Source organism: Myceligenerans indicum (assembly GCF_016742955.1).
GTDB lineage: Bacteria > Actinomycetota > Actinomycetes > Actinomycetales > Cellulomonadaceae > Myceligenerans > Myceligenerans indicum.
This window is the reverse complement of record NZ_JABBYC010000001.1, coordinates 286,883-344,553: the sequence shown is the minus strand read 5'-3', so window position 1 is coordinate 344,553 and position 57,671 is coordinate 286,883. Positions and strand designations below refer to the sequence as shown.

Below are 57,671 nucleotides of genomic sequence, written 5' to 3'. Positions count from 1 at the left end.
GTCGCGCGCCAAGGGGAACGCTACTGGCTCCTCGCACGCATCGGGCCCATCCACGTGCGGGAGCCCGTCGAGGTCGTCGCGACGGTCACAAGCAGCCGCCGGGCCGCGCTTGCCTACGGCACCCTGACAGGCCATCCGGTCTCCGGGGAGGAAGCGTTCATCGTCAGCCGGGACGACGACGGGAACGTGAGCCTGACGCTGCGGTCCCTCACGCGCGCCGGCCGGGGACCGTGGCGCGCGCTCTTTCCCGTGATCCTGATCGCCCAGCGCATCTACCGACGCCGCTACCTCCGCGCACTCCGGCGCGACAGTCAATGAGCACTCGACGAATCACCTCGGCGTGAGCTAGAACGCCGGCGTCGCCAGGGGCGAGCCAGCGGACCAGCACTCGCTAAACCACACCTGACCTGCAGCGCAACCCCGGGTATCAGACGTTGAACCGGAACTCCACCACGTCGCCTTCTTCACCAATGACACTGACCTTCATCGATACCCCCCTGAGATGGACTTGACCCGCATTACGCCGCCATGCAACACCTTTCCGATCGGATCAGATGTCGGCTCTCGTTGCGCGACCAACGTTCCACGAACACCCTGGCCAAAGGTCCACGAGGTGTACGACCAAAGTTCCGTACTGGCAGCGACCAACGTTCCACCCCCTAGCTGCGGATAGGACGCCCACGTGGGAAGATGCCTACATGGCACGCCTCCCGCACCCGAGCATCGGACGAGTACTTCCCCGCCACGCGGATGCGCTGGTGTCCGAAGCCATGTCGGACAGCGAAGCCGTGACTTCGTCACCGACATCAGCCCGTCCCACATCGCGTCGACGCCAGGGACGTCCATCTCGGTCAGACCGAACGCGGCGATCGCTTTGGCCGACTCGGACGTGAGCTTCACCCCGCGCCCCAATTCGGCGACCATCTCCGCGATCGAACTCGTGACCCGCCCAAGCGGACCGCAGCATCGGAATCAGCTGCCGGGAGCCGACTACTCTCAGGCGCTCCACTCATGCTCGACGACTAACGACGAGCGCAAGATGCCACGTGGGACCGAAGCAGCCGGATCAGGTACTGGATGCCGAACTGGACCACCACCGTGTACGCCGAGCCCAACGATCGCGGCCAAGGAAGGCGGTGCTGTGCGCAAACCGACCCAAAGTCGTCGAGCGCTCGCGTGCGCCCGAGCAAGGCCCTGACCAACGGCAACTACCCCAGCCAAGGCCGTCCAGCGTCGGCCGGGCGACGTGGTGTCGAGTCCGGCAGCACGACCCTCAAGTTGTTGCATTGAACCGGAACGTCGTCCTGGGGAAACGGTAGGTGCGGGTTGGAGGTGGGAACGGCTGGGATCGTTGGAATTGCAACGATCCCAGCCGTTGGCGTGTGTGGGGTCCGACGGCGGAGTGCGGACTTCTTGCGGACTGGCTGCGGACCGGGGAGGCGTCTCCCGGCAGCCGCTGCACGTCGCCGATGACGGCGAATGACGCATCGAGTTCGGCGAGCACGGTCGGATTGCGGCCATCGATCGCCGCCTGAACGCGGTCTGCTTGCCGATCAAGCACCTCTCAGGCCTTCTTCACCACGCCCGACTTGAGCTGCATCTGCCCGAAGCCCGGCACCTTCGCGTCGATGTCGTGGTCACCCACGCCGTCGGTGATCAGCCGGATGCCGGTGACCTTCGTACCGACCTTGATCGAGCCGCCTCCCGCGCCCTTGACCTTCAGGTCCTTGACGACGGTCACCGTATCGCCGTCGGCCAGGACGTTCCCGACGGCGTCGCGAACCACCCGCGCGGCGGGCTCCCCCGCGTCCGACGACGAGTCCGACGGAGCCCACTCGTGCCCGCACATCGGGCAGGTCAGCAGCGCGCCGTCCTCGTAGGTGTACTCACTGCCGCACTCGGGGCAGGGCGGAACAGCGTTCTCGTCAGACATTGAACCGGAACTCCACCACGTCGCCGTCGGCCATCACGTAGTCCTTGCCCTCGATACGGGCCTTGCCCGCCGCTTTGGCGGCCTGCGGGGAGCCGGTCTCCACGAGGTCGTCGAAGGAGATGACCTCCGCCTTGATGAAGCCCTTCTCGAAGTCCGTGTGGATCACGCCGGCGGCCTGCGGTGCGGTCCAGCCCTTGCGGATGGTCCAGGCACGCGCTTCCTTGGGACCGGCCGTGAGGTAGGTCTGCAGCCCGAGGGTGTGGAAGCCGACGTGCGCCAGCTTGTCCAGCCCGGATTCCGTCTGGCCGGTCTCCTCGAGCATCTCCGCGGCCTCGTCCGGCTCCAGCTCGGCGAGGTCCGCCTCGAACTTGCCGTCCAGGAAGATCGCGTCCGCGGGCGCGACGAGCTTGCGCAGTGCCTCCTGGGAGGCCGTGTCGGCGAGGCCGGCGTCGTCGGTGTTGAAGACGTAGATGAACGGCTTGGCGGTGAGGAGCTGGAGGGAGGCAACCTCCGACAGGTCCAGGCCGGCCTCCGCCGCGCCCTGGTACAGGGTGGTTCCAGCCTCGAGGATCTCCTGCGCCTTCTTCGCGGCGGCGAAGAGAACCGGGTCACCCTTCTTGATCTTGACCTCCTTCTCCATCCTCGGAAGCGCCTTCTCGAGAGTCTGGAGGTCGGCCAGGATCAGCTCGGTGGAGATGGTCTCGATGTCGCCGGGAGCGTCCACCGAACCGTCCACGCGCACCACATCGGGGTCCACGAACGCGCGCGTGACCTGGCAGATCGCGTCGGCCTCGCGGATGTTCGCGAGGAACTTGTTGCCCAGGCCCTCGCCCTCGGACGCCCCCTTGACGATGCCGGCGATGTCGACGAACGACACCGTGGCCGGCAGCTCGCGCTCGCTCCCGAAGATCTCGGCGAGCTTGCCGAGCCGTGCGTCGGGCAGCGGGACCACGCCGATGTTGGGCTCGATCGTGGCGAAGGGGTAGTTCGCCGCGAGCACCTGGTTGCGGGTCAGCGCGTTGAAGATGGTGGACTTGCCGACGTTCGGCAGGCCGACGATTCCGATAGTGAGAGCCACGTCGGGCAAGTTTACGGGCATGCGGGGACGGCGGTGCCATCCGTCCTGCGGACCGCGCGGCGCGCCGTGGTCCCCGCCGCGCCGTCACGCCGTCACGGGAACGACTGCACCTCCTGGAGCAGCTCCGGTGCACGGCGGTCGAAGCTACGTGCGCCCACACGGATACCTGCGACGAGCAGCAGCGAGCCCTCCGCGAGCCCGACCGCCAGCGTCAGCCAGCCCGCCAGCACGCTGCCGGAGACCAGTGCCCAGACCCCGACGCCGAGCAACGGCAGCGCCAGCAACATGACGACGGCCATCGCCAGGAACTGCGAGAGCATCGTCGCCAGCGCCGCACCCTGAGGCGACTTGAGGGGGCTCTCCCCTGGTTTCGCCACCGGGTAGACCAGTGTCGCGGACACGGCGCTCGACACCCCGAGTGTGAGGCCGAGGAGCCCCAGGCAGACCCCAAGCAACGGCACGGTCAGGTCCCAGCGGCCGGCGAGAGCAAGTGTCAAGAGTGCGACGATCACCACCACGCCGCTGCCGAAGGTCAGGACGGGCAGGGCCCGTCCCCAACGATCGGCGCGCCCCGACGTCCCGGTGGCGACGTGCAGGGCGAAGGCGGTGTAGTCGTAGCCGATGTCGTTCGACACGCTGAACGCGAGCACCCAGGAGACGACGGGCGCGGCCAGCAGCAGCAGTTCGGCGTTTCCCGAGGAGCGGGTGGGCAGCCACAGGATGACCGGCATCAGGAAGATGATGCTGATGCCCGCCGCGTAGCGCGGGTCCCGGATCCAGTAGGTGGTACAGCGTGCGGCGACGGCACCCACCGGCGTGGCGGGGAAGCGGCCGAACCAGCCCAGTCCCTTGCTCTTCGATCCCTTTCCTCCCCCGGCCGGCGGCGTGACCAGCGCTCGGGCGAGCGAACGCGACCAGATCAGCCAGAGCAGCGCGAGGGTCCCCACCGCGACCAGGAATCGGGCCAGGGCAACGCCCCACGCGCCGTCGTGCACGGCGACGGGCAGCGACCACGGCGCGCCGAACGGTGTCCATGCCGCGAGCTCACCGAAGCGGGCCAGCACTGCCGCGAGCAGGGAGCCGTCCGCGGTCACGCTGCCACCGTTCGTCTCGTGGGAGACGGCGCCGATCTCCTGGCTCGCCCAGCCGATCGCCGGCCCGATCAGCACGAGCGGCACGATCGCGGCGACGGCCACGACCTCGCGGTACCGGCGCGACTCCAGCAGCGGAGCGAGCACCGTGGTGACCGCCCGTGACCCGACCACACACAGCGCGATCCCGAGCACCGCACCGAGCAGGGCGACAGGAATCAGCCACGGTTCGCGCCACCACGCGAACGCCGTGCCACCGGCGGCGAGCGTGGTCGCCAGGCCGGGCACGGAGATGACACCGGAGAGCGCGAGCCCGGCGACGAGGGTCCGACGGGGAATCGCGAACGTGGTGAACCGCTGAGGGTCAAGGGTCTGGTCGACGCCGAAGACGAAGACGGGGATGACCCACCAGCACAGGACCGTGATCGCACCCGCGAGGGTGATCACCTGCCCGGTGAGGAGCAGGTCCATGCCTCCGCCGACGATCGCGGTGAACACCAGGCCCACGACGACGAAGAGCGCGTAGAGCAGTGCGACGCAGAGCCCGATGGTCTGCCACACGCTGCGCCGCAGGGTGTTGCCGAGCAGCGTGAGCTTGAGCTTCAGGAAGTGCGCAACCATTCGAGCCCCTCTGCTCGGGTGCGGCCTCCGACCAGGTCGACGAACCGGTCCTCGAGCGTCTGGTCACCCCGGACCTGGTCGACGGTGCCTGCGGCGAGCACCTGCCCGGCGCCGACGATGGCGACGTGGTCGCACATGCGCTGCACGAGATCCATGACGTGGCTGGAGACGATGACGGTACCGCCACCGGTGACGTAGTCGGCGAGGATGTCGCGGATGTTGGCGGCGCTGACAGGATCGACGGCCTCGAACGGCTCGTCGAGCACGAGGGCCCGCGGGGCGTGGATCATGGCGCTGGCCAGGGCGATCTTCTTGGTCATGCCGGCGCTGTAGTCGACGACATAGGTGTTGGCGTCTGCCGCGAGGTCCATCGCCGCGAGCAGGCTGCGGGCACGGTCGGCCACGGTGTCACGGTCCATGCCCCGCAGGAGGCCGGCATAGGTGACGAGCTGGAGGCCGGTGAGACGGTCGAACAGGCGCACGCCGTCGGGCAGGATGCCGAGGGTGGCCTTGGCCTCGACCGGGTGGGCCCACAGATCGGTGCCACGCACGTGCACGGTCCCCGCGTCCGGACGGAGCAGACCCGTGGCCATGGAGAGGGTGGTGGTCTTCCCGGCACCGTTCGGGCCGACCAGACCGTAGAAGGATCCGACGGGAACGTCCAGGTCCAGTGCCCGCACGGCGATCTTCTGGCCGAACCGCTTCCAGAGGCCGCGCAGGCTGAGCGCGGCGCCAGGATCCGGCGGCGGGGTCGGTACGGGTGCCACCGTGTTCGACGGCGTGACTGCCGCGCCACCGACGGGGGCCTCGGTTCCAGGACCGGTCTGATGGGTCATAGCGCCAACGTAGACGGAGACTCGGACACCTGGCATCCGCCGCCAGGATGACGCGGCTCCGACGTGAGATCGAACCGGGCGGGCGGGTCCGCGGCGATCGTGTCGGTGACTCGTGGCAGCCTTGGCGGCATGGACATCGGCTGGATCCTCCTCACGCTTGCCATCGGCGTCGTCGTCGGCTGGCTGTCTCATGCCGCCCGGTCGTCACGTGCCGTGCGTGATGCCGAGCTGGAATCCACCCGCCTGAACGCACTGGCCGAGGCCGCCGAACGCGAGGCGGTGATGATCCGTGAGCGTGCCGAGGCCGATGTCCGGGCGGCGCAGGATCGTGCCGCCGAGCAGGTGGCGGCCGCGCGTATCGAGCAGGAACGAGCCGCCGAGCAGTTCAAGGCGCTCGCCGGCGAGGCTCTGGAGGCGAATACCAAGCAGTTCCTCACCCTGGCGGAGCAGCGCCTCTCCACCGCAACGGTGAAGAACGAGGAGCAGCTCGCCCAGCGCGAGCAAGCAGTCAAGAATCTGGTGGACCCGTTGTCCAGGGTGATGGACAAGGTGCGCGCGCAGGTCGAGGAAGCCGAGAAGGCACGGGCGCAGGGGCACGGTCAGCTCACCGAACAGCTGCGACAGGTCACCGAGGAGTCGGCGAAGCTGCGCAGCGGGACGAGCGACCTGGTGGCCGCACTTCGTACGTCGGAGGTTCGTGGAGCCTGGGGTGAGCTGCAGCTTCGTCGCACTGTCGAGGCCGCGGGCATGTTGAACCGGGTGGATTTCACCGAGCAGGACCAGTTCACGTCGGACACGGGTGTGCTGAGGCCGGACATGGTGATCCACCTGGCCGGGGCGAAGAACGTGGTGGTCGACTCGAAGGTGGCGTTCATCCGCTACCTCGAGGCTCAGCAGACCGACGACGTGCACCGCCGCGAGCAGCTGCTGGACGCACACGTGAAGCACATGCGCAAGCATGTGGACGAGCTCGCCGGCAAGAAGTACTGGGCGCAGTTCGATGCGGCGCCCGAGTTCGTGGTCATGTTCGTTCCGGCTGAGGCGTTCCTCTCGGCCGCGGTCGAGCAGCAGCCCGATCTGCTGGAGTACGCCGCGCGGAAGAACGTCATCCTCGCCACGCCGATGACCCTGATCGCCCTGCTGCGCACCGTCGCGTTCGCCTGGCGGCAGGAGGCACTCGCGGAGAACGCCGCGAAGGTGCACCAGGTCGGGAAGGAACTCCATTCGCGGCTCGTGACGATGACCGGCCACGTGACGAAGATGGGCCGGTCACTGGAATCCTCCACCAAGGACTACAACAAGCTCATCGGCTCACTGGAGCGCAACGTGCTCAGCTCCGCCCGCAAGATGGTCGCGTTGGAGGTCGTGGACCCGAAGGACGCGATCGCCGAGCCTCGCGAGATCGAGGAGGTACCGCGCCCGATCACGAGGTCGGAGCTGCTGGTCGCCGACGAGGGCGGGGTCGTGGCGATCGAGTCGGCACGCGACACCGCGAGCCGCGAGGAAAGTGCTTCGGGCCCCGCGAGCGGCGCGGGCGCGGCGATCCTCGACCGGTCTCCAGATCCTGACGCCCTCGACGCGGTCGTGGTTCAGCAGGTCGAGGTCACCGAACTCGCCGCGACCGACCAACGCGCCCTTGCCGAGGTGGAGAAGAAGAGCCGGGCCCAGGCCACCGGAAACTGAGACGGCCGGGCTCCGAGGGCTGGACGTCGGAGCCGACGCCGCACCTCAGGCGAGCGGAAGCTCTCGTCGCGTCTCCTTGCGGGGACGCTTGTCGTCCGCGCCTGCGGCCTTGAGGCCGGCCCGCAGCTCACGCGGCAGGGAGAACATGAGGTCCTCGGTCGCGGTCCGCACCTCCTGCACGTCGTCGAAGCCGCGCCCCTCCAGGAGGTCGACGACGTCGCGCACCAGGATCTCCGGAACGGAGGCGCCCGAGGTCACGCCGACGGTCGCCGCCCCCTCCAGCCAGGCCTCGTCGATCTCCGAGGAACGGTCCACCCGGTACGCCGACCGCGCACCGGCCTGGAGCGCGACCTCGACCAGGCGCACCGAGTTCGACGAGTTCGCCGATCCCACGACGATCACGACGTCGCACTCCGGCGCCAGCTTCTTGACGGCCACCTGGCGGTTCTGCGTGGCGTAGCAGATGTCGTCGCTGGGCGGGTCCTGCAGGGACGGGAACTTCTCCCGCAGCCGGCGGACCGTCTCCATGGTCTCGTCCACGGACAGGGTGGTCTGGGAGATCCACACGACCTTCTCGGGGTCGCGGACGGTGACCTGGTCGACCTCGTCCGGCGAGTTCACGACCTGCACGTGCTCCGGCGCCTCGCCCGCGGTGCCCTCGACCTCCTCGTGCCCGGTGTGGCCGATCAGGAGGATGTCGTAGTCGTCCTTCGCGAAGCGGACCGCTTCCTTGTGCACCTTCGTGACCAGGGGGCAGGTGGCGTCGATGGTGTCGAGGCTGCGGGCCGCCGCGGACTCGCGAACCGCCGGCGAGACGCCGTGGGCGGAGAACACCAGGCGGGCGCCTTCGGGCACCTCGTCGGTCTCGTTGACGAAGATCGCCCCGCGTTCGCTGAGGGTCTCCACCACGTACTTGTTGTGCACGATCTCCTTGCGCACGTACACCGGCGCCCCGTAGGTCTCCAGGGCCTTCTCGACGGCGACGACGGCGCGGTCGACGCCCGCGCAGTACCCGCGGGGGGCGGCGAGGAGGACGCGCTTGGTCAGGGTGGACGTTCCGGAAGTCACGTCCGCCAGTCTATGGGCCCCGCGACATCCCCTGGACCGGGCACCTCGATGACGTCGTCGACCCTTCTCACGATGCGCACGGCCGCCCCACGTCGTCCCCATCACCGGAGCCCGTCACGGGCAGATGCACCGTCCACGAGCCACGTCCCTGTGGACAACCAGCGCGTGGCATCCCGCATGTCAGCCAGTGCGTGCAGGATGGTTCCCGTGACCGACCAGACCGCCGCCCCGCTGCCGCTCCCCGAGAAGGCGCTCGACACGAGCGCGAGCCGCCCCTGGCCGGTGCGCGTCCTGTCGGACAAGATCAAGGGATACATCGACCGGATGCCTCCCGTGTGGGTCGAGGGACAGGTGGTCCAGTTCAGCCGGCGTCCTGGTTCGGGCATGCAGTTCCTCACCCTGCGTGATGCCGATCGCGACGTGTCCCTGCCCGTGACGATCTTCAGCAGCGCGATGGCACGCCTGGCGAAGGTCCCCACCGAGGGTGACCACGTCGTCGTGCACGCGAAGCCCACGTTCTGGACCAAACGCGGAACCCTGCAGATGCAGGCCAACGACATCCGTGCCGTAGGTATCGGCGAGCTCCTCGCCCGCATCGAGGAACTCAAGCGGGTACTGGGCGCCGAAGGACTGTTCGACCTCGACCGCAAGCGCCCGCTGCCGTTCCTGCCGGCCGTCGTCGGGCTGGTGTGCGGCCGCGAGTCCAAGGCCGAGCACGACGTCGTCGTCAACGCGCGCGCCCGCTGGCCACAGGTGCGGTTCGAGATCCGCGAGGTCGCCGTGCAGGGCGTGGGCGCGGTACCCGAGGTGAGCCGCGCCATCCAGGAACTGGACGAGCGGGACGACGTCGAGGTGATCGTCGTGGCGCGCGGCGGCGGCTCGGTCGAAGACCTGCTGCCGTTCTCCAACGAGGCGCTCGTCCGGACGGCCTCCGCCTGCCGCACACCGCTGGTCAGCGCCATCGGTCACGAGACGGACTCCCCGTTGCTGGATCTCGTCGCCGACCATCGCGCGTCCACCCCCACGGACGCGGCCAAGCGCATCGTCCCCGACGTCTCGGAGGAGCGGCAGCGGCTGACGCAGGCCCGGCAGCGCATACGCGGCGCGATGTCGGCGATGCTGGCTCGTGAGCAGCACGGGCTCGACGGGGTCAGGTCACGCCCCGTCCTGGCCGCACCGCACACCATGCTGGAGTCGCGCGCTCAGGAGGTCACCCAGGCGATCGGGCACGCACGCCACGCGCTCAACGCGCTGCTGTTGCGCGCGTCCGGCGAGATCGGCCGGCTGGAGGCGCAGGTGCGTGCGCTGTCGCCGGCGTCGACCCTGGAGCGCGGCTACGCCGTCGTCCAGCGGGCGGACGGTTCCGTGGTCCGCGCACCCGACGACGTCGCGGTCGGCGACGACGTCAGCCTCCGCCTGGCCGACGGCGCGCTCGGCGCACGGATCACCTCGATCGGGGACTGAACACCGGGCACACGGGTCAGCCGCACCGACCGCAGGACGGTGCGATGCGCCTGGCCGGGTCTAGGCTGCCGCCGTCAGGACGGCACGCCGGCCGGCGGCAGCCGTCCAGCAGGACTCTCGGAGCTGGACGAACTCCCGGATGCATCCGGGGCATCCGACGAGGTGGTCCTCGATACGACGACGGCGGCCGGGGGGCACCTGATGCGTGAGGTAGTCCCGCATCCCTGCACGTGTCTCCGGACAACCGATGGACTGACCTGTGTCCTGCATGTCTCCCAGACGCGCGACTCGTGCGGATGTCACACCGTCTTCTGCGATTTCGTCGAAGGGCAACCGGTCGAGTTCAGGCCCCGTGGCCGGGCTGGGCGCCCTGCGCCTTCGGACATGGCCCACCGAGCGGTCCCGGGACAGGCTGCCGCTGGGCACCTCGTATCCTGCTATGTTGTCCGACGGTGTGCCGGGAAGCCTGGTCGGCGATGAACTTTGCCGGCCCAGGAGAGCCGATGACCACGCTGCCCGCAGGGCCCCTCCCGACAGTCCCGACACGGCTGACGAACGCTGCGATCGTGGTCGCCGTTGCGTACACCCTGATGCTGGCGGTGCGGCCGCTCGGGCTGCTGCTCGGCACGACGCAGAACGCGGTCCCCTTCGGGGTGCAGGGCCAGGCGGGCCTCCGGTTCGGCTTCTTCGCGACGTCGCCGCTCGAGGTAGTCATCGTCGTGACGACGTACGTCATCTCATGTCTCTGGCTGCATCGCAGCCGGTTGGTCGCCGAGGCCATGACCACGGAGGACCTGCACGACCGCGGGCGGATCTGGGCCTGGCTCGGCTGGATCGTCCCGGTGGTCGCGCTCTGGTTCCCTTACCAGGTGGTGCGCGACGTCCGTGTCGCGTCCGGCGCGTTCCGGCCGGCGGGTATCGGCACCTGGTGGGCCTGCTGGTTGTGCATGGGCGTCACGTTCTACGACAGCACCGACCCGCAGATCGGCATCGCGTCCGGGACGGTCACCGCCGCTCTTGCGATCGCTGCCTGCGTCCTCTGGATCAGGATCATCCGGGGTATCTCCCTCGAGCAGCGAGCCTGGGCGGCTACGGCCTGACCCGACCCCGCGTCACGATCAGCCCGTCACAGGACCCGATCGCCGCGACGAGCACACTGCGGTCGTCGGCGTCAGGCAGGGTGACCGGGCGCGACCGCGCTGCCCGCCGCGCGGCGGAACCTGTCGGCGAGCCGGTCGAAGGCTTCCGCCAGCTCGTCGCCCTCGATGACCTCGATGTCGGCCCCCAGTTGCGTCATCCACAACGCCAGCCGGTCCGGATCGTCCGAGCCCAGCTCGACACGGCACGATGACTCGTCCACCGCCTCGATCTCCAGGGGAACGAACAGCTTCGCGGCAACCTCGGCGGCGGGAGCGTGCACCAGCACCCGGGCCCGATACTTCCAGGCCGCCCTGCTGACCCGAGCAACCACGTACTCGACGACCTTGCCCTCCGGAATCATGCGCGGCCGGAACCGCACACCCGTCGCTGGTCGCGGCATCATGCGGTCGACACGGAATACCCGCCAGTCGTCCCGGTCGAGATCCCACGCGAGCAGATACCAGCGAGCCCCCCAGCTCACCAGCCGTTGCGGTTCGGTGTGGCGCGCCGCTTCGCTGCCACCGGGCTTCGTGTACCCGAACCGCAGCCGCTCGTGGGCACGCACCGCGGCCGCGACCACGCCGAGCACCGACAGATCCAGCGGCGGCTCGGCCCCCGGGACCACGCTCGTCGCCTCACGCACCGCCTCGACGCGCCGGCGAAGACGCGAGGGCAGCACCTGCTCCAGCTTCGCCAGCGCCGTCAGCGAGGTCTCCTCCACACCCAGCCGGCTCGTGGCCACAGCCCCCAGCCCGACCGCGACGGCCACCGCCTCCTCGTCGTCCAGCAACAGCGGCGGCATCGCCGTCCCCGCAGCCAGCCGGTACCCGCCCGCGACACCAGGACGTGCATCGACCGGGTAGCCGAGTGACCGCAGCTTCCCGACGTCGGCCCGCACCGTCCGTGTGCTCACGCCGAGCCGATCGGCGAGCTCGGAACCCGTCCAGTCACGCCTGAGTTGAAGCAGCGACAGCAGTTCGAGCAGGCGGGCCGATGTCTCCATCACGCCGTCGATCCTGTCAGCCATCGCGGAAGAAAGCCTGCCGCAATGGCTGAGAGCGTCGGTGTCATGACCGAGAACAACGCACTCACCCCGTTCCACATCGACATCCCCCAGGCCGCGATCGACGACCTGCACCGCCGGCTCGCGCAGACGCGCTGGCCGCACCCCGTTCCGGGCCGGGACGACGACACCGACTTCAGCCGCGGTACCCCGCTGGCGTATCTCCGGGACCTCGCGGACCACTGGCGCGACGGGTTCGACTGGCGCGTCCACGAGGCGGCGCTGAACAAGTACGAGCAGTACACGACCGTGGTGGACGGGCAGACGTTCCACGTCGTGCACGTGCGCTCGGCGAACCCGGAGGCCACGCCGCTCGTCCTGAACCACGGCTGGCCGGGGTCCTTCGTCGAGTATCAGCGGCTGATCCCCCTGCTCATCGACGACTTCCACATCGTGATCCCGTCGCTGCCAGGCTTCGGGTTCTCGACGCCGCTGTCCGGAACCGGCTGGGAGCTGGCGCGGACGGCGGACGCCTACGCCGAGATCTTGACGCGGCTCGGGTACGAGCGCTTCGCGGCGCACGGCACCGACATCGGGTCGGGGACCACCGGCCGCCTCGCGGAGATCTCGCCCGAGCGAGTCATCGGGACGCACATCGGCAGCGACGGCCAGACGCTCGGGCTGGTCGGGGAGAAGTTCCCCTACCCCGACGGCCTGTCCGACGAGGAGATCGCCCAGGTGGAGGTGGTGCGCGCCCGAGGCGCCGCCGATCGCGGGTACTACGAGATGCAGAACCACCGTCCTGACACGATCGGCGCGGCACTCGTGGACTCCCCCGTCGGCCAGCTCGCGTGGATCGCTGAGAAGTTCAAGACCTGGGACGGCGACGCGTACCGGACGCCCGACGAGACGGTCGACCGCGACCAGCTCCTCGCGAACGTCAGCCTCTACTGGTTCACGCGCAGCGGTGCGTCGAGCGCGCAGTTCTACTACGAGGCCGAGCACTCGGGGCTGAGCTGGATCGCACCGTCCGACGTACCGGCCGGATGGGCGGTGTTCGACGCCCACCCGCTCCTGCGCCGCGTGATGGATCCGGGGAACACGATCGGCCACTGGAACGAGTTCGCCGAAGGCGGTCACTTCCCCGCGATGGAGGAACCGCGCCTGCTCGCGGACGACATCCGCGCCTTCTTCCGTGACCTGACCTGACCGTCACCGATCCTGACCGCTTCGCGGCGGCGCGGCACCTACCTGCTACGCCGCCGCTCGGGCGACGAACAGCCGGCCCTTGCCCAGCGCGTACGCCAGATCACGCACCTCGACGGCGTCGAACCCGGCAGCGTGCAGCGACACCTCGATCTCGTCGCGCTCACGGAACCGCAGGATGGATCGCTGGCGATCCGCAGAGTAGTGTTCCTGCGATTGGAAGACTAAACTATCTGCGATCGGTAGAGTAGGGTACGTGAACAATTATCGCCGTCGGATCATCGACTCCACCCTTGACCAGTTGCAGCCGCACCTGCGCGCCCTGTCGATCCACGGGCCCAAGGGGGTGGGCAAGACCGCGACCGCCGCCCAACGCGCCGCCTCGGTGATCGACCTGAGCCTGCCGCGCCAGCGGGAACTCATCACCGCAGACGCGAGCATCCTGACCAGCGTTCCAGGCCCGGTCCTCGTGGACGAGTGGCAGCGCCTGCCCGAGGTCTGGGACCACGTCCGCCACGCCGTCGATGCCGGTTCCCCACCCGGACACTTCATCGTTGCGGGCAGTTCGGCACCGCGCGGCGCCGTCGTGCACTCCGGAGCCGGCCGGATCGTGCCCATGCGTATGCGACCGCTCAGTCTTGCCGAGCGCGCCATCGAGACACCCACCGTCAGTCTCGCCGAACTCCTGGACGGTACGAGGGAGAGCTTCCAGGGATCCACGAGCATCCGACTGGCTGACTACGTCGAAGAGATCACCGCGTCCGGGTTTCCGGCCATCCGCCCGATGCCCGCCCGGGTCCGCCGAGCGGAACTCGACGCCTACCTGACCAACGTCGCCCAGCGCGAATTCCCCGAGCAGGGCTACCCCGTGCGCAAGCCCGAGGTACTCCGTGCCTGGCTCGCCGCCTACGCCGCGGCGAGCTCCAGCACGACCGCCTACTCCAAGATCCTGGACGCCGCCACAGCCGGCCTTGCCAACAAGCCGGCAAAGGAGACCACGGTCGCCTACCGCGATGCCCTGTCCTCCCTCTGGCTCCTGGACCCGGTCCCGCCATGGATCCCGAGCCACAACCACCTCGACCGCCTCGCCCGGTCCCCCAAGCACCAGCTCGCCGACCCCGCCCTTGCTGCACGACTCCTCGGACTGGACGCACCTGCTCTGTTGCGTGCCGAACAGGGCAGTCCTCAGCTCACCGAAGGCACCATCCTCGGCGCCTTGTTCGAGCACCTGACCGCCCTCAGCCTGCACACCTACGCCGAAGCTGCCGAAGCCCGCGTACACCACCTGCGGACCCGCAACGGAGACCACGAGGTCGACCTGGTCGTCGTCCGCCCCGACGGCCGAGTTCTGCCCATCGAGGTCAAGCTCGCCGACCGCGTCGAGGACGCAGACGTCAAACACCTCAACTGGCTCGCCGGCCGCATCGGCGACGACCTCCTCGACGCTGTGGTCATCTACGCCGGCGAGCACGTCTACCGGCGCCGTGACGGCATCGCCGTCATCCCTCTCGCGCTCCTCGGGCCCTGACCCGGGCTCGGCAGGTCCGGCGACAGGAACCGCACGTCGCCCGCAGTCGCCCGGCTCACGCCGCGCGTGCGACGAACAGCCTGCCCCTGCCCGGCGCGTACGCCAGATCACGCACCTCGACGGCGTCGAACCCGGCAGCGTGCAGCGACACCTCGATCTCGTCGCGCTCACGGAACCGCAGGGTGGAGACAGCCTCGATCTCAGTGCCGTCGGGCAACCGGGTGGTGGAGGTGAAGGTGACCAGCGGCAGGGCCGTCTCGTCGACGCGCTTCCACTCCTCCACGATCCCGACTCCCGGGATGTCGGCTCGCACGAACGTCCGCTCCGGCGTCCAGGACTCCCAGGCGCGGCGCTGCGGGACGCGGGTCTCGAAGGCGAGCGTGCCACCGGTGCGCAGGGCGGCGCGGACGGCCGCGAGCGTCTCCTCCCATCCCTGGTCCGTGGTGAAGACCTGGGCGACGTTCGCGGTCATCGTCGCGAGATCCGCCTCACCCTCCGCGAGCACCGCGGCATCACCGTGCACCCACCGGACGGCCGCGACGCCGGGCTTGCTCCGTGCGACGGCGAGCATCTCACCCGCCGGTTCCACACCGGTGACGGCCAGGCCCCGTTCCGCCAGCCGGATCGCGAGCACGCCGGTCCCGCAGCCGACGTCGATCACGCTGCGGGCGCCGACCTCCTCGGCGACGGCGACGTACAGGTCCAGGTCGCTCCGGTCGGGGTCGAGGACGTCGTAGAGCCCGGCCACAACGGGGTGGTCGAACTCGTTGGCGGGTTCACGGCCAGCGGCGGTCGCGCCGATCACGCTCGGCGGCTGGGTGCCCTCTGCTGCGCCGTTCACGCCGCTCACCGCTCCCGCTCCACCCGCCGCTCGTCCCAGACCGGTTCGGAAGTCTCCCGCACGACACCGTCGGACCCGAACACCAGGTAGCGGTCGAAAGACCGCGCGAACCAGCGGTCGTGGGTCACCGCGAGGACCGTCCCCTCGAAGGCCTCCAGACCCTCCTGGAGCGCCTCGGCGGATTCCAGGTCCAGGTTGTCGGTGGGCTCGTCGAGCAGCAGCGCGGTGCAGCCGGCGAGTTCGAGCAGCAGGATCTGGAACCGGGCCTGCTGTCCGCCGGACAGCCGGTCGAACGGGCGCTCGGCCGCCGTGGTGAGTTCGTAGCGGCGCAGGCGGGACATGGCCTTGCCGCGGTCCTGCGCGTGCTCGGTCCACAGGATGTCGAGCAGGGTGCGCCCGAACAGCTCCGGATGGGCGTGGGTCTGGGCGAAGTGTCCCGGCACGACCCGGGCACCGAGCTTCCAGTCGCCGTCGTGGGCCACCTGGTCTCCGGCCAGGAGCCGCAGGAAGTGGGACTTCCCGGACCCGTTGGAGCCGAGCACGGCGACGCGCTCCCCGAAGAAGACCTCGAGGTCGAACGGCTTCATCAGGCCGGTCAGCTCGAGCCGGGCACACGTCACCGCCCGCAGTCCGGTGCGTCCGCCGTGCAGACGCATGGTGATGTCCTGCTCCCGCGGCGGCTCCGGGGGCGGCCCCGCCTCCTCGAACTTCCGCAGGCGCGTCTGGGCGGCCCGGTACCGCGACGCCATGTCCGGGCTGTTCGCCGCCTGCTGCCGCAGGGTCAGGACCAGCTTCTTGAGTTGGGCGTGCTTCTCGTCCCAGCGGCGGCGCAGTTCCTCGAACCTCGCGAACCGCTCACGGCGCGCCGCGTGGAAGGTCTCGAACGACGCACCGTGCACCCACGCGTCGGCCCCGGCCGGGCCGGGCTCCAGCGACACGATCCGATCGGCGGCCCTCGCGAGAAGTTCCCTGTCGTGGGACACGAACAGCACGGTCTTGCGCGTCTCGCGGAGCCGTTCCTCGAGCCAGCGTTTGCCGGGCACGTCGAGATAGTTGTCCGGCTCGTCGAGCAGCAGCACCTCGTCGGTGCCGCGCAGCAGCGCCTCCAGCACGAGCCTCTTCTGCTCACCGCCGGACAGGGTGCGCACCTGGCGGAACTGTGCGCGGTCGTAGGGCACGCCGAGCGCGGCCATGGTGCACACGTCCCACAGCGTCTCGGCCTCGTAGCCTCCGGCCTCGCCCCAGTCCGCGAGCGCCTGCGCGTAGGCCATCTGCACCCCGGTCTGGTCGGTGTCCTCGTCCGCCGCCAGCATGGCGTGCTCGGCCTCGTCGACGGCTCGGGCGGCGTCCCGGATGCGTGGTGCGGAGACGGACGCGAGCAGGTCGCGCACGGTGCTCTCGTCGCGGACCGACCCGACGAACTGCCTCATGACGCCGAGGCCTCCGGTGACGGTGACGCTGCCGCCGTCCGGGACGAGCTCGCCGGTCAGGAGACGCAGCAGCGTGGTCTTGCCCGCACCGTTGGGGCCGACCAGGGCCGTGGCGCTCCCCTCTCCCACCCGGAACGACACGTCGCCGAGCAGCGTCCTCCCGTCGGGGAGGTAGTACTCGAGGTGTGCGGCTTCGAGGTGACCCATGGACTCATGGTCGCCTCCGCCCGGCCGGAGACCAAGCGAATTCCAGGTCGTTGCCTGTGGACAACTGCGCTCGGATGTCCGTGACGTGTTGTTGACTGTTCTCCGTGAACACCGACGCCAAGAACACCGACGTACCCGACGTCGCCGGCCTGTCCTACGAGGAGGCGCGTGACGAACTCGTCCGCGTGGTCCAGCGTCTGGAAGCCGGCGGAGAGCCGCTGGAGGACTCGCTAGCGTTGTGGGAACGTGGCGAGGCCCTGGCCACGCGGTGCCAGGAGTGGCTCGACGGCGCCCGTGCTCGGCTCGCCGCGGCGCAGGCGGCGTCGGGTGAGGGCTCCGGCGCATCGACGACACCGACGAACGACAGCGAGGTCACCGAATGAGCAGCCATGTTCTCGCCGTGGGCGAGTCCCTGGTCGATGTGGTCCATCGCCCGGACGGTTCCGTGGCCGAGCATCCGGGCGGCAGCATTGCCAACGTCGCCCTGACGCTGGGGCGGCTGGGCCGGGACGTCCGTCTCGCCACCTGGCTGGGACGCGACGAACGTGGCGATTCCGTGCGCGCGTGGCTCGCGGAGTCGGATGTCGCGCTGGCCGCCGGCAGCGACGGGGCGGAGCGTACGAGCGTCGGGGTCGCCACGCTGGACGACGGCGGGTCGGCCACGTACGAGTTCGACATGACCTGGCAGGTTCCGCCGGGGGCGGCGGCCGGTTCGGACACGCTGGCGGTGCACACGGGCTCGATCGCGGCGGTGCTGGAGCCGGGCAGCAGTCAGGTGCGGGCTCTGCTCGAGGCAGCGCGGGCGACGTCGACGATCACGTACGACCCGAACGCGCGGCCGATGATCATGGGGACGGCGGACGAGGCGCGCGGGCGGATCGAGGCGCTCGTGGCGCTGTCCGACGTCGTGAAGGTCAGCGACGAGGATCTGGGCTGGCTGTACCCGGGTCAGGACCCGGTCGAGGCGGCGCGGGCCTGGCTGACCGCTGGCGCCACCGGGTCGTCGGGGCAGGAGGGGCCCGCCGTCGTCGTGGTGACCAAGGGTGGTGACGGCGCCGTCGCCCTGACCGCGGGCGGCGATGTCGAGGTGAAGGCGCCGTCGGCCCAGGTGGTGGACACGGTTGGTGCCGGGGACTCGTTCATGGGCGCGCTGATCGACGGCCTGTGGGGTAATGACCTGCTCGGTGCCGCGCGGCGCGACGCGTTGCGCGCCGTCGGGCCGGAGGCGCTGACCGCCGTCCTGGAACGGTGTGTCGCGGTTGCCGCGATCACGGTGTCGCGTGCGGGTGCCAACCCGCCGCGGCGGGACGAGCTCGGCGGATAGGCAAGGGATCTGGACAGATGGGAACTGGAGACATGACCGACATCGAACGGCTGACCCCACAGACCGCCTGGAAGCAGCTGCGCACGGGCAACGACAGGTTCGTGAACGACTCGCCCGCCCATCCGTCCCAGAACGCCGCCCGGCGGGCGGAACTGACGGCCGCCCAGCATCCGCACACGGTGATCTTCGGTTGCTCCGACTCGCGCGTGGCCGCGGAGATCATCTTCGACCAGGGGCTGGGCGACGTCTTCGTGGTCCGCACCGCGGGGCACGTGCTGGACACGACGGTGATCGGCTCGATCGAGTACGGGGTGGACGTGCTCGGGGCGTCACTGGTCGTGGTGCTGGGGCACGACTCGTGCGGTGCCGTGGCTGCGGCCGCGCACACCCTGGCGACAGGTGAGCAGCAGGGCGGGTTCGTGCGGGCTGTGGTGGACCGCGTCATCCCGTCGATCGTGAACATCACCTCCGGCGATCCGGGGACGGACGTGGCCGCGCTGTCCGACCCGGACGTGCTGCGCCGGGAGCACGTGAAGCACACGGTGGGGATGTTGCACGGATACTCGGCGGGACTGGCCTCGGCCGTCGCGGCGGGCCGGTGCGCCGTGGTCGGCGTGGAGTACGACCTGTCGGACGGGGCAGCTCGACTGGTCCACGCACTCGGGGACGTCGGGGAGGAGCCGGCGGCGTGAGGCCGGGCGGGGAGGTGACACGAGTCACGCGCTCGGACACGTCGCCGCGACCAGGCTGCGGCACGATAGAGCCATGAGTTCCGACACCGCCGTCCCCGCGCCGTCCGGCGCCGCCGAGGAGACCGAGTACCGCATCGAGCACGACACGATGGGGGAGGTCCGCGTCCCGAAGGACGCTCTGTACCGCGCGCAGACGCAGCGCGCCGTGCAGAACTTCCCGATCTCCGGCACACCCCTGGAGCGGGCGCACATCGAGGCGCTCGCCCGGGTGAAGAAGGCCGCCGCCCGCGCCAACGCCGAGTTGGGCGTGCTCGACCAGGACGTCGCCGACGCGATCGTCGCGGCCGCGGACCGTGTGGCCTCCGGTGAGTTCGACTCCCACTTCCCGGTCGACGTGTACCAGACCGGGTCGGGCACGTCGTCGAACATGAACACGAACGAGGTGCTGGCCACCCTCGCCACGCAGGCCCTGGGCCGCGAGGTGCACCCGAACGACCACGTCAACGCGTCCCAGTCGTCCAACGACGTGTTCCCCACCTCGGTGCACGTCGCCGCGACCTCGGGCATCGTGAACGACCTGGTGCCGGCCCTGCGGCACCTCTCGGAGGCGCTGACCGCCAAGTCGGAGGAGTTCGCGGAGGTGGTCAAGTCCGGGCGCACCCACCTCATGGACGCCACGCCCGTGACGCTCGGCCAGGAGTTCGGCGGCTACGCGGCGGCGGTGCGCTACGGCATCGAGCGCGTCGAGGCCGCGCTCCCCCGCGCGGCCGAGGTTCCACAGGGCGGCACCGCCGTCGGGACCGGCATCAACACGCCCGCCGGCTTCCCTCAGCGAGTCATCGAACTGCTCGCGCAGGACACGGGCCTGCCGATCACCGAAGCCCGTGACCACTTCGAGGCGCAGTCCGCACGCGACGGACTCGTGGAGCTCAGCGGCGCGCTGCGCACCATCGCCGTGTCGATCACGAAGATCTGCAACGACCTGCGCTGGATGGGCTCCGGCCCCAACACCGGCCTCGGTGAGATCTCGCTGCCGGACCTGCAGCCCGGGTCGTCGATCATGCCCGGCAAGGTGAACCCGGTGATCCCGGAGGCCGTGCTCATGGTCGGCGCCCGCGTGATCGGCAACGACGCGACCGTGGCCTGGGCGGGGGCGTCGGGCACGTTCGAGCTGAACGTGCAGATCCCCGTCATCGCCCAGGGTGTGCTCGAGTCGATCCGGCTCCTGTCGAACGCCTCACGGGTGCTCGCGGACAAGACGGTCTCGGGCGTCACGGCGAACGTCGAGCGGGCCGCCGCCCTGGCCGGGTCGTCGCCGTCCATCGTCACGCCGCTGAACCGCGTGATCGGGTACGAGGCCGCCGCGAAGATCGCCAAGCACTCCGTGGCCAACAAGATCACCGTCCGCGAGGCCGTGATCGACCTCGGCTTCGTCGAGCGCGGCGAGGTCACCGAGGCACAGCTCGACGAGGCGCTCGACGTGCTGAAGATGACGCGCCCGCCCCAGGCCTGAGGCCACGGGCGAGCCGCCGGCAACTCCGGCGGCTCGTCCACGCCCGCCGAAGAGGCGCGCCACCGGACCCGTGAGGCGGGAACTCCCCTCCGGCAGCGCGCCCCTTGGCACACGTCACACCTCGAGCTTCTCCAGCATGTCCGTCACCAGCGCCGCCACCGGGGACCGCTCGGAGCGCGTCAGCGTCACGTGCGCGAACAGCGGATGCCCCTTGAGCGCCTCGATGACCGCGGCGACGCCGTCGTGCCGGCCGACACGGAGGTTGTCCCGCTGCGCGACGTCGTGCGTCAGCACCACCCGCGCGTTCTGCCCGATCCTGGACAGCACCGTGAGCAGGACGTTCCGCTCCAGGGACTGCGCCTCGTCGACGATGACGAAGGCATCGTGCAGGGACCGCCCGCGCACGTGCGTCAGCGGCAGCACCTCGAGCATCTCGCGGCTGATCACCTCGTCCACGACATCCTTGGAGACGAGCGCCTCCAGGGTGTCGTACACGGCCTGCCCCCACGGGTTCATCTTCTCCGCCTCGGTACCGGGCAGATAGCCGAGCTCCTGCCCGCCCACGGCGTACACCGGACGGAACACCACGACCTTGCGGTGCTGGCGCCGCTCGAGCACCGATTCCAGCCCGGCACACAGGGCGAGCGCCGACTTCCCGGTCCCCGCCCGCCCGCCGAGCGAGACGATCCCGATCTCCTCGTCCAGGAGCAGGTCGATGGCGATGCGCTGCTCGGCGGATCGCCCGTGCACCCCGAACACCTCCTGGTCCCCGCGCACCAGCCGCACCCGCTTGTCCGCCGTGACCCTCCCGAGCGCGGACCCGCCCGGCGCATGGACCACGGTCCCGGTGTGCACCACCAGCTGCCCGGCGGCCTCCACCGCGCCGGGGTCGATCTCGGTCAGGTCGAGGCTCTCGGAGTCCCACAGCTCGGACATCTGCTCGTCGCTCACGTCGAGCTCCCGCATACCCGTCCAGCCCGACTCGACGGCGAGCTGCGCGCGGTACTCCTCGGCGGCCAGCCCCACCGCCGACGCCTTGACCCGCATCGGCAGGTCCTTGGAGACCACGGTCACGTTCGCACCCTCGGCCGCGAGGTTCGCGGCCACGGACAGGATGCGGGTGTCGTTGTCCCCGAGACGGAACCCGGCGGGCAGGACGGCCGGGTCGATGTGGTTGAGCTCGACCCGGAGAGTGCCGCCGCTGGCACCCACGGGCACGGGCGCGTCGAGGCGGCCGTGCCGCACCCGCAGCCCGTCGAGCAGCCGCAGGGCGCTGCGGGCGAAGTAGCCGAGTTCGGCGTGGTGCCGCTTGGACTCGAGCTCGGTGATGACCACGACGGGCAGGACCACGTCGTGCTCGGCGAACCGGAACATGGCTCGCGGGTCGCTCAGAAGTACTGAGGTGTCGACGACGAACGTACGGCGATCGTCTCCGGCCGAGGAGTCGTCCCCGGCCGTGTCGATCTGGGAGGTGGCGGTGTTTCGGGTCATGGCATCTGCTCCCTCCGGCGCCGTAGCGCCTTCGCAGCCCGCGTCGTCGATCACGAAGCTGGTGGATGAGCGGTCGGCCCGCCCCTGGCGCTCGCTGCCGCGGCGCAGGGCCGGGATCGACCCTCTCCACGGAGCAGTAACTCCATAGGTGGCCTCCCGAAGGACGACTGGGTGCCGTCCTTGATTCGTGAACGTACGCCGCCGTGGAACTTCTGACCAGCCCCTGGCCCGGTCGCGTCGCCAGATGTCACATACTGTTCACATCTTTGTAACTACTTGGCCTTAATGCCAAGAAGTAGTCAACTTATGGCGTGCAGGTGGTCGAATTCTTCCCCTGACGGGGATGGCGAACATCGGATCGATCCGACAAGATATCCGGATGGCTGCATTCGTCGTCCTGCTCCGCGGGGTGAATCTCGGGCCGCACCGTCGCGTGTCCGCGTCCGACCTCCGCGGCGCCGCCCTCGACGCCGGCTTCGCCGACGTCCGCACCTTGCTCAACAGTGGAAACGTGGTCCTCACGCCAGGAACGTCGAACGCCGACCTGCCCGGCGACATCGCGGACCTCCTCTCGGCCCGCCTGGCGGAACGCATCGGCACCGAGGTGCCCGCCCTTGCGCTGACCGCGGACCGGCTCCGCGCGATCGGCGCCGCGAACCCATTCCCCGCCGCCGCCCGCGACGACCCGTCCCGCCTGCAGGTCCATGTGCCGTTCGGCGAGGTCGACGAGACAGGGATCGCCCAGCTCGACCTCCGCCACCCCGGACGCGAACACCTCGGCGTGGCCGCCGGCGTCGTCTACGTGCACTACGTCGACGGGATCGGGCGCTCCAAGCTCACCACCGCCGTCCTCGACAAGGCCGCGGGCACCACGATGACCGCCCGCAACTGGAACACGATCACGCGACTCAGGGAGATGCTCCAGGACCTTTCTTGACCAGCAGCAGTCTCGTGGGAGGGTGAACCACTGGCAGGGCGCGGCCGTGCCCTCCGTGCGGCACGGCACCCGCGCAAAGCACGATAAAATTCGGGACAGGTGTGCCGGGAAGTCTGGTCGGCGTCCCGTCGTCGACCCCTTGAGGATCCTGCCTTGCACGTGTCCGAAATCGCCGTCACCCTGCCGCTGCTCCCACGCACCAGCAGCATCACCGATGCCTTCCGCCTGATCGCCGAGCACGACCTGGTCGCCGTCGTGATCACCGGCAACCACGACGGGGTCGAGGCGGTCGTCTCCTCCCTGGAAGTCACCCGGCAGGTCCTGCCCGGCTACGTCGTCGATGACCCGACCCTCGCCCACCTGCTCGACGACACAGCGCTGTCCGACCTCTTCGCCGACGCGGACTCGCGGACGCTCGGGGACGCCATCGACTCCGGCGATCTGGGCGTGCGCGGCGTACCCGAGATCGAGTCCGAAGCCACCCTCCTGGAAACCGCCAGCCTGATGGTCGCCGAGAAGACGCAGATCCTCCGGCTGAGCGGCGAAGGCATCACGCATCGGTTCGTGCTGCTGCCCGCCGTCCTCGACGCCCTGATCGCGCGCGCCGCGGACGGCGGTGTCGCGTGACCTGGCAGATCGTTGCCGCGGTCGGGATCTTCCTGACCGCCTATGTCTTCATCGCGACCGAGAAGCTGCCCAAGGTGCCGGTCACGCTCACCGGCGCGGCCCTCATGGTGCTGATCGGCGCGACCGACGCCGAGCACACGTTCTACAGCCACGACTCCGGCGTCGACTGGGACGTCATCTTCCTGCTCCTGGGCATGATGATCATCGTCGGCATCGCCCGGCACAGCGGGATGTTCGAGTATGTCGCGGTCTGGTCCGCGAAGGTGGCCCGTGGCCGGCCGTTCTTCATCCTGGCGATGTTCGCGACGATCACCGCCGTCCTGTCCGCGCTGCTCGACAACGTGACGACGGTGCTCCTCATCGTCCCCGTCACCCTGCTGGTGTGCCAGCGGCTCGCCGTTCCCGCGGTGCCGTACATCATCACCGAGGTGATGGCCAGCAACATCGGTGGCACCTCGACCCTGATCGGCGATCCGCCGAACCTGATCATCGGGAGCCGCGGAGGGCTGGGCTTCGCCGACTTCGCGGGCGCGCTGGGCCCGATCGTGCTCATCCTGATCGTCGTGCTGATCGGCCTGGTCTGGCTGATGTTCGGCCGCCGCCTGCGGTACGACCCCGAGCGCGCGGCCAAGGTCATGGCGCTGCGCGAGCGGGACACGATCCGCGACCGGCGCCTGCTGGTCATGTCGCTCGTCGTCATCGGCCTGGTCCTGGCCGGGTTCCTCACCAGCCGGATCACCCACCTGGCACCGTCGATCGTGGCCCTTCTCGGTGCTGGTGTGCTGATCCTGCTCGCCCGCCCGGAACCCCGCAGGATCTTCGGTGACGTCGAGTGGGAGACCCTGCTGTTCTTCGCGGGCCTCTTCGTCATGGTGGGCTCCCTGGTCAACCTCGGGATCATCGAGATGCTGGGCGGGCTGGCGGTCGAGGCGATCGGCGACAACTGGGCGGCCGGCGCGACCGGGCTCGTCGTCGGGTCCGCCGCTCTGTCGGGCATCATCGACAACATCCCGTACGTCGCCACCATGGCGCCGCTCACCTCCGACCTCGTCTCGGCGGGAGGCGACGCCGCGCAACCTCTGTGGTGGGCGCTCGCGCTGGGAGCCGACCTCGGCGGCAACGCGACGGCCATCGGTGCCAGCGCCAACGTCGTCGCGCTCGGCATCGCGCAGCGCAACGGGCACCACATCACCTTCTGGCAGTTCACCAAGTACGGTCTGATCACCACCGCCATCACTGTCGCGATCAGCGCCGCCTATGTCTGGCTGCGCTGGTATGCCTGACCCTGTTCAGCCGACGACAGTCCGCCTGCCCGGCCCGCGGCGTCCGCAGACCGCAGGTCCGGAACACCCCCTGCCTGCTATCGTTCTTGACGGAGCGCAGAGAATCCTGGCCGGCCGGAAGGCAGCATCCGCCGGCCCTGTGATCGAACCGGCGCCCGGTGACCCCTGGTCGACAAGAGCGCGGCAATTGCGCTGTTCACCGTCGTGTAAGGAGTCTGCGTGACCACATCCGCCACCGTCGAGGCCCCCGGCCCCATCCCCAGGCTCCGCAGGTGGGTGACCCGGGAGACGACCAGCGGAGCCCTTCTCATCGGGGCGGCGGTCCTTGCCCTGCTGTGGGCCAACTCCCCGTGGCGGGAGGCCTATCAGGCACTGGCACAGACCAGCGTCGGGCCGGACGAGGTGTTCGGCCTTCCGGTCCATCTGCACCTGACGCTCGGCGACTGGGCGGCGGACGGTCTGCTCGCGCTCTTCTTCTTCGTGGTCGGCGTGGAGCTCAAGCACGAGTTCGTGGCCGGGAGCCTGCGCAGCCCGAAGGAAGCCGGTGTCCCGATGATCGCCGCCGTGGGCGGCATGGCGCTGCCGGCGCTGCTGTATGTGGCGGTGATCTACGCCCTGGGCGCCCACGGCGGCGTGATGCTGGACGGCTGGGCGATCCCGACGGCGACCGACATCGCCTTCGCGCTGGCAGTGCTTGCCGTCTTCGGGAGGGGCCTGCCCACCTCGATCCGCACTTTCCTGCTCACGCTGGCCGTCGTCGACGACCTCCTGGCGATCACCGTCATCGCGATCTTCTACACGGAAGAGATCCACTGGTGGCCGCTGCTGGCCGCACTGGCCTGCGTGGCGCTGTTCGGCTGGCACGTCAGGTCCCGGAGGCCGCGCTGGTGGCTCCTGGTGCCGCTCGCGCTGCTCGCCTGGACCTTCATGCACATGTCGGGCGTGCACGCCACCGTCGCCGGTGTGCTGTGCGGATTCCTCGTTCCCGCCGTGGCGATGCACGGGGAGGCGGAGTCCCGCACCCACGCCTACGAGCACCGGCTGCGGCCGTCGTCGTCCGGCATCGCCCTGCCGATCTTCGCGTTCTTCGCCGCCGGGGTGTCGCTGGTCGACGGCGACGGCGTCGCGGCGCTGCTCGGACAACCGGTCGTGCCCGCGATCGTGGTGGGGCTCGTCGCCGGGAAGGTCATCGGGGTCCTCGGCACCACGTGGCTCGTGACCCGCCTGACGCCGCTGCGGCTTGCGATCGGGATCGGCGTGCGGGACCTGCTGCCGGTGGGCATGCTGGCGGGCATCGGCTTCACGGTGTCGTTGCTGATCGGCGAGCTGTCCTTCGGCGACGACCAGTATGCCGACGGCGCGACGATCGCGATCCTCATCGGGTCGGTCCTGGCGGCCTGCCTCGGCGCGATCACGCTCCGCTGGGACACGCACCGCACCCGCAGAGCCGACATGAACCAGGACGGCGTCAACGACGAGGTCATCGACTTCATCGGCGACGAGAACGACCTCAAGGAGCACGGCTGACGCCTCGCCGCCACACCGGCGCGCCGCCCCAGGCGACACGCGGCGTGCGACGTGCAGCGCTCCGCTCGATGCGCGACGTGCGACCCGCGGCGCTCGGCACGACGCGAGGCACGCCGGGCGACGGCGGGGCGGCCGGCCGGGCCCGCGTCCCTTCCAGGACCGGGCCCGGCCGTCGCCCCGCCGCGAGGCTGCCGTAGCCTGCGGGGACCGCTACGCCTCCAGCAGGAGCGCCTCGCCCTGCCCGCCGCCGCCGCACAGAGCCACCGCGGCCCGGCCACCGCCGCGGCGAGCCAGTTCGTGGGCGGCGTGCACCGCGATGCGAGCACCCGAAGCCCCCACCGGGTGCCCCAGCGAGATCCCGCCTCCGTGCACGTTGACCTGGTCCATGGACAGACCGAGCCGCCGCGCGGAAACCGCGGTCACGACCGCGAACGCCTCGTTGATCTCGACCACGTCGAGGTCGCCCGTGCTCCAGCCCTCACGGCCGAGTGCCTGCTCGATGGCGTGCGCCGGCTGGGAGTGCAGCGAGTTGTCCGGCCCGGCCACCTGGCCCCAGGACCGCACGGTCGCCAGAACCGGGACCCCGGCCTCCTCGGCCCGCGCCCGGGTGGTCAGGACCACCGCGGCCGCGCCGTCGGAGATCTGCGAGGAGTTCCCGGCGGTCAGTGTCCCGTCCTTCGTGAAGGCCGGGCGCAGCTTGGCCAGGCCCTCCGCGGTGGTGTCGGGCCGGACGCCCTCGTCGGTGGTCACCTCGACGGGCTCACCCCGCCGCTGCGGCACCGACACGGGTGCGATCTCGGCCTCGAACACGCCGTCCTTCCACGCGGCGGCGGCCCGCTGGTGCGAGGCCGCCGCGACCGCGTCCTGCTCCTCGCGCGAGACCGCGACGTCGCCCGTGTTGTGCTCCTCGGTGGACTCCCCCATCGAGACCCGGTCGAACGAGTCGGTCAGCGCGTCTTGTGCCACCGCGTCCTGCATCGTCACCGGGCCGTAGGCGAATCCGGCACGCGAGCCCGCCAGGAGGTGCGGGGCGTTCGTCATCGACTCCTGGCCGCCCGCGAGGACCACCGTCGCCTCGCCGGTGCGCAGCATCCGCGCCCCGTCGATGATCGCCGTGAGCCCGGACAGGCACACCTTGTTGACCGTCACGGACTGCACGTCCCACGGCACCCCGGCGGCGACCGCGGTCTGCCGCGCCGGGTTCTGCCCGGCACCGGCCTGAACGACCTGGCCGAAGATGACCCGGTCCACGTCGCCCGCCAGGGCTCCTGCCCCGTCGAGCGCCTTGCGCGCGGCGACGGCGCCGAGGTCCACCGCGCTGAGCGAGGCCAGCGCTCCCTTCAGCCGGCCCTGCGGCGTCCGAGCCGCCGAGACGATGACCACGTCGTCATTGCTCATGTCTTCTCTCCTCCAGTCGTGCGCCGTACCGCCTCGTGAGCGGCCGGCGTCTCCGTCGCGCGGTCAGGCCGGGGTGGCGGTGACCACGTCGTCGGGGACGATGATCTCAGGTTCCGTCGCGGCGACGACGTCGTCAACGGTGACGCCGGGCGCGAGTTCGCGCAGCACCAGGCCGTCGGGCGTCACGTCCAGCACCGCGAGGTCGGTGATGATCCGGTCCACGACGCCCTTGCCGGTCAGCGGCAGGGTGCACTCGTTCACCACCTTCGCCGAACCGTTCTTCGCGACGTGCTCCATGAGCACCACCACGCGCCGCGCACCGTGCACGAGGTCCATGCCGCCGCCCATCCCCTTGACCATCTTCCCGGGGATCATCCAGTTCGCGATGTCGCCGGAGGCCGAGACCTGCATCGCGCCCAGGATCGCGGCATCGATCTTGCCGCCGCGGATCATCCCGAAGCTGGTGGCCGCGTCGAAGATCGACGCGCCGGGCAGCAGGGTCACCGTCTCCTTGCCCGCGTTGATGAGGTCGGGGTCGACGGCGTCCTCGGTCGGGTAGGGGCCCACACCGAGCAGGCCGTTCTCGGACTGCAGCACCAGCTCCCGGCCCGCGGGCACGTAGTTCGGTACCAGCGTGGGCAGCCCGATGCCCAGGTTGACGTACATCCCGTCCTCGAGCTCGCGCGCGGCGCGCGCGGCCATCTCCTGACGTGTCAGTGCCATGCCTCAGCCCTCCTGCCCGCTCGTGTCCGACGGCGCCGCGGTGACCGTCCGGCGCTCGATCCGCTTCTCGATGTCCGTGCCCACCTCGACCACGCGGTGCACGAACACCCCGGGCAGGTGGATCTGGTCGGGGTCGAGCTCACCCGGTTCGACGAGCTCCTCGACCTGCGCCACGCAGATCCGCCCGGCCATCGCGGCCTGCGGGGAGAAGTTCCGCGCGGACTTGTTGAACACGAGGTTGCCGTGCCGGTCACCGCGCAGGGCGTGCACCAGGGCGAAGTCCGTGGTGATGGCCTCCTCCAGCACGTACTCGGCCGGTCCGTCGGGGCCGGGGAACGTGCGGACCTCCTTGGCCGGGCTGGCCTCGAGAACGCCGCCGGCGCCGTCGTACCTCATCGGCAGGCCGCCCTCGGCGATCTGCGTCCCGACGCCGGTCCGCGTGAAGAACGCGGCGATGCCGGAGCCGCCGGCCCGAAGCTTCTCGGCGAGCGTGCCCTGCGGGGTGAGCTCCACCTCGAGCTCGCCCGAGAGGAACTGCCGCTCGAACTCCTTGTTCTCCCCCACGTAGGAGGACGTCATCTTGCGGATGCGCCGGGCACCCAGCAGGAGCCCGAGCCCCCAGTCGTCCACGCCGCAGTTGTTCGACACCACCGACAGGCCGCTCGTGCCCTGCTCCAGGAGCGCGGTGATCAGCGCCATCGGGTTGCCGCACAGCCCGAATCCGCCGACGGCCAGCGAGGCTCCGTCAGGGATGTCGGCCACGGCCTCGGCCGCGGTGGCGACCTGCTTGTCCAGTCCGGTCATCGTCCTCTCCTTGTCCTCCCGGCGGGTCTCGCCCGGAAATGTCATCCTGCACCCACGATCGCCAGCGTGGCGACGAACACCACACCCGACACGAGCAGCGTCACGGTGGTGTAGCCGAGGATGTCGCGGATCTTCAGCCCGGCGATCGCCAGCAGCGGCAGCGCCCAGAACGGCTGGATCATGTTGGTCCACTGGTCCCCGTACGAGACCGCCATGACGGCCACCGCCGGATCGACCCCGAGCTGCCCGGCCGCGTCCAGCAGGATCGGTGCCTGCACGGCGAACTGCCCGCCGCCCGAGGGCACGAAGAAGTTCACCAGTCCCGCCGACACGAATGCCCAGATGCCGAACGTCTGGGGCGTCGAGATCGCCACGAACGCGTCGGAGAACACCTGGATCAGCCCCGTCGCCGTCATCATCCCCAGGATGCCCGCGTACAGCGGGAACTGCAGCAGGATCTCCCCGACGTTCGAGGCCGCGTCCCGTACCAGCGCCGCCAGCTCGAACGGGCTGCGTACCAGGAGCAGGACCAGGGCGAGGAACGTCCAGTTGACGACGTCCAGCGTGGAGGTCCCGCCTCCGGCGAAGTACACGGCGAGGTAGGCGGCCAGCCCCAGGCCCGCCAGCAGCGTGACCCCACGCGACGCGTCGAGACGGTCCGCCGGGGTGCGGGGCTGCTCGACGACGGGTGGTCCGGTCCGCGCGTCGACGGCGAGTTCGGTCACGTCGTCGCCGCGGCGGGGGGCGACGAGGGCCAGGGCACCTGCCACGGCCAGCACGGTCACCACCGCGGCGGTGACGTTCCAGGGCGAGAACGTGGTCTCGCCGACCGGGATGACGTCACCGAGCTGCCCGGCCACGACCGAGCCCTCGGTCGCCGCGGTCAGCGGGCCCGACCCGGTGTAGCCCATGTGCCACACGACGAACCCGGAGAACGCCGCCGCCACGAGCAGCGGGAAGTGGACGCGCACGCCTCGCGCACGCATCTGCGCAGCGACCTCGCGGGCGAGCAGCCCGCCGGCCACCAGCCCGAGCCCCCACTGCACCAGCGACAGGACCGATGCCGCCACGGCGACGAACACGTACGCCTGGACGGCGCTGCGCGGCAGGCCCGCCACGCGCACCAGCCCCCACCGCACGGGGCGGGTGTTGGCCAGCACATGGCCCAGCAGAAGGATGAGGGCCATCTGCGTCATGAACGCCAGCAGGCCCGAGAGCCCCTCGCCCCAGCCGACGAGCACCTCCTCCGGGCCGGCGTCGGTCAGTGCCAGCCCGAGCACGGCCACCACCACGGTCAGCAGCACCGCGAACACGAACGCGCTCGGGAGGAACCGCTCCACCAGGGCGTTGAGCGGCCGCATCGCGGCCGTGAAGGGGTTGCCCGACGACGTCGTTGTCGTCCCGTCAGTCATTCGCCGTCTCCTCCACTCGGTCTCCCGGACGCCCGGGCCAGGGTTCCGGCCGGCCTGCCGGGACCCCGGCCCGCGACGACCGTCACTTCGCGCTCCACCCGCCGTCGACGGTCCAGGACGCTCCCGAGACCATCGAGGCGTCGGGGCCCGTGAGCCAGCCGACCAGGGAACCCACCTCGGCCGGCTCGACGAGCCGCTTGACCGCCGACTCCTTGAGCAGCACCTGCTCGAGCACCTCGTCCTCGCCGATCCCGTGCGCCGCCGCCTGGTCGGCGATCTGCTTCTCGACCAGGGGGGTGCGCACGTAGCCGGGGTTGACGCAGACGCTGGTCACGCCCTTCGGGCCGCCCTCCAGTGCCGTCACCTTGCTCAGGCCCTCGAGCCCGTGCTTGGCGGACACGTAGGCGCTCTTGTACGGGGAGCCGACCAGGCCGTGGACGGAGGACACGTTCACCACCCGCCCCCAGCCGGTCGCGTACATGTGCGGCAGGGCTGCGCGGATCAGCAGGAAGGGTGCGACGAGCATGATCGAGTGGATCGTGCGGAACATGTCCGGGTCGAACTCCTCGATGGGGCGCACGTGCTGGATGCCGGCGTTGTTCACCAGCACGTCGACGTCGAGCGTGAGCTCGTCGAGCGCCGTGGTGTCCGCCAGGTCCACCACCCAGGCGTCACCACCGATCTCGTCGGCTGCCGCCTTGGCGCCGTCGGCAGACACGTCGGCGACGGTCACGTGCGCCCCTCGCGCCGCGAGTTCGCGGGCGATGGCCTTGCCGATGCCCGAGGCTCCGCCCGTGACCAGGGCCTTGCGCCCCTGCAGGGTCGGGGCGGAGGCGTTCGGCTCGCTCACGCGGTGACCTCCTTCCGCTCGGCGGCGTCGGCGGCGTCGAGCTCATGCAGGGAGGCGCCCTTGGTCTCCCGCATGGACAACACTGCCACGGCCGTGATCAGACCCGCCACCAGCAGATACACCGCGGTCGGCCACCAGTGGCCCGTGTTCCGCAGCCAGGTGGTGGCGAAGATCGGCGCCAGGGAGCCCGCGAAGATCGACGTCACCTGGTAGGAGATGGACACGCCCGAGTACCGGGTCCGGGTCGGGAACATCTCGGCCATGATCGCGGGCTGGCCCGCGTACATCATGGCGTGGAAGACCAGGCCGACGATGATCGCCGTCAGGATCAGCGCCGTGTTCCGGGTGTCCAGCAGCGGGAAGGCCCAGAAGCCCCACGTCCCGCCGAGCAGGGCGCCGGCCAGGTAGACGGGCTTGCGGCCCACGCCGTCCACGGCGCGGCCCACCGCCAGGATCACGAAGAAGTGGCTGACGTGTGCGACCGCGATCAGGCTCAGGACCTCGGTGGTGTCCATCCCGAGGCCTTCCTTGAGGTAGACGATCGAGAAGGCGACCACCAGGTAGTACATGATGTTCTCGGCGAACCGCAGGCCCATGCCGGTGATCACGCCGCGCGGGTACTTGCGCAGCACCTCGCCGACGCCGTAGCCGGCGTTCTTCTCCTGGCTCTGCTCGGCGCGCGCGGCCTCGAAGATCGGCGCCTCCGAGATGGTGGTGCGGATCCAGTAGCCCACCAGCACCACCAGGGCCGACAGCCAGAAGGCGACGCGCCAGCCCCAGGCGAGGAACGCCTCGTCGGTCAGGGTCGCCGACATGACGGTGAGCACGAGCGTGGCCAGCAGGTTGCCCACCGGGACGGCGGCCTGCGGCCACGCGGTCCAGGTGGCACGGCGGTCGTCCGGCGCGTGCTCGCCGACCAGCAGCACGGCCCCGCCCCATTCGCCGCCCAGCGCCAGGCCCTGCACGAACCGCAGGACCACCAGGAGGATCGGCGCGGCCATGCCGATCTGCCCGTAGGTGGGCAGGCAGCCCATGAGCACGGTGGCGGCGCCGATCAGGAGGATCGTGAGCTGGAGCGTGTGCTTGCGGCCCAGCTTGTCGCCGAGGTGGCCGAACACGATCCCGCCGAGCGGCCGGGCCGCGAAGCCGACGGCGTAGGTGACGAACGCGGCGATGATGCCGTCGTACACGTTGCCCATCTCGGGCAGCAGGACCTTGGCGAACACCAGTGCCGAGGCCGTGGAGTAGAGGAAGAAGTCGTACCACTCCACGACCGTGCCGGCCATGGAGGCGGCGACGATCCTGCGAAGCAGCGATCCCTCGGGGGTTGGGTCGGACGCGGGCGCGTCCTGGGTCTGGCTCGTGGCCATGTCTCCTCCGGTTGTCCTCGTCGACATCGCGCCGGCTCCGTCGCCGGTGCGGGAATTCTCTGCGGCACGGCCTTTGCCGAGCCATGACGTCGTCGGGATTCTGGCAGCGTGATTGATGTGCGCGCAACGCGCATGTCGGCACACGCGGTGAACGGAAATGCACATCGGAGTAGGGTCGGGAACGTGTCGTCGTCGAACCTTCCCGCAGCGGGTCCGGGCCGTGCCCGGCAGCCCTCGCCCGAACACCTGCTCGTACTGCTCGAGGTCGCCCGTTCCGGGCGGTACACGACCGCGGCACAAGCCCTCGGACTCACCCACACGACCGTGGCCAGGAACATTGCCGGACTGAACCGCGCACTGGGCGGGCGCGTGCTGGTTCGCGGGGCCGACGGGTGGGAGCTGACGGCGCTCGGAGAGCGGGCGGCGCGTGCGGCCGAGGGCGTCGCCGAGGCGATGACCGCGCTGGCCGACGGCGACTCGGCCGCCGACCGCGTGACCGGCGTCGTGCGGATGACGACGACGGACGGGTTCGCCGCCTACCTCGCCTCTCCGGCGGTGGCGGCCCTGCGCGACGACCACCCGGACCTGTCGGTGGAGATCGTGACCGTCACCCGGCGCGCGGCGCAGCACCGCTCGGGTGTCGACATCGAGGTGGTGGTCGGCACGCCGCAGGTGAACCGCGGGCGTGCGGTGCAGGTGGCCGAGTACGAGCTCGGGCTGTACGGGTCGCGCGACTACCTCGCGCGGCACGGCACGCCGTCGTCCGTGTCCGACGCGTCCGGCCACCACCTCGTCTACTTCGTCGACTCGATGCTCCAGGTCGACGACCTGGACGTGCCGCGCCGCCTGCTGCCCGGCATCCGGGACGCGCTGACCTCCACGAACGTCTTCGTCCACGTGGAGGCCACCCGTGCGGGCGCCGGCCTGGGATTCCTGCCGTGCTTCATGGCGGACCGCCACCCGGACCTGGTGCGCCTCCTCCCGGAGGACGTGCGTGACCGGCTGCCCTACTACGCCGTGGTCCACCCGGAGTCCTGGCGCCGTCCCGCGGTGACGGCGGTGCTCGAGGCGCTCCGCGCGGAGGCCGCCCGGCAGCGGCACGTCCTGCTGGGAGGTCGTTCCGTGTCCCCGGCGTAGGCCGGGGCCGCCCCGGGGCGCGGCCCCGGCCTCGCTCGCGTCCCGGGGCGCGGGTCGCCGTGCGCGGTTCGCGGTCCCATGCCCGCGCCTACGGCTCTAGTTCACGGCTCCCGTGACGAGACCGGCGACGGCGGCGACGCCCGGGGGCGACATGATGATCGTGTAGTGGTTGACGTCCTCGACGGTGTCGATCCGCAGGGCGTCGGACCGGCCCGACCACTCGGCCGCGACGGGTGCGGGATACATGCCGCCCGGCTCGTCCATCAGACCGCGCGGGGCGCGGAGCATCGTGACCTCCCCCAGGCCGCCCGCGGTGAGGGCGGCCAGCGCGGCGGGGAAGGCGCCGCCCGTGTACATGTCGGCGGAGTCGCCCGCCACGGCCTCGGGGACGGTCGCGGGGCGGAAGCCACCGTCGGCCTCGTCCAGGTCGTAGTCGACGTACTGCTCGACCGTGGACGTCCACCGGGCGAAGGCGGGATGCTCGCGCCAGAAGTCGCGGTAGGCCTCTCGTGACCCGAAGACCCTGGAAAGCCGTTCGACGGCAGGTCCGAGCAGTGCGGACACCACCTCCTCGGCCGTGGCGTCCGCGGGAAGCCCGGGAACCGGCTGCAACGGCAGGCCGCCGTCGACCAGCAGGAGCCTGCCGACGAGCTCAGGATGCCGATGCGCCAGGACCACGCCGACGAAGCCCCCCATGCTGTGCCCCAGGACGGTCACGGGGCCGGGGTCCGTGCGGCCCCCCAGGCCGTTCCCGCGCTCCGGCGACGACGCGGGCCCTCCCCCGAGCGCCCGCACGACGGCGGCCAGGTCGTCGGCGTGCCGCGCCATCCCGTACGGCCCGGGCAGGCGGTTCGACCGCCCGCGCCCGCGCAGGTCCGGCGCGATGACGCGCACTCCCGGCAACGCCGCGACGACCGCGACCCACGCGCGATGCGAGGCGGTGATCCCGTGGACGGCGAGCACGGTCGGCACCGCGCCCGTGTCGTCCCGGCCGGGCCGCACCGGGTCCCAGATCCCGACGCGGAGCGTCCCTCCCGCCACCGGGACGTCGGCCGTGTCGTAGGTGTGCGTGGTGGCAGCGCTCCCGGCCGCGAGCCGGGCTGTGGTGTCCTCGTGTGTCGTCATGACGGCTCCCCTGGATCGCCGGCCGGACCGGGCATGGCACCGGTGGGTGCCAGAGCCCGCTCGATGAATGTCATTGCCTGCTCGAACACGTCCGGCGGGACCTCGGACGGCGGTCCGTCGGGATCGACGTCGGGCCCCCACAGGACCCAGCGCATCCCGACGATCTCGCCGATCCCCATGAGAGCCCAGGCGGCGACCTCGGGGTCGATGTCCCCGATCTGCCCGTCCGCGCGAGCCTTGGCCAGACCGGTCTGGTAGCCCTCCACGATCCGCGTGTAGTGGCGCTTCAGCGCGCCCGGGGAGACGAACTCGGCCTGCCGCACGATCCGGTAGAGCGCCGGATGCTCGGCCGTGAACCGGAAGAACGCCGCGAAGCCCGCACGCTCGGCCTCGATCCGCCCCTCGGCGGCCGAGGACGCCTCGATCATGGCGTGCCGCACCCGACGGTTGAGATCGTCCACGACCTCGTCGAAGACCTCGATCTTCGACGCGAAGTACAGATAGAAGGTGCCCTGCCCGACGCCGGCCGCCTGCGTGATCTTCACGATCGACGCGTCGTGGTAGCCGATCTCGGCGAACACCCGCTCGGCGGCCTCCACGATGCGAGCGCGCGTGCGCTGCCCCTTCGTGATCTTCTCCCCGTTCATCACGCCTCCCTCGTCGTGTCGCCGCGCCCGGGCCCGGCCGCCGCCGCATCCCGCGCCGGAACGGCCGCGCCGGGCCCGAGCGCCGACCTCATCACCTTGTCCAAGCTGGATCGTGGCAGGTCCCGAACCATCTCCAGATACTTCGGCACCTTGAAGTGCGCGAGCTGGCCGCGGCAGAACGCGGTCAGCTCCTCGGCGTCGGTGAGCACCCCCGCGCGCGGCACCACGAAGGCCGCCCCGACCTCCCCCCACCGCTCGTCCGGCACCCCGACCACCGCCGCGTCGGCGACCCCCGGATGCTGCCGGAGCACGGCCTCCACCTCCGCGGGCGTCACGTTCTCCCCGCCGGTGATGAACACGTCCTTGAGCCGGTCCAGCACGCGGTAGCACCCGACGTCGTCGCGCTCGGCCAGGTCGCCCGTGCGCAGCCAGCCTCCCGCGAACACCTGCGCCGTCGCGTCGGCGTCCCGGAAGTAGCCGGCGAACACGCCCGGCCCGCGGACGAGCAGTTCCCCCGTCCCCGGGCCGTCGAGCTGTTCACCGGTGGCCGGATCCGCCAGCGCCACGTCGACGTGCGGGTACGGCATCCCGGCCCAGCCCACGCGCTCACGAGCGACGTCGTCCGGGAGGCACAGCACGTTCGGGCCGGCCTCGGTGAGTCCGTAGCCCTGGGTGAGCGCGACGCCGCGGCGGTGCCAGGCGCGCAGCAGGGCGTCAGGCATCGGAGCCCCGCCGACGACGGCGTGCGCCAGCGACGACAGGTCGGCATCCGCGAATCCGGGGTGCTCGGCGAGCATGAGGTAGTTCGTGGGCACGCCCATCATCGTGGTCACGCGGCGCCCGGCGATGAGCTGAAGCACCCGTCCGGGTTCGAACGTGCGCTCCAGCACCACCGTCGCCCCGGTCCACCACGCCAGCAGCGGCTGGATGTTCCAGCCGCCCACGTGGAACTGCGGCAGCACCGACAGCACCACGTCGCTGCTGGTCAGTTCAACCGTGCGGGACAGCGAGAGGTTGTTCCAGAAGCAGTTCGCGTGGGTCAGCAGCGCACCCTTGGGCGCTCCGCCCGTCCCGGACGTGAACACGAGCAGCAGCGGATCGTCGTCCCGCACGGCCCGCGCAGGCGCGGGCCCGTCCCCGGGCGCGAGCGCCGGCGGCGGAACGTGACGCTCCACCCCGCCGGCACCCGGCTCGGCCCGGCCGGGCGGGACCGGGAGGCGCTCCAGCGCCGTCTGCGCGAGCACGGCGAACTCCTCCTCGACCACGACCAGCGCGGGATCTGTCAGCGCGAGCTGGTCGGCCAGCTCACGGGGCGCCAGACGCCACGAAAGGGGCGCGAGCACGAGCCCGGCATGCGCGCAGGCGAAGAAGAGCACCACCTGGTCGGCGCTGTTGCCGGTCACGGTGGCGACCCGCGCCCCCGCGCCGTACCCGGCGGCCCGGAACCGCCGGGCCAGGGCGGTGGCACGTTCGTGGAGATCGCGATAGGTGAGGGTGACGCCTCGATCGTCGACGGCGACCCGGTCCGGGGTGGCGCGGGCCCGGTCACGAGTCCAGCGGCCCAGCGTGTGCAGGCCGTCCTCCTCCACGACCACCGGCCCCCCTCCCGGCACGGCCGGCGTCACGACGGCACCGCCTCGGCCACGGGCCGCTCACCCGGCCCGGCGGAACCCTGGCCGCCCGGACCGCGGGGGCCGCGCCGTCGCACCCGGTCCACCGCGCGCGAGGCCGCGCCCGCGATACCTCCCGGAAGGAACATGACCACCAGGATGAAGCACGTCCCCAGCAGGAACATCGGCTCGGACAACGGGACACGCAGCACGGCCGGCAGCCCCGCCACCGCCTCGGAACCGGCGAACTCGCCCAGCCGCTGGTCCAGCACCGTGTACAGCACGGCCCCCACGACAGCACCCCAGCGCGACCCCACACCACCGAGCACCACCATGACCAGGATCGTCAGGGTGAAGTCCGCGGTCGACACCGCGGGCGAGGCCCCGGACTGCAGCAGCAGGTACGCCGTACCCACCATCGTGGCAAGCGTCGCGGCCAGGACGAACACCACCAGCTTGACCACGTACGGCCGCCCGCCGATGATCCGCACCCGCGTCTCGTTCTCCCGCACCGCTGCGGCCATGTGGCCCGCCCGGGAGCGCTCGATCCACAGCGCCACGAGATACGTGACCACCAGTACCGCGAGCGCCACCCAGTACAGGTTGCGGGTGTTGACGACGCCGACAAAGGCGTCCGGCACCCCGCCGGTGGCCAGCGCGATGCCCTCCTCACCACCGGTGAGGTCAGCCGGGTCACGGCGCACCAGCACGTTCCCCGCCTGCGCGAACGCGAGCGTCACCATCGCGAACGAGATCCCGGTGACACGCAGCGAGATCGCGCCGATCACCCCGGCGAGCAGCACGCCCCCCGCGAGGACCACGGCGGCCGCGGGGAGCAGCGGAATGTCCGTGCGTTCCAGCACGACCGCGAGCCCGTACACCCCGGCCGCGAAGTAGAGCGCGTGCCCGAAACTGAGCAGCCCCACCACACCGAGCAGCAGGTGGTACGTCAGGGCCAGCGCGGCGGTGAGCCAGCACAGGCCGAGAAGCTGCAGCGTGCCGGGCTCGTACGTGTAGCCGGGCAGCACCCCGGGGATCGTCAGCGCGAGCAGCGGCAGGCACCCCAGCACGATCACGGCCAGGCCACCCCCCACCGCACGAGGCAGCGCGGCACGCACGGCAGACACCTGCCCGGCGTCCTCGCCGCGGCCGGGCGGGGCGCCCGCACCCGGAGACGCCGTCCCCGTGACAGGGGTTGCGGGGAGATGGTCGGGGGCGTTCATGCGGCTCTCCTTCCCATGAGGCCGGACGGTCGCACGAGCAGGACGAGCGCCAGCAGGAGCACGACGATGAAGTCACCCGTGTTGGCAAGAAAGTAGTTGGCGAGCTGCTGCAGCACCGCGACGACCACGGACGCCACCGCCGCACCCGGCAGCGAGCCCATCCCACCGATCACCGTGACGATGAACGCGAAGATCAGCAGACTGGCGCCCATGTGCGGGGAGACGTAGTTCAGCGACTGCGTGGCCAGCACGCCACCGAGCCCCGCCGCAGCCCCGCCCACCGCGAAGACCAGCGTGAACGCCGTACGCACGTCGATGCCGAGAGCCGTCACCATCGCCCGGTTCTCCACCCCCGCGCGAATGATCAGCCCGTACCGCGTGTACTTGAGGAACGCGACGATCACGCCCAGCACCAGCGCCGCGGCCAGGATGTTGAGGAACGCGGTGTTCGGGATGCGCGCCCCGAGGAACTCCGTGGTCCGTGTCAGCCACTCCGTGCGGCGCACCGTCCGCGGGTTCGGCCCCCAGATGCCCTCGAACAGCGCCACCGAGGCGAGCGCCAGCCCCACCGTGACCAGAACCTGCTCGATGTGCCGCTCGTACAGCGGCCGGATCAGACCGAGCTCCGTGACGGCCGCCGCGGCCGCCCCGGTCACCGCGCCCACGACCAGGCCGAGCGCCAGGCCGCCCCACGTGTCCTGACCGACGGCGCTCGCGGCCGCCAGTCCGGCGAACGCGCCGAGGGTGAGGAACGAGCCGTGCGCGAAGTTGAGGATGCCCATCAGGCCGTAGATCAGGGACAGGCCGGACGCCACGAGGAAGTACAGCCCGCCGAGGCCCACACCCGTGACGAGCAGAAGGATGAGAGTACTCATCGCGCTCCCCCCTTCTGGTGCCCGACGGCCGTCGTGGCCGGGTCTGCGCCCGGAGGCTCGACGCCGTCGGCGTGCACGCCGAGGAGTCGCTGGATCAGGTCCGGGTCCCCCAGCAGCTCAGGAGCGGGTCCCGTGTGCACCACGCGGCCGGCGTCGATCACGACGACGCGTTCGGCGAGCCTCTCGATGACCTTCAGGTTCTGCTCCACGAGCAGGATCGGAACGGTGCGTGCGGCGGCCGCGAGCGCGCCGGCGACGTCGTCCACGATCCTTGGCGCGAGTCCCTTCGTGGGCTCGTCCACGAGGAGGAGCCGGTTGTCGTTGAGCAGTGCGCGGGCGAGCGACACCATCTGCTGCTGCCCTCCGGACAGTGTCCCGGCTCGCTGCTGGGCGCGCCGGACCAGGTCCGGGAAGAGCCCGTCGACGAGGCGCCGACGCTCCGGCGTCGTCCCGTGCGGCCCGGTGCGCTCCGCGAGCCGCAGGTTCTCGGCGACGGTGAGGCCGGCGAAGACGTCACGGTCCTCCGGGACGTAGCCGACGCCGCGGCGCACGATCCGCTCGGTCCGCTCGCCGTCCACGCGGCGGCCGTCGAGGAGCACCTCCCCGGTGCGCTCGATCAGCCCCAGGATCGCCCGCAGCGTGGAGGTCTTGCCCACGCCGTTGCGGCCGAGCACCGCCGTGACACCACTCGCGGGGACCTCGAAGCCGACGTCGTGCACCACCTCCTGCCCCGCGATTCGCGCGGACAGCCCACGCACCTCCAGAACGTTCGTGTTCATCGTCGGTGCCGTACTCATCGCAGCACCTCCTCGTGCTCCGCCACCGGCGCAGACCTCGTCCCTCGGCCCACACCGTCCGCTGCACCCATCGTCGGTGCCGTACTCATCGCAGCACCTCCTCGTGCTCCGCCACCGGCGCAGACCTCGTCCCTCGGCCCACACCGTCCGCTGCACCCATCGTCGGTGCCGTACTCATGCCAGATCTCCCAGGTAGGCGGTCTGGACGGTCTCGTCCGCCATGACCTTGTCGGGCGTGTCGCAGATCAGCAGCTCTCCGTGGTGCATCACGGCGACCCGGTCCGCGAGGCCGAGCACCACATCCATGTGGTGCTCCACCATCATCACGGTGCGGCCGCTCGCCTTGATGTCGCGGATCACCCGGACCAGGCCGGGCACGTCCGCCGTGCCGAGACCCGCCATCGGCTCGTCGAGCAGCACGACGGAGGACCCCATCGCCAGCAGCACGGCGATCTCGAGCTTGCGCTTGTCGCCGTGGGACAGGTCGCCCGCGGCCACCTCGGAGCGGTGGACCAGGCCAACCGTGACCAGGTGCTCCACCGCCTCCGTGGACGCGGCATCGCCGCGCCGGGGGAAGGACAGGACCGACAGCGAACCGCCGCGGCGGCGCTGGGTGGCGAGCCGGACGTTCTCCACCACGCTCAGCCGCGGGAACAGGCTCGACGTCTGGAACGTCCGTCCCAGCCCGACTCGTGAGCGTGCCGCGACGGCCGTGCGGGTGACGTCGTCACCGTCGAGCAGCACCTGGCCGGCTGTGGGCCGGTGGATGCCGCTGATCAGGTTGAACAGGGTGGTCTTGCCGGCGCCGTTCGGCCCGATGACGCCCACCAGTTCCCCCGGCGCGACCCGCAGGTCGACATCCGCGAGGATGCGCGCCCCGCCGATGGTCAGGCCCAGCCCGCGGACCTCCAGTGCGGGAGTGCCCAGGCCGCCGGCGCCGTCGTCCGACATCTCCCCGGCGGGACCGGGCAGCCCCGCCGCGTCCTGCCGGCCCCGCCGCAGCGTGGTACCCGGCTCGCCTCCCATCGGCCTCAGCCCGCCTCTGCCGGGGCGACGGCCTCGGCGTCCACGGTCTCCACGAGCTGGGGCACCCAGGCGTCGCCGTCGGCGACGAGGCTCGCCTGGTACATCGGCTGGATCAGGGCGTGGTCCGACGCGCGCACCGTCATGTCGCCCTTGGGCCCCTCGAACTCGTAGCCCTCCAGCGCGGAGACCATGCCGTCGACGTCGTCACCGCCCTCGGCCACGGCGTGCACGATCATCTGCGCGGCGGCGAAACCGTCCGGCGTGAACAGGTCCGGCGTACCGCCCGCTGCCTCGACGCCGTCGATCATCGCCTGCTCCGTGTCGGTGCCCGCGGCGCCGGCGAAGTAGTGGCTGAGGAACTCGACCTTCGCCGCGGCGTCGCCGTACGCACCGTAGGTCGACACGTCGCCGAGGCCCGTGACCACGGTCGTCGCATCGAGGACACCCTGCTGGTCGAGCCCCTCCCACATGGCGCCCGAGGTGCCTCCGGCCCAGGCCACGAACACGAGGTCGGGGTCGGCGTTCAGCACCTTCTTCGAGAACGGGGTGAACTCGGTGGCGTCCTCCGGCACGAGCACGGACGAGACGTTCGCACCCTGCGCGCCGAGCACCGCCTCGACCGCCGCGAGGTTGCCCTGGCCGAACGCGTTGTCCTGCGCGTACACGACGACGTCGGCGCCGTCCGGGTCGACGAACGTGCCGGCGGTCGCGACGTCCTGCAGCGACTGGCGGCCGCTGCGGAACGTGTAGTGGTTGATTCCGGTCAGCGTGTCGACCGCCGCGGGTCCCGAGACGTACAGCACCTTGTTCTGCTCGGCCTGCTCGGCGATCGCGAGCGCGACACCCGACACGACGGTCCCGCCCAGGATCTCGTAGCCCTTGCCGATGAGGTCCTTCGCGGCCGAGACGCCCTTCTCCGGGTCGCCCGCGTCGTCGACGTAGGTGATGTTCAGCTCACGGCCATCGACCTCCCCGGTGCCATCGGTGGCGTAGTCCAGCCCGGCCTCGAAGCCTTGCTTGTAGGCCGCGCCGTAGGCGGCCAGCGCCCCGGACTCGGAGTAGATGATCCCGATGTCGATCGGTGCGTCGTCCTCGCCGGAGCCGGCGGCACCGCCTGCCGTGCTCGGCGCGCAGGCTGCGAGCGCGAGGCCGCACGCCGTGACGACGGCAAGTGCGTGGAGGGACTTCTTCGTCCGCATGACTCTGCCCTTCTTCGGGTTTCACTCGCCGCCCGTGCCCGGCCGGCCGATGGCCACCGGAAAACTGAGAGGCGATTCAGGTTTTGGGAATCATGCTGCCGGCGCGCGGTCCGTGTCAACCCCGGGTCCGCTCCGGGCCCACTCCAGGTCCGCTCCGGGCCCACCCCGGGCCCACTCCGGGGCAGGCGGACCGGGAAGCCATAGTTGACAGGTGATTCAGGTCACAGCAATGGTCCGGCGCGTCCGGCCGGACCTGCTCGACGGCGCGTGGGCCGGCCCACCTCGACGAGGAGGTAACACATGAAACGCCTGATCAGCGCCACAGCGGCGCTCAGTCTGGCCCTTGCGGGAGGCGCGGCGGCGATCGCCGCCGCACCGGTCGCGACCGCCGGAATCATCTGCCCGTCGCCCTTCGACACCCTGCCCGGCTGCGAGTCCGCCGACGCTTCCGGCGAGAGCGCGTCCTCCGGGACGGCAAGCGCGGGATCGTGGTCCAGCCGCAGTGCCGGCGGGATGACCACCGAGCTGTACATGCCCACGTCAGCTCCGGCCATCCCCGCGGGGCGGGCCCTGATGGTCAACCTGCACGGCTGCGTGCAGACGTCGTCGGACCTGCGGTCCGGTGGCAACTGGGAGTCGACGGCCGACGCCTACGGCATGGTCGTCGCGGTGCCGGCGGTACCGAACGGCGGCGTGATCGCCGGCTGCTGGGACTACTACGACACGAACCACTCGCGCACCTCACCGGGCAGGCACGACGACAACCTGCTCGACCTGGTGGACGACCTGCTCGCGGACACCGCGCTCGACATCGACCCGGACCAGGTCTACGTCACGGGGCTGTCGTCCGGCGGCGGAGAGACGCTCGTCATGGGCTGCCTCGCGCCGGACGTCTTCGCCGGGATCGGGAGCAACGCGGGGCCGGCCGTGGGCACGTCGTCGCTCCAGATCGGCTACGTCGCCACCAACGAAGCCCAGGCCACCTCGACCTGCCGCGACTTCGCCGGGTCGGCGTCCGGGGAGTTCGGCACCCAGCTGACCTCGGTGGTGTACGGCTCGAACGACACCACCGTGGCTCCCGGGTACAACACGCTGAACGCCCAGGTGATGGCCGGGATCTACGGCGCGGGCGACCAGTCGTCGTTCTCGCTCGGATCCTTGGAGGGCAGCAACACCAGTGGGTCCGGGACGCTGTGGTCCGATGGCGACGGCCCGCGCGTCTCGCTGATCCAGAACTCCGGGCTGGGACACAACTGGCCTGCCGGGGGCGGAGCTGGCGGGTCGTACATCTCGACGAGCTCGATCAACTACCCCGCCTACGTGACCGGGTTCTTCTTCGAGAACAACCGCCGGGCCGACCGGTCGGGCACGCCGACGCCGACGCCGACGCCCTCGCCGACGCCGACGGCTTCACCGACCCCGACACCCTCACCGACGCCGACCGACCCGGGACCCTACTGCGGCTCGGCGACGAACGCCGAGCACGAGGCAGCGGGCCGCGCACATTCCTACGGCGTCAACCCCTACAACCCGTTCTACGCCAACGGGTCCGAGGACTACCTGGGCCTGGGCGACGCCACGGTCACGACGCTGTCGGAGACGTCCCCCGGGCACTTCGACGTCGTCTCCTCCTGCTGACCCGCGAGGAGGTTCCCGCCCCGCCCCGGCGCACGGACGGCTCGTGAGACCGTCCGCTGCCGAACGGACACCTGGTGACGCACGTCGACGCACGTCGGCTCGCACCTGTCCGTTCGGCAGCGGCGGAGGGGCGCGGAGAGGCAGACCTCGCGGGTCTCCGCGCCTCGCACCGGAGCGGACCTTGGGACCGGGCGGCCGTCACTCCGGGGCGTGGCGGTCCAGGAAGGAGTAGACCTCGCGGGTCTCCACCCCCGGGAAGGCGCCGGCCGGCATGGCCGCCAGCATCGAGGCGTGCGGACGCGCCGACGGCCACGCGTAGTCCTGCCACTTGTCGACCAGGTCCGACGGCGGCCGGTGGCAGCACGACTCGTCCGGGCAGCGGGACTGGTCACGGTGCGTGGTCTCGCGCCCGGCGAACCACTTGACGTGCGCGAACGGCACACCCACCGACACCGAGAACGCACCGTCCTGCGTGTTCTCCACGCGTGAGGTGCACCAGTAGGTGCCCGACGGCGTGTCGGTGTACTGCGCGTACGGGTTGAACTTGTCCTCCACCCCGAAGACCACGCGCGCGGTCCACTTGCGGCACACGTGCTGGCCCTCGACCGCGCCGAGCGGATCCGAGGGAAATTTCACGCCGTCGTTCTCGTACGCCTTGTGCAGGATTCCCGACTCGTGGACCTTCATGAAGTGGACCGGGATGCCGAGATGCCTGGTCGCGAGGTTCGTGAACCGGTGGGCGGCGGTCTCGAAGGAGACGGCGAACGCGTCCCGCAGGTCCTCGATCGCGATCGTCCGGGTGTCCTTCGCGTCGCGGAGGAACTTCACGCCCGCCCTCTCCGGCACCAGCAGCGCTGCCGCCAGATAGTTCGCCTCGACGCGCTGGCGCAGGAAGTCGCCGTAGTCCTGCGGCTCGGTGTGCCCGAGGATGTGCGAGGCCAGGGCCTGCAGCATCGCCGACCGCGTGTTGGAGCGGCCGCGCGGCCCGCTCGCCGGGAGGTACAGGCGGTGATGCCGGTTGTCGATCACCGACCGCGTGGAGTGCGGCAGGTCCGGCACGTAGTGCAGCGTGAAGCCGAGGTTCGCGGCGATCTCGGCGGCGATCCGCTGCGGCAGCGGCCCGCTGGTGTGACCGACGTCGTCCAGCAGCCCGCGAGCCACCTCCTCCAGCTCCGGGATGTAGTTGTCGGACGCCCGCATCTCGGCGCGCAGCTCCGCGTTGGCCCGTCGCGCCTCCTCCGGCGTGAGCGCGCGCTCGGCGTGCAGCCGCTCCAGCTCTCGGTTCAGCCCGAGGATCGTCCGGAGGGCGTCGTCGGGCAAGGACTTGCCGATCCGCACCCCGGAGAGCCCGAGAGTCGCGAAGAGTGGCCCGCGCTGCACACGGCCCATCTCGATCTCGAGGGCGTCACGCTCCGAGGGGGGCGTGGGGTCGAGGAGGTCGTCGACGCTCGCGCCGAGCGCTCTGGCCAGGGCTTGCAGCTGGGAGAACTTCGGCTCGCGCTTCCCGTTCTCCAGGGCACTGACCTGGGACGGCGCCCGCCCGATCGCTGCGGCGAGCTCTTCCAGCTTCATTCCCTGCCGCGTGCGCAGAGAACGCACCTGGCGCCCGATGGTCAGGGCGTCGGGCTCGGCCTCCGAGGAGCCGGCCAGTGCGTTTTGCGCGGTTCCGCGTTTCGGCGTCGTCGTGGGCATATCTGAGGGTGACACACCGCGTTCGTTCCGTCCAGCAGAAGTTTGCAGGAATTTCTTCTGAGTTCCACTAGATCTGGAGCGATTCGATGACAGAAGGTCGAATCAGTCCAGCGGAGAACGCAACCCAGGAGGTACCCGCCATGACCGCTCCGACCATCGTCACCCGACGCAACCTTCCGGGGGCCGCGAGCCCCCAGGCCGTCGGCTCGTCCGACGGATCCGGCACCACACGCCCGGGCGACCAGGTGACCACCGCGGAAGCTCTGGCCGAGAACTGGGCGAACGACCCGCGCTGGGCCGGCATCGACCGGACCTTCACCGCCGAGGACGTCATCGCGCTGCGCGGCTCGGTCGGCGAGGAGCACACCCTGGCCCGCCGCGGTGCGGAGCGCCTGTGGAAGCAGCTCCACGAGGAGGACTTCATCAACGCGCTCGGCGCGCTGACCGGCAACCAGGCCGTCCAGCAGGTCAAGGCGGGGCTGCAGGCGATCTACCTCTCGGGCTGGCAGGTGGCCGGTGACGCGAACCTGGCGGGCCAGACCTACCCCGACCAGTCGCTGTACCCGGCAAACTCCGTGCCGGCCGTGGTGCGCCGCATCAACAACGCGCTGCTGCGCGCCGACCAGATCGACGTCGCAGAAAGCTCGGGGAACGGCGCTCCGTCGATCGACTGGCTCGCCCCGATCGTCGCCGACGCCGAGGCCGGCTTCGGCGGCCCGCTCAACGCGTACGAGCTGATGAAGTCGATGATCACCTCCGGCGCCGCCGGCGTGCACTGGGAAGACCAGCTCGCGTCCGAGAAGAAGTGCGGCCACCTGGGCGGCAAGGTGCTGATCCCCACCCAGCAGCACATCCGCACCCTGAACGCCGCCCGCCTGGCGGCCGACGTCGCCGACGTGCCCTCCGTGGTCATCGCCCGCACGGATGCCGAGGCCGCGACCCTCATCACCTCCGACGTCGACGAGCGGGACCGCCCGTTCATCACCGGCGAGCGCACCGCCGAGGGCTTCTACAAGGTCACCAACGGGATCGAGCCGTGCATCGCCCGCGCCAAGGCGTACGCCCCGTACTCCGACCTGATCTGGATGGAGACCGGCACGCCGGACCTCGAGCTCGCGCGGAAGTTCGCGGAGGCCGTCAAGGCCGACTTCCCGGACCAGATGCTGAGCTACAACTGCTCGCCGTCGTTCAACTGGAAGAAGCACCTCGACGACGACACGATCGCCAAGTTCCAGCGCGAGCTCGGCGCCATGGGCTTCAAGTTCCAGTTCATCACCCTGGCGGGCTTCCACGCGCTGAACTACTCGATGTTCGACCTGGCGCACGGCTACGCCCGCGAGCAGATGACCGCCTACGTGGAGCTGCAGGAGAAGGAGTTCGCCGCCGAGGAGCGTGGCTACACCGCCACCAAGCACCAGCGCGAGGTCGGCACCGGCTACTTCGACCGCGTCTCCACGGCCCTGAACCCGGACTCCGCCACGACGGCGATGTCGGGGTCCACGGAGTCGGCCCAGTTCTGACGCCCCTCCGCTGAGGCGCCACGCACCCCCCGAACTGCCGAGGCAGTCGCTCCGGAGCGACGGGCGACTGTCTCGGCGACCAGCACCACCCACAGCCCCATGCCCTGGAGGACTGAGATGACCAGCACGATCGACACACCCGCCCCGCGCACCGCGACTGCGCACACGGTCGCGACGTCGGCTGCCTTCGACGCCGTCCCCCGGGGTTCCGTGCGCGTGACCGGCACGCTCGGCGACCGCTACGACGAGATTCTCACGCCCGAGGCGCTCGACTTCCTGGCACTCCTGCACGACCGCTTCGCCGCACGCCGTCACCGGCTGCTCACCGAGCGGGAGCAGCGGCGCGAGGAGATCTCCTCCGGCGTGGACCCCGACTTCCGGGCGGCGACTCGCCCCGTGCGCGACGACCCGCAGTGGCGGGTCGCCGGCTCGGCCGGTGCCCCCGGCCTGGAGGACCGGCGTGTCGAGATCACCGGTCCCACCGACCCGAAGATGACGATCAACGCCCTCAACTCGGGTGCCAAGGTCTGGCTGGCCGACGCCGAGGACGCCTCCTCCCCCACCTGGCGCAACGTCGTGGAGGGCCAGCTCGCGCTGCACGACGCGATCCGGGGCACGCTGGAGCACACCAACGCCGCCGGAAGGCACTACACGCTGCGCTCCTCCCACCTGACGGACCTGCCCACGATCGTGTTCCGCCCCCGCGGCTGGCACCTGGTCGAGAAGCACCTGCGCTACACCGGCGCGGACGGGATCACCCGGTGCACCTCGGGCGCCCTGGTGGACTTCGGCCTCTACTTCTTCCACAACGCCGCCGAGCTGATCGCACGGGGTCGCGGGCCGTACTTCTACCTCCCCAAGCTGGAGAGCTACCGCGAGGCGCGGCTGTGGAACGAGGTCTTCGAGACCGCCCAGGAGGCGCTCGACATTCCCCGCGGCACGATCCGCGCCACGGTCCTGATCGAGACGCTGCCCGCGGCGTTCGAGATGGAGGAGATCCTCCACGAGCTGCGCGACCACTGCGCCGGCCTGAACGCCGGCCGCTGGGACTACCTCTTCAGCGTCATCAAGTGCTTCCGCTCGCGCGGCGAGTCGTACGTGCTGCCGGACCGTGCCCAGGTCACGATGACCGCTCCGTTCATGCGGGCCTACACCGAGCTGCTGGTCGCCACCTGCCACAAGCGGGGAGCACACGCGATCGGCGGCATGAGCGCCTTCATCCCGGACCGCCACGACCCGGAGGTGACCCGGCGCGCGTTCGAGAAGGTCTCGGCGGACAAGCGCCGGGAGGCGGGCGACGGGTTCGACGGTTCCTGGGTGGCTCACCCCGACCTCATCCCGGTCGCGAAGGCCGAGTTCGACGCCGTGCTCGGCGCGGCACCGCACCAGGTCGCGCGTCTGCGGGACGACGTCCGCGTGGGTCGGCACGAACTGCTGGACATCGCCTCGGTTGGCCGTGCCGGAGCCACGGTCACGTCCGACGGGCTGCGCGCGAACGTGTCGGTGGCGATCCGCTACATCGACTCGTGGCTGCGCGGTACAGGGGCAGCGGCGCTCGACAGCCTGATGGAGGACGCCGCCACCGCCGAGATCTCCCGTTCGCAGGTCTGGCAGTGGATCGCGGCGGGCACCCGTACCGCCGACGACGGCCGGCGCATCACGCGCGACCGCGTCGAGGCCCTCATCCTCGACGTCCTCGCCGACCTTCCCCGGCCACACGGCCACCGCATCGACGACGCCGCGGCCGTCTTCCGCTCCGTGGCGCTGAGCGACGACTTCCCGTCGTTCCTCACCCTCGGTGCGTACTCCCAGTTCCTGGTGGGCTCCACGGCAGACCAGCCGTGAGGCCCGGCAGGCGGCACCCTCTGGAATTCTGAGGCAGACAGAACGCGCCACACGGGCCGGGCGGCCCTGTGCCCACACGGCACCGGGCGGCACGGCGCAGGCGTGGGGGTGCCGGACTCCGACGTCGCCACCACGGTGACGACGGAGGCCGGGCCGGAGGGCTCACCTCCTGGTCCGGCTCAGTCGCCCCGGCAGGTCTCTCCACTCTCCCCGAGACCGGCCGGGGCGACGTCGTGCCCATCGGGCTCCGGCAGGCACCGCCGCCGTACCGAGGCGGCGCGCGGTGTCGGCCCGGTACGGCGGCCGTCGCCCGGCCCGGTCGCCGTGTCACCGGCCTGCCGTCAGGCGGCAGATCTCGTCCCAGGGTGTCGGCTCGATGCCGAACTGCTTCCGGGCCGCGGTCTCGTCCAGCACGTACGGCCGCTCGAACTGGTAGACCATGTCGCGCACCTCCCGCATCAGCGGCGACACGAGCCCGAGCGCGGCCAGCGCGGGCCCGCGCAGCGTCCGGATGCGGACGGGAGGGCGCCCGACGGACGCGAGGACGTCGGTCAGCGCCTGACGCTGGGTCGTCGGGGCGTTGCTCGGCACATGCCAGACGCGCCCGTGAGCCCCCGGGTCGGCGGCGGCCGCGATCAGCGTGCGGGCCGTGTCGCCCACGTCGGTGAAGGTGTGCGGCTGGTCGACGCGGCCCATCATCGTGACCGTCCTGCCCTGCAGGGCTGTGGGAAGGACGCGGGTGATGTGGCCGTTCCCGCCCACGCCGGGACCGATGTAGTCGGCTCCGCGCACCTCCACGGTGCGAATCCGGCCTTCATGGTGCGCTGCCAGCGCGTCCGCCCACATCCGCGCGCGCAACCGTCCCTTGTGGTCGGTCGCCGCATCCGGCAGGTCCTCCGTCATCGGGCCGTCGACCGGCCCGTACGGGTACAGGTTCCCGGTGATGGCATAGACCGCGCCGGTGCGTTCGGCAGTGGTGAGGAGCGCGGCGGACAGAGGCGGCCAGGCACGCTCCCACTGCGTGTAGTCGCCGGGGTTGGCGCAGTTGTAGAGCGTGGTGGCGCCCTCCGCGGCACGCGAGAGCGCATCGGCGTCGGAAGCGTCCACCGTCACGTGCTCGACACCGGCGATCCCGGTGTCGCGGCCGGACCGGGTGGCCACCGTGACGCGGAGCCCGCGCTCGGCGAGCTGCTGGGCGGTACTCCGGCCGACGGGACCGGCGCCGACGACGAAGTGGTGATCTGTGGTGTTCATGAATGCTCCTGGGGTCTGAGGATGCTCGGATGTGGAGTGGTCGGATGTGGTGTGGTCGGGTGCGGTGTGGTCGGGTGCGGTGTGCTCGGGTTCGATGTTCTTGGGTTCGACGTGATCGGGATGCGGTGCATTCGAGTGCTGTCGGGCGAGGCACGCACGGCCGGGACGCGGCGCGCGGGGCGTGGTGTGCGGCAGCGGGCGTGCGTGTCGCTGGCCGACCCGTGGCCGACCGCACACCCTTCCCACCACCGAACGCACTGCGAGAGCGCCGCTCTCATTTCGAGCAGCATGTCACGATCAACGCTCCGAATCAAGAGCACTGCTCCGTGTTGCGTACAACGCTCTCACTTGAGAGGCTGGGCCGATGAGCACACCCCGCACGGCACGCGCTCTGGCACGTGAGACGCTGACGCAGGAGATTCTCGACGCCGCACGCGCACGACTGCGCTCCGACGGGCCTGCGGGACTCTCGCTACGAGCCGTCGCCCGCGACGTCGGCATGGTGTCCTCCGCCGTCTACCGGTACTTCCCGAGCCGTGACGCGCTCCTGACCAGGCTGCTCATCGACTCCTACGGGGAGCTCGGGGAGGCCGTCGAACGAGCCGAGACCGAGGTGGCGCGGGAGGACACCGGTGGCCGATGGCTCGCGGCCTGCCGCGCCCTGCGCACCTGGTGCATGGACCGGCCCGGGGACTTCGCCCTCCTGTACGGCACGCCGATCCCCGGGTATGCCGCTCCGCAGGACACGGTGGAGCCGGCCACACGGGTCATCCAGGTCCTCGCGCGGATCGTCGGGGATGCCTACGCCGACGGCGCTCGCGCGGTTCCTGCGCCGCGCGGTGGCGCAGGAACCGACGCAACGGTCGCGGGTGCCCGGGACTTCGTCGTCGAGCACGGCCTCGCACGCAGCGGCCTCGCCACCGAGTCCGTGGTCCGCACACTGATGGCCTGGAGCCAGCTGTTCGGGACCGTGTCGTTCGAACTGTTCGGGCATCTGGCAGGCTCAGTGACCGACCCCGCCCGCTGGTACGACGAGGTCGCCATCCGCTTGGCCGCGGATCTCGGCATTCAGCTGCGCGTGTGAGACAGCCTGCGGCACGCCGCCGGCGCGGCCGTGGGAACGGGCAGCTCCGCTGCACGGGAACCTGTCCACGGTGCCAGTTGCGCGGCGCCGCCGGGGCGGTTGCGCGGCGCCGCCGGGGCGGTTGCGCGGCGCCGCCGGGGCGGTTGCGCGGCGCCCGAGCCCGACGGACATCGGACTCGGGCGCCGGCGGGCCTGTGGCGCTATCCCTGGTCGAGGCCCAGCAGATCGTCCTCGGTCTCTCGGCGGATCAGGACGCGGGACGCCCCGTCGCGTACCGCCACGACCGGCGGACGCAGCAGCATGTTGTAGTTCGACGCCATGGAACGTCCGTAGGCGCCGGTCGCGGCCACCGCGAGCAGGTCGCCCGCCCGGACGTCGCCGGGGAGCATCACCCGGTGCACCACGATGTCGCCGGACTCGCAGTGCTTGCCGACCACGCGTGCGAGCACGGGCTCCGCGTCGGAGGAGCGCCCGACGATCTCCGCGTGGTAGTCGGCGCCGTAGAGCGCTGGCCGGATGTTGTCGCTCATGCCACCGTCGACCGAGACGTACAGCCGCGTGAACGGCTCGCCGTCACCCCCGCCCACCGTCACCGGCTTGACAGTGCCGACCGTGTACAGCGTCATGCCCGCCGGCCCGACGATCGCGCGACCCGGCTCGATCGAGAACCGCGGCAGCGGCGTATCGAGGCGTGCGGCCACGTCCGCGACCGAGGACGCGACGTCCTTGGCCACGCGCTCCGGATCGAGCGCCACCTCCCCCGGCAGATAGGCGATGCCGTACCCGCCGCCGAGGTCCACCTCACCGACCAGTACACCCGTCCGTGCGGCCAGCTCCGCGCGGAGCTCCAGCACCGCACGCGCCGCCGCCTCGAAGCCGTCCGGATCGAGGATCTGCGAGCCGATGTGGGAGTGGATGCCGAGCAGACGCAGGCTCGGCCGCTCGAGGATCCGCAGCAGAGCCGCCATCGCCGGGCTGTCGACCGCCGACGACGCGGCACCGCCGGCAGTCTCACCGGACGCCGCGGTACCCGTCCCCGACGGCCGGGACGCCTGTCCCGACGCCCCGGAGGCGGGGCTGACCGACAGCCCGAACTTCTGGTCCTCGTGCGCGGTCGAGATGTACTCGTGCCCGCCCGCGTGCACGCCGGTGGTCACACGCACCATGACCGGCGCCACCACACCGTGCTGCACCGCCAGTTCGGCGACGCGATCGATCTCGGCGAGCGAGTCGACGATGATCCGTCCCACCCCGTGCTCGAACGCGCGCACGATCTCGGCGTCGGACTTGTTGTTGCCGTGCAGCCCGATCGCCTCACCAGGGACTCCGGCCCGCAGCGCCACGGCGAGCTCGCCGCCCGACGCGGTGTCGACCCGCAGCCCTTCCTCACGAGCCCAGCGCGCGACAGCCACCGTCAGCAGCGCCTTGCCCGCGTAGTACACGTCCACGCCCGTCCCCACCGCCGCGAACGCCGCCTCGAAGGCGGTCCGGTAGGCACGGGCGCGAGCGCGGAAGTCGGCCTCGTCGAGGATGTACGACGGCGTCCCGTGGTCCGCCGCGACGTCGGCGACGCCGACACCCGCGACCTCCACCGCGCCGTCGTCGCCGCGCCGCACTCCGCTCGACCACGGCGCGCCGGCCGAACCGACGGGGAGCGCGGCGGGACCGGACTGCCCGCCCACGACCGCCGTCGTACCTGGTCCCTCGGATGCGCCGGCCGGCGCACCGCCGCTCACATCCGCTCCGGGGCGCTCACGCCCAGCAGTCCCAGGCCGTTGGCGAGGACCGTGCGGACCGCATCGTTCAGCCAGAGGCGGGTGCGGTGCGCGTCCGTCACGGCCTCGTCGGGGTACGGGTTGGCGCGCAGCTTGGCGTCGTCGTTGTACCAGGAGTGGTAGTCACCGGCGAGCGCCTCCAGGTAGCGGGCCACGCGGTGGGGCTCGCGCAGTTCGGCGGCCTGGGCGACGATCCGCGGGTACTCGGTGAGGCGGCCGAGCAGCGCGCTCTCGGACTCGTGGCTGAGGAGCGCCGGGTCGAAGGCGTCCTCGAGCCGGACGCCGCGATCGGCCGCGTTCCGGTCCACGGCGCAGGTCCGTGAGTGCGCGTACTGGACGTAGTAGACGGGGTTCTCGTTCTTCTGGCTCGCCAGGAGGTCGAGGTCGAGGTCGATGTTCTGGTCCGCGGACGAGCGTGCGAGCGCGTAGCGGGCGGCGTCCACGCCGACGGCGTCGACCAGGTCATCGATCGTGACCACGGTGCCAGCACGCTTCGACATGCGCACCGGCTGGCCGTCACGGACCAGGTTGACCATCTGGCCGATCAGGATCTGCATGTTCTTGCCCGGCGTGTCGCCGAACGAGGCGCAGACGGCCATCATGCGGGCGACGTAGCCGTGGTGGTCGGCGCCGAGCATGATGATGACGTCGTCGAAGCCCCGTTCGCGCTTGTCGAGGTAGTACGCGATGTCCCCGGCGATGTAGGCGGCGTCGCCGTCGGACTTGATGATGACGCGGTCCTTGTCGTCCCCGAAGTCCGTGGTGCGCAGCCACAGCGCGCCGTCCTTCTCGAACGTGCGGCCGTCCGCGGTCAGACGGTCCACGGCGTGCTTCACCGCGCCGGACTCGTGCAGCGAGTCCTCGTGGAAGTAGACGTCGAAGTCGACGCCGAAATCGTGCAGGGACTGCTTGATCTCGGCGAACATCCGCTCGACGCCGCGGGCGCGGAAGGCCTCCTGCGCCTCGTCGTCGGACAGCTCGCGCGGGTCTGTGTCGCCGTCGGCGATCGCATCGGCGATCACGGCCTCGGCGATCTCGGCGATGTACGCACCGCCGTAGCCGTTCTCGGGAGCGGGCTTCCCCTGCGCGGAGGCGAGGAGGGAACTGGAGAACCGGTCGATCTGCGCGCCGTGGTCGTTGAAGTAGTACTCCCGCTCCACCTCGGCGCCGGACGCCGCGAGGATGCGTGCCAGCGAGTCACCGACGGCCGCCCAGCGCACTCCGCCGATGTGGATCGGGCCGGTCGGGTTGGCGGACACGAACTCCAGGTTGATCCTGGTGCCGGCCTCGGAGTCGTTGCGGCCGTACTGCGCGCCCTGCTGAACGATCGTGCGCGCCAGCTCACCGGCCGCACCCGCATCGAGGGTGATGTTCAGGAAGCCCGGCCCGGCGACGTCCACCGAGGCGATCCCGGCGTTCTCTGCCAGGCGTGCGGCCAGGTCCTCGGCGAGTGCCCGCGGAGTCGTGCCGGCCTTCTTGGCGAGCTGGAGCGCGACGTTCGTGGCCCAGTCGCCGTGCTCTCGCTGCCGGGGTCGCTCCACGTGCACCGAGGCGGGGATCGCGTCGGCGGGGAGCTGAAGGGTGCCGTCGGCCACAGCCGCGGCAAGGGCAGCGCTGAGTGCTCCGGAGAGCTCGGTGGGGGTCACGCGACGATTCTACGGGCGACGCCGCGCACACAGCCCGCGGTTTCCACAGCCCGGGAACGCGACGCCCGACGCCGGCCGCTGCACCTGGGGCACCGGCCGGCGTCGGGCACCGGATCAGGGTGAGGTCGCACCCGTCGCGTCCAGGGACGCGAGGATCTGCCACCACCGCTCCTCGGTCGCCCCGGGGCCCTTGTAGGAGATCTCGAACGACTTGCGCCCGTCGGCCGTGAGCCAGAAGGTGGCGTCCCCCGCGAAGTACTCCCCGGACTCGGGGTCGGTCCCGACGGTCACGACCCCGCGCACGGTGCCCGGCGGCTCGTACCCGTACCCGCTCTCATCGAGGTCGAAGGGCTGGTCGTACGCCTCCAGATCCCAGAGACCGATCGACAGGTCCTCCCAGGAGCCCTCGGAGTTGTTGTCCCACATCCCCCACGTCCCCTCATCGCTCGTCAGCTCCGCCGGCAGCCTCATCCTCAGTCCCTCGAACGTGACCGGTCGCCAGTCTGACGGAGGGTCCTGCAGCAACGGGGTCGCAGGGTCCAGCCCGTCGGAGACCGTGGTCCCGTCGTTCGACCCGGCGGTGAGGCCGAGGCCGCCGAGGGTCCTGGCGAGGACGTCGTCGAAGTTCGTGGTGCCGTGGTCGGCGAAGAGGTTCACCTTGTACCCGAGGCCGCCGGCACGACGCACCTCGATGTAGGCCTGGTCCTGGCCGTCGGAACGTTCGACCAGGACCTGCGACACGTCGGCCCCTTCCAGGTCGAAGCGGTAGTACGGAAGGTCCTCGCCGAGCTCGGCGTACTCGGCCGCCATCTCCGCGTTGTCGCGATACATGAGCTGGTCGGTCAGTTCCAGCCGGAGTTCCACCGTGCCGTCCGGCCGTGCGAGGCGCAGCGTGTCGCCCGGGTCCTCCTCCCCCGGACCGGCATCCCACTCACCGGGGACCGCGTACTCCAGGCCGTGGAACTCCGCCTGCCGCCAGGACGCGGGCACATCATCGGTCTCGAGGAGCGGCAGGTCCTTCTGGACGATCATCGGGACGGTCTCCGGTCCGCCGAACTCGTCGTCGATCCGGACCGTGTCGACGAGCCGTTCGAAGGTGTCCTGCGGCGTGTCATCACCCGTCAGGCTCATGGTCACGCGCACCACCGTCCCGTCGGTGAGTTCCACGTCGAGCTCACCGACGAAGTCACCGTCTCCCGGCCCCCGCTCCCAGTACCCGGTGGCGGAGACGTCCTGCGCGGAGTACCAGGACCAGCGCGCCGCGACCGCTCCAGGGACATCGGCTTCGGTCACCGGGTTCCCCACCAGTTCGCCGACCAGCGGCACGTCCTGCACAGGATCCACGGCGACCCACGAGTCCGCGTACGGGTTCTGGTCCCATTCCATGTCTCCGGGGATGACCGGGTCGAGCCCCCACATCGGGTCCCCGGTGATGTCGAACTCCTCGTAGCCGGCCGGCACCTCGAACGTCAGGCCGTCCGACCGAACCTCGGTCGGGGTCGAGGAGTTGTGCACCCACGGCAGCAGGGCGGGCAGCACCCGCGGATCGGTGGACCAGATCGCCGCCGCTCCCAGGGCAACCAGGACCAGAGCTGCGGCACCTCCGATCACACCTCGCCGCACGCGCTCGCGGCGGATCACTCGCCCGGCCATCGCCTCGCCGTCGATCCCCTCCAGGGGCCCGACCCGGCCCGCGGCGTCGTGGATCAGCTGCATCAGGTCGTCGCTCTGTTCCTTCATCACTGCGCCTCCTTCCGCGAGACCGTGTCGTTCGTCGTCTCCGGGCGACGCCGACGTGTGCCGAGGATCTGACGCAGCCGGTCGAGCCCGCGCGACGCCGCCGACTTCACGGCGCCCACGGTGATCCCCAGGTCCTCGGCCGTCTGCTTCTCGGTCCGGTCCAGCAGGTATCGCAGCACCACGGCACGCCGCTGGCCTGCCGGGAGTTGCCGCAGCGCCCGCACCAGTTCGTCGCGGTCGACGACGTGCTGCGCGCCGTCCGCCGTGGCACCCGGACGCAGGTCGGCCGGTGCGACCAGGACGTCCCGCCGGGTCCGCCGCCAGGAATCGATGCGGGCAGTCGCGATCACCCTGCGCGCATAGGCGAACGGGTCGCCGTCGCCCACCCTGTTCCAGGCCCGGTACGTCCGTTCCAGCGCGAGCTGAACCAGATCTGCGGCCCGGTGCACGTCACCGCACAACAAGTACGCGATGCGCGACAACTCGGGCGATCGTTCCCTGGCAAACACCGTGAAGCGCTCGGCGCGGGTGCCGGTGACCACCACCGTCGCGGTGTCGTCCAGAACCGCCCCGTCCTCGCTCACCACGCGCACCACCTCGTTCGTCGTCGTCCCGCACCGCTGTCCGGGCGGCGGCCGGACCGGCCTCGTCGAGAAGTCATGGCACACAGACGCACGCTGCCGAGCAAAGGTTGCCTGACCTGAGCAGTTGCCTCGACCCGGCAAGACACCACGCCGAGGCCTCCCGGCTCGTCCGGT

48 protein-coding genes (1 of these 48 cut by a window edge) are annotated in these 57,671 nt (G+C 70.9%); 19 read left to right on the top strand and 29 right to left on the bottom strand.

Annotation, left to right across the window (positions count from 1 at the left end; genetic code table 11):
* On the top strand, positions 1-318 hold the 3' portion of the coding sequence (locus HGK34_RS01425; protein WP_307815643.1) for a DUF1990 domain-containing protein. It extends 432 nt beyond the left edge of the window; the window shows 318 of its 750 coding nt (coding positions 433-750); its start codon lies beyond the left edge, outside the window; its stop codon occupies positions 316-318.
* Positions 319-1,564: 1,246 nt separating this feature from the next.
* Here the strand turns inward: HGK34_RS01425 and HGK34_RS01420 are convergent.
* The 4 genes from HGK34_RS01420 to HGK34_RS01405 all read right to left on the bottom strand — a co-directional run bounded on the left by HGK34_RS01420 (position 1,565) and on the right by HGK34_RS01405 (position 5,559).
* On the bottom strand, positions 1,565-1,933 hold the full coding sequence (locus tag HGK34_RS01420) for a zinc ribbon domain-containing protein YjdM (RefSeq protein ID WP_201844752.1): 369 nt from the start codon (positions 1,931-1,933) through the stop codon (positions 1,565-1,567).
* Positions 1,926-3,011 carry a redox-regulated ATPase YchF gene (gene ychF, locus HGK34_RS01415; protein WP_201844751.1) on the bottom strand — a complete coding sequence of 362 codons (1,086 nt, stop codon included), beginning with the start codon at positions 3,009-3,011 and terminating at the stop codon, positions 1,926-1,928. Before ychF ends, HGK34_RS01420 begins: the two co-directional genes overlap by 8 nt.
* 92 nt (positions 3,012-3,103) lie before the next feature.
* A complete protein-coding gene (locus HGK34_RS01410) occupies positions 3,104-4,723 on the bottom strand; it encodes a hypothetical protein (RefSeq protein WP_201844750.1) in 1,620 nt (539 codons plus the stop codon).
* The gene (locus HGK34_RS01405) at positions 4,705-5,559 is read right to left on the bottom strand and encodes an ABC transporter ATP-binding protein (RefSeq protein WP_201844749.1); all 855 of its coding nucleotides are present in this window, start codon (positions 5,557-5,559) and stop codon (positions 4,705-4,707) included. The genes HGK34_RS01410 and HGK34_RS01405 overlap by 19 nt, the downstream gene beginning before the upstream one ends.
* A gap of 63 nt (positions 5,560-5,622) precedes the next feature.
* Between HGK34_RS01405 and HGK34_RS01400 the strand changes: the two genes are divergently transcribed.
* The gene (locus HGK34_RS01400) at positions 5,623-7,242 is read left to right on the top strand and encodes a DNA recombination protein RmuC (RefSeq protein WP_307815642.1); all 1,620 of its coding nucleotides are present in this window, start codon (positions 5,623-5,625) and stop codon (positions 7,240-7,242) included.
* A gap of 45 nt (positions 7,243-7,287) precedes the next feature.
* Here the strand turns inward: HGK34_RS01400 and HGK34_RS01395 are convergent, their stop codons facing one another.
* Positions 7,288-8,310 carry a 4-hydroxy-3-methylbut-2-enyl diphosphate reductase gene (locus HGK34_RS01395; protein WP_307815640.1) on the bottom strand — a complete coding sequence of 341 codons (1,023 nt, stop codon included), beginning with the start codon at positions 8,308-8,310 and terminating at the stop codon, positions 7,288-7,290.
* A gap of 198 nt (positions 8,311-8,508) precedes the next feature.
* Here HGK34_RS01395 and xseA point away from each other — a divergent pair, with 198 nt between their 5' ends.
* Together xseA and HGK34_RS01385 are read left to right on the top strand one after the other, a co-directional pair.
* Positions 8,509-9,774, top strand: a complete 1,266-nt coding sequence (gene xseA, locus HGK34_RS01390; protein ID WP_201844747.1) for an exodeoxyribonuclease VII large subunit — start codon at positions 8,509-8,511, stop codon at positions 9,772-9,774.
* Positions 9,775-10,277: 503 nt separating this feature from the next.
* Positions 10,278-10,874 (top strand): DUF4328 domain-containing protein, encoded by a 597-nt coding sequence (locus tag HGK34_RS01385; protein WP_201844746.1) that lies wholly within the window; start codon positions 10,278-10,280, stop codon positions 10,872-10,874.
* A 71-nt stretch (positions 10,875-10,945) separates the two neighbouring features.
* Here HGK34_RS01385 and HGK34_RS01380 read toward each other — a convergent pair whose 3' ends face one another.
* Positions 10,946-11,941 carry a helix-turn-helix transcriptional regulator gene (locus HGK34_RS01380; protein WP_244666263.1) on the bottom strand — a complete coding sequence of 332 codons (996 nt, stop codon included), beginning with the start codon at positions 11,939-11,941 and terminating at the stop codon, positions 10,946-10,948.
* Positions 11,942-11,962: 21 nt separating this feature from the next.
* Between HGK34_RS01380 and HGK34_RS01375 the strand changes: the two genes are divergently transcribed.
* Together HGK34_RS01375 and HGK34_RS01370 are read left to right on the top strand one after the other, a co-directional pair.
* Entirely contained in the window at positions 11,963-13,126 is a 1,164-nt protein-coding gene (locus tag HGK34_RS01375) for an epoxide hydrolase family protein (protein WP_244666262.1), read from the top strand.
* Between the two features lie 253 nt (positions 13,127-13,379).
* Complete coding sequence (locus HGK34_RS01370; protein WP_201844745.1) at positions 13,380-14,651, top strand: ATP-binding protein; 1,272 nt, start codon at positions 13,380-13,382, stop codon at positions 14,649-14,651.
* Positions 14,652-14,706: 55 nt separating this feature from the next.
* Here HGK34_RS01370 and HGK34_RS01365 read toward each other — a convergent pair whose 3' ends face one another.
* Positions 14,707-15,492, bottom strand: a complete 786-nt coding sequence (locus tag HGK34_RS01365; RefSeq protein WP_307815638.1) for a class I SAM-dependent DNA methyltransferase — start codon at positions 15,490-15,492, stop codon at positions 14,707-14,709.
* Between the two features lie 5 nt (positions 15,493-15,497).
* Positions 15,498-17,129 (bottom strand): ABC-F family ATP-binding cassette domain-containing protein, encoded by a 1,632-nt coding sequence (locus tag HGK34_RS01360; RefSeq protein ID WP_201844744.1) that lies wholly within the window; start codon positions 17,127-17,129, stop codon positions 15,498-15,500.
* A gap of 104 nt (positions 17,130-17,233) precedes the next feature.
* Here HGK34_RS01360 and HGK34_RS01355 point away from each other — a divergent pair, with 104 nt between their 5' ends.
* From HGK34_RS01355 to HGK34_RS01340, 4 genes are all read left to right on the top strand, one after another.
* The gene (locus tag HGK34_RS01355; protein WP_201844743.1) at positions 17,234-17,512 is read left to right on the top strand and encodes an exodeoxyribonuclease VII small subunit; all 279 of its coding nucleotides are present in this window, start codon (positions 17,234-17,236) and stop codon (positions 17,510-17,512) included.
* Positions 17,509-18,453 (top strand): carbohydrate kinase family protein, encoded by a 945-nt coding sequence (locus HGK34_RS01350; protein WP_201844742.1) that lies wholly within the window; start codon positions 17,509-17,511, stop codon positions 18,451-18,453. The genes HGK34_RS01355 and HGK34_RS01350 overlap by 4 nt, the downstream gene beginning before the upstream one ends.
* Before the next feature lie 32 nt (positions 18,454-18,485).
* Positions 18,486-19,145 carry a carbonic anhydrase gene (locus tag HGK34_RS01345; RefSeq protein WP_244666261.1) on the top strand — a complete coding sequence of 220 codons (660 nt, stop codon included), beginning with the start codon at positions 18,486-18,488 and terminating at the stop codon, positions 19,143-19,145.
* A 73-nt stretch (positions 19,146-19,218) separates the two neighbouring features.
* Entirely contained in the window at positions 19,219-20,658 is a 1,440-nt protein-coding gene (locus HGK34_RS01340) for a class II fumarate hydratase (protein ID WP_201844740.1), read from the top strand.
* Between the two features lie 114 nt (positions 20,659-20,772).
* On the opposite strand, the gene phoH2 is transcribed toward HGK34_RS01340, so the two are convergent.
* Entirely contained in the window at positions 20,773-22,032 is a 1,260-nt protein-coding gene (gene phoH2 / locus HGK34_RS01335) for an RNA 5'-3' helicase PhoH2 (RefSeq protein WP_244666302.1), read from the bottom strand.
* A 496-nt stretch (positions 22,033-22,528) separates the two neighbouring features.
* Here phoH2 and HGK34_RS01330 point away from each other — a divergent pair, with 496 nt between their 5' ends.
* The 4 genes from HGK34_RS01330 to nhaA all read left to right on the top strand — a co-directional run bounded on the left by HGK34_RS01330 (position 22,529) and on the right by nhaA (position 26,523).
* Complete coding sequence (locus HGK34_RS01330) at positions 22,529-23,086, top strand: DUF1697 domain-containing protein (RefSeq protein WP_201844738.1); 558 nt, start codon at positions 22,529-22,531, stop codon at positions 23,084-23,086.
* Positions 23,087-23,239: 153 nt separating this feature from the next.
* Positions 23,240-23,713, top strand: a complete 474-nt coding sequence (locus tag HGK34_RS01325) for a CBS domain-containing protein (protein ID WP_201844737.1) — start codon at positions 23,240-23,242, stop codon at positions 23,711-23,713.
* Positions 23,710-24,996, top strand: a complete 1,287-nt coding sequence (locus HGK34_RS01320; RefSeq protein WP_307815637.1) for an ArsB/NhaD family transporter — start codon at positions 23,710-23,712, stop codon at positions 24,994-24,996. The genes HGK34_RS01325 and HGK34_RS01320 overlap by 4 nt, the downstream gene beginning before the upstream one ends.
* Positions 24,997-25,215: 219 nt before the next feature.
* Positions 25,216-26,523: a Na+/H+ antiporter NhaA gene (gene nhaA / locus HGK34_RS01315; protein ID WP_201844736.1), complete on the top strand. Its 1,308-nt coding sequence runs from the start codon at positions 25,216-25,218 to the stop codon at positions 26,521-26,523.
* 210 nt (positions 26,524-26,733) lie between these two features.
* Here the strand turns inward: nhaA and HGK34_RS01310 are convergent, their stop codons facing one another.
* The 6 genes from HGK34_RS01310 to HGK34_RS01285 all read right to left on the bottom strand — a co-directional run bounded on the left by HGK34_RS01310 (position 26,734) and on the right by HGK34_RS01285 (position 33,080).
* Entirely contained in the window at positions 26,734-27,921 is a 1,188-nt protein-coding gene (locus tag HGK34_RS01310; RefSeq protein ID WP_201844735.1) for an acetyl-CoA C-acetyltransferase, read from the bottom strand.
* 63 nt (positions 27,922-27,984) lie between these two features.
* Positions 27,985-28,644 (bottom strand): 3-oxoacid CoA-transferase subunit B, encoded by a 660-nt coding sequence (locus HGK34_RS01305; protein ID WP_201844734.1) that lies wholly within the window; start codon positions 28,642-28,644, stop codon positions 27,985-27,987.
* A gap of 3 nt (positions 28,645-28,647) precedes the next feature.
* Positions 28,648-29,448 carry a CoA transferase subunit A gene (locus HGK34_RS01300; protein WP_201844733.1) on the bottom strand — a complete coding sequence of 267 codons (801 nt, stop codon included), beginning with the start codon at positions 29,446-29,448 and terminating at the stop codon, positions 28,648-28,650.
* Between the two features lie 41 nt (positions 29,449-29,489).
* Positions 29,490-30,860, bottom strand: a complete 1,371-nt coding sequence (locus HGK34_RS01295; RefSeq protein WP_244666260.1) for a short-chain fatty acid transporter — start codon at positions 30,858-30,860, stop codon at positions 29,490-29,492.
* 82 nt (positions 30,861-30,942) lie between these two features.
* Positions 30,943-31,710, bottom strand: coding sequence for a 3-hydroxybutyrate dehydrogenase (locus tag HGK34_RS01290; protein WP_201844732.1), 768 nt, complete (start codon positions 31,708-31,710; stop codon positions 30,943-30,945).
* The gene (locus HGK34_RS01285; protein WP_201844731.1) at positions 31,707-33,080 is read right to left on the bottom strand and encodes an MFS transporter; all 1,374 of its coding nucleotides are present in this window, start codon (positions 33,078-33,080) and stop codon (positions 31,707-31,709) included. Before HGK34_RS01285 ends, HGK34_RS01290 begins: the two co-directional genes overlap by 4 nt.
* A gap of 183 nt (positions 33,081-33,263) precedes the next feature.
* Between HGK34_RS01285 and HGK34_RS01280 the strand changes: the two genes are divergently transcribed.
* Positions 33,264-34,217: a LysR family transcriptional regulator gene (locus HGK34_RS01280; protein ID WP_307815636.1), complete on the top strand. Its 954-nt coding sequence runs from the start codon at positions 33,264-33,266 to the stop codon at positions 34,215-34,217.
* Positions 34,218-34,313: 96 nt separating this feature from the next.
* Here the strand turns inward: HGK34_RS01280 and HGK34_RS01275 are convergent, their stop codons facing one another.
* From HGK34_RS01275 to HGK34_RS01240, 8 genes are all read right to left on the bottom strand, one after another.
* Entirely contained in the window at positions 34,314-35,342 is a 1,029-nt protein-coding gene (locus tag HGK34_RS01275) for an alpha/beta fold hydrolase (protein ID WP_201844730.1), read from the bottom strand.
* Positions 35,339-35,989, bottom strand: coding sequence for a TetR/AcrR family transcriptional regulator (locus HGK34_RS01270; RefSeq protein ID WP_201844729.1), 651 nt, complete (start codon positions 35,987-35,989; stop codon positions 35,339-35,341). The genes HGK34_RS01275 and HGK34_RS01270 overlap by 4 nt, the downstream gene beginning before the upstream one ends.
* Entirely contained in the window at positions 35,989-37,584 is a 1,596-nt protein-coding gene (locus HGK34_RS01265) for a class I adenylate-forming enzyme family protein (RefSeq protein WP_201844728.1), read from the bottom strand. Before HGK34_RS01265 ends, HGK34_RS01270 begins: the two co-directional genes overlap by 1 nt.
* 26 nt (positions 37,585-37,610) lie before the next feature.
* Complete coding sequence (locus tag HGK34_RS01260) at positions 37,611-38,822, bottom strand: branched-chain amino acid ABC transporter permease (protein WP_201844727.1); 1,212 nt, start codon at positions 38,820-38,822, stop codon at positions 37,611-37,613.
* Positions 38,819-39,697: a branched-chain amino acid ABC transporter permease gene (locus HGK34_RS01255; protein ID WP_201844726.1), complete on the bottom strand. Its 879-nt coding sequence runs from the start codon at positions 39,695-39,697 to the stop codon at positions 38,819-38,821. Before HGK34_RS01255 ends, HGK34_RS01260 begins: the two co-directional genes overlap by 4 nt.
* The gene (locus HGK34_RS01250) at positions 39,694-40,494 is read right to left on the bottom strand and encodes an ABC transporter ATP-binding protein (RefSeq protein ID WP_244666259.1); all 801 of its coding nucleotides are present in this window, start codon (positions 40,492-40,494) and stop codon (positions 39,694-39,696) included. Before HGK34_RS01250 ends, HGK34_RS01255 begins: the two co-directional genes overlap by 4 nt.
* Before the next feature lie 174 nt (positions 40,495-40,668).
* On the bottom strand, positions 40,669-41,445 hold the full coding sequence (locus HGK34_RS01245; RefSeq protein ID WP_201844923.1) for an ABC transporter ATP-binding protein: 777 nt from the start codon (positions 41,443-41,445) through the stop codon (positions 40,669-40,671).
* Between the two features lie 80 nt (positions 41,446-41,525).
* On the bottom strand, positions 41,526-42,719 hold the full coding sequence (locus HGK34_RS01240; RefSeq protein WP_201844725.1) for a substrate-binding domain-containing protein: 1,194 nt from the start codon (positions 42,717-42,719) through the stop codon (positions 41,526-41,528).
* Between the two features lie 300 nt (positions 42,720-43,019).
* Between HGK34_RS01240 and HGK34_RS01235 the strand changes: the two genes are divergently transcribed.
* Positions 43,020-44,357, top strand: coding sequence for an extracellular catalytic domain type 1 short-chain-length polyhydroxyalkanoate depolymerase (locus HGK34_RS01235; RefSeq protein WP_201844724.1), 1,338 nt, complete (start codon positions 43,020-43,022; stop codon positions 44,355-44,357).
* Positions 44,358-44,555: 198 nt separating this feature from the next.
* Here HGK34_RS01235 and HGK34_RS01230 read toward each other — a convergent pair whose 3' ends face one another.
* Positions 44,556-46,049, bottom strand: a complete 1,494-nt coding sequence (locus HGK34_RS01230; RefSeq protein ID WP_201844723.1) for a helix-turn-helix domain-containing protein — start codon at positions 46,047-46,049, stop codon at positions 44,556-44,558.
* Positions 46,050-46,189: 140 nt separating this feature from the next.
* On the opposite strand from HGK34_RS01230, the gene aceA reads away from it, so the two are divergent.
* Entirely contained in the window at positions 46,190-47,569 is a 1,380-nt protein-coding gene (gene aceA / locus HGK34_RS01225; RefSeq protein WP_244666258.1) for an isocitrate lyase, read from the top strand.
* Between the two features lie 117 nt (positions 47,570-47,686).
* Positions 47,687-49,414: a malate synthase A gene (gene aceB, locus HGK34_RS01220; RefSeq protein WP_201844722.1), complete on the top strand. Its 1,728-nt coding sequence runs from the start codon at positions 47,687-47,689 to the stop codon at positions 49,412-49,414.
* A 327-nt stretch (positions 49,415-49,741) separates the two neighbouring features.
* On the opposite strand, the gene HGK34_RS01215 is transcribed toward aceB, so the two are convergent.
* Positions 49,742-50,668, bottom strand: a complete 927-nt coding sequence (locus tag HGK34_RS01215; protein WP_201844721.1) for an NAD-dependent epimerase/dehydratase family protein — start codon at positions 50,666-50,668, stop codon at positions 49,742-49,744.
* A 364-nt stretch (positions 50,669-51,032) separates the two neighbouring features.
* Here HGK34_RS01215 and HGK34_RS01210 point away from each other — a divergent pair, with 364 nt between their 5' ends.
* Positions 51,033-51,752: a TetR/AcrR family transcriptional regulator gene (locus HGK34_RS01210; protein WP_201844720.1), complete on the top strand. Its 720-nt coding sequence runs from the start codon at positions 51,033-51,035 to the stop codon at positions 51,750-51,752.
* A 200-nt stretch (positions 51,753-51,952) separates the two neighbouring features.
* Here HGK34_RS01210 and HGK34_RS01205 read toward each other — a convergent pair whose 3' ends face one another.
* The 4 genes from HGK34_RS01205 to HGK34_RS01190 form a co-directional block, all read right to left on the bottom strand.
* On the bottom strand, positions 51,953-53,434 hold the full coding sequence (locus HGK34_RS01205) for a diaminopimelate decarboxylase family protein (protein WP_201844921.1): 1,482 nt from the start codon (positions 53,432-53,434) through the stop codon (positions 51,953-51,955).
* A gap of 50 nt (positions 53,435-53,484) precedes the next feature.
* Positions 53,485-55,173 carry an arginine--tRNA ligase gene (gene argS / locus HGK34_RS01200; protein WP_201844719.1) on the bottom strand — a complete coding sequence of 563 codons (1,689 nt, stop codon included), beginning with the start codon at positions 55,171-55,173 and terminating at the stop codon, positions 53,485-53,487.
* A 114-nt stretch (positions 55,174-55,287) separates the two neighbouring features.
* The gene (locus HGK34_RS01195) at positions 55,288-56,913 is read right to left on the bottom strand and encodes a hypothetical protein (protein WP_201844718.1); all 1,626 of its coding nucleotides are present in this window, start codon (positions 56,911-56,913) and stop codon (positions 55,288-55,290) included.
* On the bottom strand, positions 56,913-57,500 hold the full coding sequence (locus HGK34_RS01190; RefSeq protein ID WP_307815633.1) for a SigE family RNA polymerase sigma factor: 588 nt from the start codon (positions 57,498-57,500) through the stop codon (positions 56,913-56,915). Before HGK34_RS01190 ends, HGK34_RS01195 begins: the two co-directional genes overlap by 1 nt.
* Positions 57,501-57,671: the final 171 nt, after the last annotated feature.

What these genes read in the sequence shown, in the direction of transcription:
- HGK34_RS01420 (WP_201844752.1), bottom strand. Translation starts at nt 1,933, where the DNA reads ATGTCTGACGAGAACGCTGTTCCGCCCTGCCCCGAGTGCGGCAGTGAG.
- HGK34_RS01410 (WP_201844750.1), bottom strand. Translation starts at nt 4,723, where the DNA reads ATGGTTGCGCACTTCCTGAAGCTCAAGCTCACGCTGCTCGGCAACACC.
- HGK34_RS01405 (WP_201844749.1), bottom strand. Translation starts at nt 5,559, where the DNA reads ATGACCCATCAGACCGGTCCTGGAACCGAGGCCCCCGTCGGTGGCGCG.
- xseA (WP_201844747.1), top strand. Translation starts at nt 8,509, where the DNA reads ATGGTTCCCGTGACCGACCAGACCGCCGCCCCGCTGCCGCTCCCCGAG.
- HGK34_RS01385 (WP_201844746.1), top strand. Translation starts at nt 10,278, where the DNA reads ATGACCACGCTGCCCGCAGGGCCCCTCCCGACAGTCCCGACACGGCTG.
- HGK34_RS01380 (WP_244666263.1), bottom strand. Translation starts at nt 11,941, where the DNA reads ATGGCTGACAGGATCGACGGCGTGATGGAGACATCGGCCCGCCTGCTC.
- HGK34_RS01375 (WP_244666262.1), top strand. Translation starts at nt 11,963, where the DNA reads ATGGCTGAGAGCGTCGGTGTCATGACCGAGAACAACGCACTCACCCCG.
- HGK34_RS01360 (WP_201844744.1), bottom strand. Translation starts at nt 17,129, where the DNA reads ATGGGTCACCTCGAAGCCGCACACCTCGAGTACTACCTCCCCGACGGG.
- HGK34_RS01350 (WP_201844742.1), top strand. Translation starts at nt 17,509, where the DNA reads ATGAGCAGCCATGTTCTCGCCGTGGGCGAGTCCCTGGTCGATGTGGTC.
- HGK34_RS01345 (WP_244666261.1), top strand. Translation starts at nt 18,486, where the DNA reads ATGACCGACATCGAACGGCTGACCCCACAGACCGCCTGGAAGCAGCTG.
- HGK34_RS01340 (WP_201844740.1), top strand. Translation starts at nt 19,219, where the DNA reads ATGAGTTCCGACACCGCCGTCCCCGCGCCGTCCGGCGCCGCCGAGGAG.
- phoH2 (WP_244666302.1), bottom strand. Translation starts at nt 22,032, where the DNA reads ATGTTCCGGTTCGCCGAGCACGACGTGGTCCTGCCCGTCGTGGTCATC.
- HGK34_RS01330 (WP_201844738.1), top strand. Translation starts at nt 22,529, where the DNA reads ATGGCTGCATTCGTCGTCCTGCTCCGCGGGGTGAATCTCGGGCCGCAC.
- HGK34_RS01310 (WP_201844735.1), bottom strand. Translation starts at nt 27,921, where the DNA reads ATGAGCAATGACGACGTGGTCATCGTCTCGGCGGCTCGGACGCCGCAG.
- HGK34_RS01305 (WP_201844734.1), bottom strand. Translation starts at nt 28,644, where the DNA reads ATGGCACTGACACGTCAGGAGATGGCCGCGCGCGCCGCGCGCGAGCTC.
- HGK34_RS01300 (WP_201844733.1), bottom strand. Translation starts at nt 29,448, where the DNA reads ATGACCGGACTGGACAAGCAGGTCGCCACCGCGGCCGAGGCCGTGGCC.
- HGK34_RS01295 (WP_244666260.1), bottom strand. Translation starts at nt 30,860, where the DNA reads ATGACTGACGGGACGACAACGACGTCGTCGGGCAACCCCTTCACGGCC.
- HGK34_RS01285 (WP_201844731.1), bottom strand. Translation starts at nt 33,080, where the DNA reads ATGGCCACGAGCCAGACCCAGGACGCGCCCGCGTCCGACCCAACCCCC.
- HGK34_RS01275 (WP_201844730.1), bottom strand. Translation starts at nt 35,342, where the DNA reads ATGACGACACACGAGGACACCACAGCCCGGCTCGCGGCCGGGAGCGCT.
- HGK34_RS01270 (WP_201844729.1), bottom strand. Translation starts at nt 35,989, where the DNA reads ATGAACGGGGAGAAGATCACGAAGGGGCAGCGCACGCGCGCTCGCATC.
- HGK34_RS01260 (WP_201844727.1), bottom strand. Translation starts at nt 38,822, where the DNA reads ATGAACGCCCCCGACCATCTCCCCGCAACCCCTGTCACGGGGACGGCG.
- HGK34_RS01255 (WP_201844726.1), bottom strand. Translation starts at nt 39,697, where the DNA reads ATGAGTACTCTCATCCTTCTGCTCGTCACGGGTGTGGGCCTCGGCGGG.
- HGK34_RS01250 (WP_244666259.1), bottom strand. Translation starts at nt 40,494, where the DNA reads ATGAGTACGGCACCGACGATGAACACGAACGTTCTGGAGGTGCGTGGG.
- HGK34_RS01245 (WP_201844923.1), bottom strand. Translation starts at nt 41,445, where the DNA reads ATGTCGGACGACGGCGCCGGCGGCCTGGGCACTCCCGCACTGGAGGTC.
- HGK34_RS01240 (WP_201844725.1), bottom strand. Translation starts at nt 42,719, where the DNA reads ATGCGGACGAAGAAGTCCCTCCACGCACTTGCCGTCGTCACGGCGTGC.
- HGK34_RS01235 (WP_201844724.1), top strand. Translation starts at nt 43,020, where the DNA reads ATGAAACGCCTGATCAGCGCCACAGCGGCGCTCAGTCTGGCCCTTGCG.
- HGK34_RS01230 (WP_201844723.1), bottom strand. Translation starts at nt 46,049, where the DNA reads ATGCCCACGACGACGCCGAAACGCGGAACCGCGCAAAACGCACTGGCC.
- aceA (WP_244666258.1), top strand. Translation starts at nt 46,190, where the DNA reads ATGACCGCTCCGACCATCGTCACCCGACGCAACCTTCCGGGGGCCGCG.
- aceB (WP_201844722.1), top strand. Translation starts at nt 47,687, where the DNA reads ATGACCAGCACGATCGACACACCCGCCCCGCGCACCGCGACTGCGCAC.
- HGK34_RS01215 (WP_201844721.1), bottom strand. Translation starts at nt 50,668, where the DNA reads ATGAACACCACAGATCACCACTTCGTCGTCGGCGCCGGTCCCGTCGGC.
- HGK34_RS01210 (WP_201844720.1), top strand. Translation starts at nt 51,033, where the DNA reads ATGAGCACACCCCGCACGGCACGCGCTCTGGCACGTGAGACGCTGACG.
- HGK34_RS01195 (WP_201844718.1), bottom strand. Translation starts at nt 56,913, where the DNA reads ATGAAGGAACAGAGCGACGACCTGATGCAGCTGATCCACGACGCCGCG.